The sequence below is a fragment of the Candidatus Omnitrophota bacterium genome (genome assembly GCA_013791745.1).
Lineage (GTDB): Bacteria > CG03 > CG03 > CG03 > CG03 > CG03.
In genome coordinates this window covers 1-43945 of record VMTH01000007.1, presented here as the reverse complement: position 1 = coordinate 43945, position 43945 = coordinate 1, and the positions used below count along the sequence as shown (strand labels likewise).

Here is a 43945-nt window from a genome sequence, read left to right as displayed (position 1 = left end):
GTTCTTTCTGTACTTATCGGGGGTGAGGTTGAGCATCATGGAATTCGCTCCGGCCATGAAACCCCTGTTCCTTCCTTCTACAGGCGCGAGAGTTTCCAGCGCCGTTGTTGAAACGATTTTTCCCATAGGGTCAGCTATCCTCAGCAGGGCGATGGTTTTCAGTATCTTATCAAGAGGCGGAGACAGCGTTCCCGCAAAAGGCGTTTGGGGATGCGGAATAAAAGGGCCGAAAGTGTACATTTCCGGCCCCAGTTTTACGGCGGCAAGAATATCCTTAACCGTATCCTCATCAGTCTGGCCGGGGAAACCTACGAGGCCTCCTGTCAGGACAAGAAAACCCATCTTTTTCGCTTCTTCAATTTCTTTCATGCGCCGTTCCAGAGAATCCCCGGGATGGATTTTTGAATAAATATTTTCGTTTGAAGTCTCAAAGCGTATGAGTACGCCCCGGGCCCCCGCGTCATAGAATTTTTTCAAGCCGGCTTTGCCCACTTCCCCCACGCTTATGAAGATGAGGACATCATTTTCACCGCGTATTTTTTTAATGAGTTTTGCAATACGGCCGGCGTCCCATTCAGGGTCTTCTCCGCTTTGAAGAACCAGCGCTTTGAAACCGTAAGTGTCAATAGACAGCTTAACGGTCTCAAGAATTTCTTTCTCAGTCATCCTATAGCGGGGGAGGGATATATTGTCTTTTCGTATGCCGCAGTAAAGGCAATTGTTCGCGCAGTAGTTTGAAAATTCAATGATCCCGTGCACGCAGCAGGCATTCTTGTGATATTTCTGGCGTATGAAATTCGCCACCTTATATAAGTATTCCTTATCTCCCTCATCTTCCAGTGAGAAGAGATGCAGATATTCTTCAAATTTGATTTTTCTTCCTTCCAGCGCCGCATCCAGTATTATCCGGGTTTTTTTTGATGCGTCGCTCTTTCCCTCAAGTTTTGAAAGTCTCAGATCCACTTTCCGGAGTTTAAAAAATGTTTCTTTCCAGAATTCCAGTATTTCCCGGGCTTCTTTTTCGGGAACGACATTTATGACGAAACCGCCCTGCGCGTATATATAGTCGCCGGATTTCACTTTCACAAAATCGTTGTGCGCATACCGTTTCTCGCCGAAGTAGTCTATTATGACTTTTTTGCCTTGAAAGCCTGTTATTTTACCCGGGATCGCGTAGCACATAATATCCGCTATTCAAAAGTAGATGTCGCGTTCTCCATTTTTGATTTTTGTATAGTCGTCCATAAATTTTTTAAATATCTTCGGTTTCTGCGTTTTTATCTCTTCAATTTCTTTTTTTATTATTTTTTCACCTTTTTTCTTTGTTCCAGGAGAAGCGTAATCGTCCAGCCATTCTCTGAAGGTAAGGACAGCGTTTATTTTACAGAACCATTTTTCCTCGCCTTTCTTCAGGAGGTTCATTATACATTTGCCGGTCCTGCCGCAGCGGTATCCCGCCGTGCAGAAAGAAGTTATATAGCCCATTTCAGCGAATTCGCCTATGACTTCATCAAGGCTTCGTGTATCTCCTAGAATAAATTGCTGTCTTTCTCCTTCCTGTTCGCTGCATCTCTCACTATAGGCGCCTATGCCTATCTTTGTCGAAGCATCGGTTTGAGTTACACCGAGTTTCAGGCATTCTCTCCTCATCTGCGCCGTTTCCCGCGCCGTGATTATCATACCGCAGTAGGGTACTGAAAGCCGGATTACGGCAATCAGTTTTTTGAAGTCCCCGTCGGAAACTTTGTATTTGGACTGCCTGTTGAAAGGAGTGTTAGCCGCCGGTTCCAGCCTGGGGAATGAAATTGTATGAGGCCCTATCCCGAAATGTTTTTCCAGGTCTATTGTGTGATATAAAAGTCCCATGACCTCGAATTTCCAGTCATAAAGACCGAAAAGAGCGCCTATCGCGACATCGTCAATTCCTGCTTTCTGTGCTCTGTGAAGAGCGTAGAGCCGCCATCTGTAATCGGATTTTGTGCCTGAAGGATGAACTTTTTTATAAGTTTCATGGTGGTATGTTTCCTGAAAAACCTGATAGGTGCCGATGCCGCACTCTTTCAGCTTTTTAAGTTTTTCAATATCCATGGGCGCTGAGTTCACATTCACTCTGCGTATTGCTCCGTGCCGGACTTTTGTGCTGTAGATGGTGTTTATAGTGTCGGTCATATAATTTATGTCAGAAGAGGGATGTTCGCCGTAGACAACGATGATCCTCCTGTGGCCGGTGGATATCAGGGCTTTGGTTTCTTCCTCGGTTTCTTTCAGTGTGAGCTGTCTGCGTTTTTGATCATTATTACTCTTCCTGAAAGAACAGTATAAACAGTCGTTCACGCAGTGGTTGCTGAGATAAAGCGGGGCGAAGGTGACGATCCTGTTGTCATAGACTTTTTTCTTGATTTTTTCTGCGGCATCGAACATTTCTTCGAGAAGGGCGTCATCTTCAACATTGAGAAGCTCAGCGGTTTCTTCCGGTTCCAGCCGCTTGATAGAGAGAGATTTTTGTATGATGCCGCGGATTTTCCGCTTCTCCGGTTTTATATGCTTTTTGAGCAGTTTTTTAATATCTGCATCGTTTATAAAGTCACAGCCGTTTGTCAAAAAAGGGGTGATTTCTTCTTCGCGGATTACATTTTTAAACCAGGATGAGTTTTTAGATATGGGCATTTTCTTATTTACATTATCCGGTAGCGTGCACTTTCATTATCAAACTATTACTTTAATGTTTGAAATTGTCAACCTGAGATACGAGAAACCGGAGTTGTAAATTTTTCTTGATCAGGCTGGTGAGTTCCTTTCCATCGCATCAGTCTATACATCAGCATTGTAAGGATAAGAAGTAAATTCCATTCATCAAAGCCGGGGAAATCAGGAGAGGTTATGCAGGGACTATCCGGGAATTTTCCAGCCGGCAGATTTCGTTGACCCCCGCATATTTCAGGTGGTCTAATTCCTGCGAAACCATGATGAATGATTTTGTGTTATTCCTCAGGTAATCAAGAACTGTTTTTGTCTTGTCTTCATCAAGGTCGTTTGTGGGTTCATCAAGCAGAAGGAGTTCCGGTTTCATTGAAATAACGGAGGCAAGGGCCGTGAGCCTTTTTTCGCCGCCCGAAAGATGGAAGGTTATTCTGTCCTCAAAACCGTCGAGGCCGAGGATTTTGCAGGTTTCTTTGACGGTCTCCGCCGCTTCTTCCGCCTTTTTTCCAAGATTCAGCGGGCCAAACGCTATTTCCTCTCTCACGGTGGGGCAGAAGAGCTGATCATCCGGGTTCTGGAAAAGATAACCGATTCTTCTTCTTACTTCCGCGAAATCTTTTTCTGTATTACGGAGTTTGGCGAATATTTCTATCTGCCCTGACTGTGGCCTCAGCAGTCCCATGATAAGGCGCAGAAGCGTTGTCTTGCCTGAACCGTTGCGCCCGAAGAATCCGAGTCTGCAGCCTTGGCTGTATTCGAAGTTGAGTTTGCTGAAGACCGGTCTTCCGTCGGGATAGCTGAATTTGAGGTTCTTTATTTTTATCATCTAAAGCATCGCGGTAAATACGCTTTTTTCAAACATCAGTATGAAGACGGTAATTGACAGCATCGCGGCGAGAAAAAAATAATCCTTTTTTTCTGTTTTGAAATGGTTGAGTACCGGAAACCTGCCGCAAAAGCCGCGGCAGAGCATCGCCTCATACATTTTCTGTGAGTGTTCATAACTCTTTACAAGAAGCATACCTATCAGCCAGCCGTATGTCTTATAGGTGCGCAGGCTGTTAAGAGGAGTGAAAGCTCTTGCTTTAACGGCGTCGTAAAGGGCGTGGTAATCCCTGTGAAGAACAGTTATATATCTGTAGCAGAAAAAAAACAGGAGCGAAAGTTTTTCGTTCATCCCCAGATGATGCAGCGCGTGAGTCAGTTTAAAAAGAGGGACAGTTCCTATCAGAGCTATGGTCGAAAGAAAGATCGCGTTTGCTTTTAATGTGATGATCAAAGCATAGAAAACACCTTCTTTTGTGGCGCACAGCGGCCCGGCGGAGAAGAGTTCTCTGCCCGGCACGGCAAAAGGCATTATCAGCCATAGCAGCAGGATAAAAAGATTTACGACGTAAAGGCGGCTGATGAGGGCGCTGAAATTTAATCTTGAAAGGCCGACCAGGAATATCCCGGCCATCAAAGCGAGTGCCGGCGTGTTCAGATTTTTTGAAACGGCGACCGTCACAATGAACGGGAGCAGTCCGAGAATCTTTACGCGCGGGTCAAGGGAATGAATAAAAGATTTCCCCTCGGCAAAAGGTTCAAGATGCATTTTTTTTAATTATTTTCCGGCATTTGACAAACATTGCTATTCCCGATATGCCGAAGATGCAGCCGATGCCCGCAAGAATGTCCCGCACTGCCGGTTTCTCCGCCCGGGCTCCATTTTTAACGGGTTTATCCGTATCTCCTGCCGCCTCTTCTTCTGAAAGAATGTATTCATTTCTGTGCCCCATGCTTGCGTTGAGGACTATACGAATTGCCGATTTCTGCGGTAAATCGAATACAAACTCGCCGAGGTTGTCGCTTGTGCCGCTGAGAAGAAGCTCTCCGGTTTTATGGCCGTATACTTTTATCTCAGAGTTTACGACTGCTTTGCCGTCATTGAAATAGCTTTCGGTGTAAACTCTGCCGTTTTCGGCGTAGGCGAATATATTTACTTTATGCGCGCAAACATTATACGAAAGCAGGATCAGGAAAACGGCAGTTCCCGAAAAATGTTTAATTATCTTCACTATATCCTCCTATCTAAGAGTTCCGGTTTGACCTTTTGCAGAAATCCAAGCGCCAGCGCGGTTATGAGTCCTTCTATGAGTATAACCGGCAGGTGAACGGCGGCCAGAAGTTTCACAAGCGGCAGGAACGCTTTTCCGCTTGTCAATAATGAGACAGCGACAAGAAAACAGGCGCCTAAAACCCCCGCTGCACCGCCTATAAACCCGGCGAACATTGTGATCCGGCGGTTGTTTTTTGAAACAAAAATGCTGAATAGCCAGAAACTGACGAGCGCGGGAAAGGCCATGTTGAACGTGTTGACTCCCAGGGAAGTAAAGCCCCCGAACTGGAAAAAAACCGCCTGAAGAGTTAATGCCGTGAGAATCGCGGGAAATGCCGCCCATCCCAGCAGGATTCCCGTGAGGCCGTTGAGTATAAGATGAGTGCTTGAGGGTCCTACGGGAACATGAATTAACGAAGCAACGAAAAAAGCGGATGTAAGAACAGCTACCTGCGGCACTTTCTCATATTCCAGTTTTCTCAATCCGGCGGTTACGCAGCAGATGCTGAGAACTCCGCCTGCTATGAGAACAGGCGCGGAAAGGACGCCTTCAGATATATGCATTATTTCATGTCGTGGGTTTTTATCCACAAAACAGCGCCTAGTTCAATTGATTTTTCAACGCCTTCATGTTTCATTTTTTTCGAGTCTTCATTGAGCGCGGCGAAACCCCACCAGCCGGCTTTCGGCATAGCGTATGTAAATACGCCGTTAGCATCGGCTTTAGTTAGCTGCGTGATCCTAGGGTCCGCGGGCCACTTTATCTCCACTCTCCCATTATAATATTCCACCTCTATTTCCGCAAACGGTACAGCCTTGCCGTCGACTTTCACTATTCCCTGAAACACATTTCCCGTCCAGAGCCCATAGGGCCTTGTAAGCGGCACTATTTCCGTCTTCAGCCCTATTTCTTCGTCCCATCCCTGTTCTAAGCCGAGAGCGTTTACAATGACTTTTGTATAGTGAATGATAAAACAGTCTTCGGAAGGTTCCCAGTAGGGCCTGGGCTCCGCATAGAATATGTGGTCGCCGGGCTGTCTCACCGCATAATCGGTTTCCCATATGGAGAATCCGTTTACCTTTTTTTCCTTCAGAGTTGAGAGAAGGTCTTTTGTCTTTCCCCTGGACATGACGCCGAACTTTAACGGTTTTTCCATGTTCATGTAGGCGCCTTCCATGGGGTGTATAAACTGCACCCGGAGGGAAATGGCTTTTTTATCCGACTTTGTAACCATGTCGTCGGAGGGGATGACCATGCCGAAATGAGCGTAGGCATTAATGCAAATCAACGTTGAACAAAGCATAGCAATAATTGGTTTTTTCATAATTTCTCCTTCTTATTCTTTCCCGCCTTTACAAGGTGGCGGGCTTTTCCTCTAAATCAAACATTTTTTCTCAGGACTCTTTTATTTATTCTGCTTCGCCTTGCAGGCTACGCAGAATCTGATATGGGTTTAATACCCAGTAGCTTGTTGCGGGGAGCTTCATTAAAAACTTATTACAGTCTGCAGCGCAACCGAATTATTGTTCACACTCGGAGTTTCACCGGTTATCAGATACTCGCCGCGTATGGAGACCGATTCGGTCATATCATAGCCTACGGTTATCGTTGTCCTTTCTATTTTACTGCCCCCGTCAGATTTCCATTCTCCGAGACGCAGCGCACCATAAGTTTTTTCATATATTTTCATGAGCGCCTGAACATAGAATCCGCTGTGCTTATTTTCTCCCGTTGCCGGAAGGTCTTCTTTTCCTGAGAGGTATTCCCCTTTTAATTCAAGTCCGCCGGCGTAGAAACGGACATCTGCCCCGGTTCTCTGCCACAGTTTTTTGCTGTCATCATCAAGGTAGGGCCCCTGCGCAAAAGAAAATCCGAGTTCCAGCTGTTTTGCCGGAGAGACGCCTATTCTGCCGCCGTAAGTTTTTGAATTATTATTGTCCGCTGTCTGGTTTACGGGAGCGCTGCTTGTGTCGACGCCCATACCGTTAACCGCGAAAAGATTGTAATTCAAGATGGAAGTTTCACCGTGAAGATTTATCCCGGTGTCGCCCCAGCCCCCGTCCATCATAAGTTCAGTTGTAATAGGAGGGCTTATGAGCTTTCTGTCGCAGGCTGCAAATGTATGACAGTCAATTCCGAACGGTATGTCTATGAGTCCTGCCTGCAGACCGAGTTTTTCTTTTATAATACTGAAATCAACAAGCGTCTGACCGAGAGCGGCCTCCCCGTCTTCCACGACAACGGCTCCCTCAAAGGACACCTGATCACTGATTGCGGTTTCAAAGTCAATTTCAAAGGCTCCCATTTGAAATGAACTGTTTTCGCTCTGCCCATCGCGATAAAGAATGTCGGCAAAACCGCTGATCAGGCTTTCCGCCCCGGCGCCTGAGGCATTTATAAGTAACGCCGATGATACCAAAAACAAAGTTACCTGATTCGCAACCTGTTTTTTCATAATAACCTCCTTTAAAAGTGCTACGATTTATAGAATAGTAACACTTTTAAAAAATTTGTCAAGGGGGGAGTTCAGATTTCTTTTCCGGTCGTGGCGGCAGTCAGAGAGGAATGTTTGACGCCCTTTACGGATTTTAGTTTATCCGCAAGACTTTTTATTTTTTGAGGCGCTCCTTTTACAATTATTATTTCAAAGCAGTTATTGTGATCCAGATGGATATGCTGTGAGGAAATAATGAGCCCGTGCGTGTCATGCTGTATATCAATAAGTTTGCTGATAAGTTTTTTTTTGTGATGGTCATAGACAAGAGTTATCGCGGCCACGACAGTTTTCCCCTTGATCCATTCGCTTTTGACAAGTTCTTTCCTTATAAGGTCCGCGATCGCTTTTGAGCGGGCCGGACAATTCTGTTTTTTTATGTGAAGGTCAAACTTTGACAGAAGTTCTTTTTCAAGCGAAACGCCGAATCTTGTAAGCTTATCCATTGATGACAATTTAACAAGTTGAGTGGTTTTGTGTCAAGCTTTTTGTGACAAAAGGGCGGAAATAAGATAAAATGCGTAAGGGAATAAATGAAAAAAATTCTTATCCTTTTTTGTTTTGCCGCAGGCGTCTGTGTGTCTTCCCGCGCGATGACGGTGAGCGAAGATTTCGCGACAGCCGCCCATAAGGATTCCATAGGCACAAACGCCGACTGGGACACAGGCGACGGCGTTCTAAGGCTTCCCTCAACGCGGAGCAAACTTTTTGAGAACGAGAGTTCCGATGACATGATACCCGTCAACAGGGAGGCGGGCTGGAGATTCAGAGTTGCCGTCCCCGGAGCCATAATAGGCCTCGGCAGGTATCTGCCCTCGAGCGATCTGGAAACCTACACGCTCAATCTATGGTCTGACGCGGGTGGCTGCCTCGCCACGGCTCTTGTTTCGGGCGCCACCGGCTGGGCCTGGGCGGAGATAGAACCGGTGCAGCTTTCAACTTCGTCATTTTACAGAGTGTCTGTCGTGGTTTTATCCGGCGCCGTGTTTTCTCTGCCTGCGCCGTATGAAAATGACTATATCAAACTCAGCTCCGCCTGCGTTTCCTCGGGGACTGACGGTTTCCCGGACATTTCAACCGGCGTTATCACCGGTGTGCCGGATATCCTCTTCAGGACGGACTATCAGACACACGCTTACGGTAGATCCAACGGCTATGATTCGGGCACGGGCCGCGCGAGATATCTGTCTTATTCTGTAAACCATGAGCTCAGCTCGGGAACGATCAATTATGAGTTCAGTTTTTCAACAAACTCGGTTATATGGTTCGGCTGGCTGACAAATATAGGCGATTATGTTTCCCACAGGTACGTCCGCTGGAGAGCGGAATTAATTTCGCCTGACCCGTCCAAGACGCCCGAGTTGTCGCTTATCACCATCAACAGCAATTCTTTTCCGGAACCGGCGGTTCCGGCGTCGCCGAGCGCTGAATTCCACATAAATTACACCACTCCGACCCTGTTCTGGAACGAGGCATATGACCCCGACAGCGAAGATATCCTTTACCGTCTGCAGCTGGCTGACAACAGCGCGTTTGTCTCGCCGCTCATAGACAGTTCCGGTATTGACGCTCTTTCTTTGCCGTCATCCGGTCTTTCCCAGAAGACCTGGTTCTGGAGGCTGAAGGCGAGGGACGGTTATAGCGATGAATCTGAATGGTCGGAAACCTTCACATTTTTTGTTGATCTTTCTCTTCCGCTGCAAATAGGGGATCTGGACGCTATTACAGGATCCGCCAACGGAGAGATCCAATTGCTGTGGATGAGCCCTTCCGATCCCCCGTTTGACAATCTCGCGGGCTATGAGGTTTTTTACGCCAGTTTCAGTTTTACCGCAGCGTCAATCGCTTCGGTGAATTCAATGCCAGGGCCGTCCCCGCAATCGCCGGGGAATCTTGAAAATTTTACAATTTCCGGACTCCAGAATAACGCGGAATATTTTTTCGCCGTCCGTTCGCGCGACACAGCCGGCAACATCTCACCGGTGTCAAATTTCGCTTCGGCCCTGACAAACGCTTCGCCGTCAGTTACTGTGGTCGCCCCATCTGAAGGAGACACCGTATCGGGAAACAGCGATATCGTCTGGCAGGTCTCGGATCCCAATTCGGGAGACGCGTTTCACGATATACGGATCTTTTTATCCAATGACGGCGGGATAACTTATACGCTCCTTCATGAACTTTCCGATGTGTCGGTGGACCGCTGGACATGGAACAGCGCTTTATCGGGCAACGGCGCATTCTTCCGGCTTAAAATAAGTGCCTCTGACAGCGGCGGATTATCCGGAACAAGCGCGGAAACAGGAGATTTCAGCATAAACAATAACGATAATGCCCCGACGGCCAGCGTCAAAAATCCGCAGGCGGGAAATATTGAGACAGGGCTGATGCTCATAGAATGGGATTTTGAAGACATCAATTTCTATGACAGGGTTTATTTCAATCTCTTTATTTCAACAGGGCCCGCCGCTGCCCCGCAGCTTCTCGTGGAAAAACTTTATTTCGGAGAAGGTTTAAGGAAGGGGGCCACGTCATATATTCTGGACACGAGCCTTTATTCTGACGGCGGTGATTATGAGATAATGGTGGAAGTGTCGGACGGCCTTATGGCGGGTTCTTCCGTTTCGGGGAAATTCAGCGTCTGGAATGTCAATCATTCCCCGCTGCCTTTTTCTCTGCTGTCTCCGGAGGATTCCGGAGAGGTCTCCATGCTCACGCCCAAATTTGTATGGCAGGGCAACGGTGATCCCGACCTTTTGAGCGGTGACTCGGTCAATTATCGCTTTCTCGTCTATTCCTCCACTTTTCCGGAGACTGTTCTATTGGAGGTTTTCCCGGTTTCCACAAATACCTACGCAATCAATGCCACTTCCGTTCTTTCGGATTTCACCACTTATTTCTGGAGAGTGAACGCGGAAGATTCTCAGGGAGGGGAGAGGATGAGCGGTGAGACATTTTCTTTTTATGTGAAGTGGTCTCAAGTAATATGCGGGCGTTTGAGCGTTCAATCTCCGGATCTTCCCCCGAACACTTATATTGATGCGGCGGAGGTGAGCGATTCCCTCACCTCCCTGGCTGATGAGGCGGCGTCAGTCTCGCCCATTATGACAATCCCCGGAGGGTCGAGCTATAAGATCGAATTGAAGAATTCTTTGAACGGAGCCGTCGCGGACGCGTCCGCTTATACCTTCAATCTGGTTTTTGACTATGACGGCCTTGATGTTGTCGCGCCTTCAACAACAAAATTATTTGTTCTTGATGAGGCGAACGGAAAATGGACCGTCGTGAACGATCAGCAGATAGATACGCAGAACAGACAGGTGACGGCAACGGTGCGCGATCTGTCTTATTTCAGGGTTCTCAATTATGCCGCGCCGGCTTCTGTCTCCGGCGATGTGAAAAATTACCCGAACCCCTTCAATCCCCTGATTGAAAATACGGAAATAGAATGCGTTTTAACTGAAGATTCCGTGCTGGAATTTGAGATCTACAGCCCGTTCGGAGAGCTTGTTAAAAAATTCAGCGCTTCGGGGGCGGGGACTCCGACGGGAACGACGAATATCATCACATGGGACGGAAGAAACGGCAAGGGCTCGGTTGTGGCAAACGGCGTATATATCCTGAATCTTACTGTTCATCCATCTTCCGGAGGCGAGCATCGCCGCCGCAGGCTGATAGGAGTGCTTAAATGACTGCGCGGATATTCGTCTTCTGTATAGCGGTGGGCTTTGCCTCGGCCGCCGGAGCTTATTATTCCGGAGACGCATCCGGAGGCAGGCCGGGAGATTATCTTCTTGTCCTCTCCGGCGATGCCGCGCAGGCCGCCAGGGGCGGCAGCGGCTCGGCGCTCAGAGGGAATCTCGCGGGCGTGTATCTTAACCCCGCATCACTCTGTGATCTGGCAAGAGATGAGTTATCCTTTTTTTACAGGCCCATGTATGACGGCGGAAATTATTATTTTATCGGTGGCGGGCATAAATTCGGGCCCGTTACCTTCCTTCCGAAATCTTCCTATATGGGCGTTTCATTCGCCGGGGTGGAATCGGCGATGGCTGAAAAAACATCTCTTCTGAGAGAGAGCCTGGGAAGTTTCGCCGCTAAAGAACAAGCTTTTATTTTTTCATTCGCCTACCCGGTGAAAGATAAGCTCGCGGCCGGAACGAATATCAAACTGCTGTCGCAGAGTATGGACAGTTACCGCGCCAGCTCCGTCGGCGCGGACCTGGGAATTATATCTTCCTGGAAATATGCTGATGTGTCTTTCTGTGTTCAAAATTTCATCAGCCCCTCATTGAAATTAAAAGATAGCGCTGATGATTATTCCCGCGGACTGATCTTCGGCGCGGCGGGAGAATTGCCCGGAGGAAAAATAAAGCCTTCCCTTGACCTCATCCGTCCCGGCGCCGGCTCCGGCACGCTGTGGAAGGCGGGCTGCTCTTATATGATCTCGCCGATTTTCGCGCTGAACGCGGGATTGAACTATAAGGAATTGAGCGCGGGTTTTACCGTTATCACTGAGCGCTGTTCAGCGGATTACGCTTTTGTGTTCCATGAGCTCGGAATCAAACACATGTTAAGCGTAAAGTTTTACTTTGACACGGACGCGGCCGAAGAGGCCAAATTGTATTACAGCAGCCGTAAGGAACTTGAACGCCGAGGCGATGAACTCCGGAAAGCGAAACAGACATATGACAAACTGACAAATACGGCCATAGAATATTTCCTGAACGACAAATATGAACTGGCCCGTGCGGAATTCAGAGAGATCGCCATGATAGAATCCGATACCAAGGAGGATCTGGAAACGCTCTTTAACATTGAGATGAAGATTGAAGAAAAAGCCCAGAAACAGAAGAGCAGGGATTTGTTCACGGCCGCGCGGGAGCAGCTGCGTAAATCCGACTTTGACACTTGTCTGAAAACCGTGGATGAGATCCTGAATTTAGATCCGGCGAATAAGAACGCCGCGCTTTTGCAGTGCAGATGCCTTGCGTATAAGGCGCTCAACAAGGGAGAGTATTTGGAGGCGAAGAAGTTTTTAGAGGACGCTTTGAAGCTGTCGCCGGCCGATATGGGTGTTTTAAAGTTACTGCAGCGGCTCAGAAAATTTCTGGGCGATCACGGCACCGGGGAAGATCCGAAATAAAGGAGATAGGAAATGAAAAAACAATTATTGCTTATTATTTTTCTGGCTGTTTTCCAGAATCTTTCTGCAGAGACGGCAAAAGAGGTTTTTAACAGAGCCGTGGCTGAGTATATCAAAGGAGAGAAGCGGGAGAGCATGTCGCTGATGGAAACAGCTTTAAGCCTGGACGGCAAAAACAGCGAGATGAAGGAGTTTTTTGTGAAGATGCTCACGGAATACGGTTCCGAGAGCTTTCTGGCTGATGACTATGTTTCCGCTCAGGCGTATCTGACAAAGGCCGGGAATATTGATCCTGACAATCAGGAGATCAGGAAGATGCTTCTTTTGTGCCGCCGGATGTCCGAGAGGGGCCTGATAGCGGAATCTTCCGCCGCGAAAGAGAAAGAACTCAACGCGCTGATCAAAGAATTCAAACAACAGAAAGACAAATTTTCCGCGAATTTCAACTACGGCCTGGAAACGATAAACAGCCTGCTGAAACAAAGCGAAAAAGAAAGGGAGAAACTTCTCTCGGAGATCTCCTCCGCGCGCGAAGCCGATAGGGTTAAAATGAATCAGATAGTATTCGCCGGCATTGCGGTTTTTGCCCTAATACTTCTGGCGGCCTTTTACCTGATGCACGCCATCACGCGCAGATTTGTTGAGAAAAGGGAGATCTCCACGCTGGAGCATCAGAAAAAAATCATGGAAGAGATGCGCGGCTTTTCCCGGCATTCGCCTCTTCCGCCGCTCGTGAGAAATTCCACGCACGAGACAATAACGGACATAGACCCGATAATCAGGGAGAAGGCCAGAAGAATAGAATTTATCGAGGAAGAACTGAAAACTGAAAAAGACCCGAATATAGCGACGACTTTCTTTTTGCCCTACCTTGATGATATCAGCAACCGGGTGCGCGCTAATGCCGCGAAAGCCCTTTATCCCCATAACAAAAAGCTTGCTGCCGCCACATTCAAAGATATGATTTCGAGCCCGAACGAATGGATGAGGGCCAGCGCCGTGTGGGCTCTGGTGGAACTGGCCGAAGAAGAGACGGTAGCGCTGGTCGCGGCGCTTAAAGACGAGAAACATATATGCGTTCTCGAACAGATAAAATCTTCGCTGGGGAGATTAATGAAAAGGCCGGATGTTTCCGAAGGTCTTAAAATCAGGGCAGCCGAAATACTGAAAGGATTCTAAAAAAAGCTGTCCGCATCCTTTGATTCCGCCGGACGCGGTCAGACGTTGAATTTTATCTCTATTATGTCCCCGTCTTCAATGATGTGGTTCTTTTCCACGGTTTTGACAAGACCTTTTTCTTTGGCCTCGTGCATGTTGAAAACGCTCATCATGCCGTCGAAGGGCACCACATCCGCGCGTATAAAACCGCGCGCGAGGTCGCTGTGTATTTTTCCCGCGCAGGTGACGGCGTTAGAATTCTTTTCCACCGGCCAGGCCTTGCATTCGTCTTTCCCGGCCGTGTAGAAGAATATGATGCCGGCTTTTTTCAAGACGCTGGCGATGAGTTCGTCCGTTGAGATATCTCCGTCAATCACCACTGTGGGTTTAAAGGTCAGGGGAGCGAGGGCTTTGAGAATGTTTTTTTCGTCGACGCTCAATTCCAGATCGCAGAGGACTTTTTCTTCTTCCATGGCCCGGATGCATTTTACGAGAAGTTTTTTTTCGTCCTGACTTTCGCTCCTCGCCAGACGCCCTTCCAGTTTTTCCATGTCGGGGATCAGTAAATCAAGGAGAGTCTCTTTCCGCACGGCGATCGCGTCCGCCTGTTCGGGATCAGCCGTTGTGAGTTCCGCGAAAAACGGCGCGACTTTTTTCGGCTTGAATTTGTCGCTGAGTTTTATCAGGCGTTCGTCATTGTATTTCACCTTCCCCTCGTCAAAAGCCAATCCGCTCAAATATATTTTCATAGGGGGATTATACTAAAAAATGGGGGCATTTGCTATTGCCGCGAATCAGGAACCGCTCCACTAGCCCCCGGCGCGCTTTTATATTCACGCTTAATAAATTAAAATAGCCCATGATAAGAATTGGCGATAAAGTCTTTCAAACGAATGTGTTTTTGGCTCCGCTTGCCGGCTGCTCGGATCTGCCCTTCAGGCTGATATGCAGGGAACACGGCGCGCTGATGGCTTTTTTCGAGATGATATCCTCCGACGCTCTCGTCAGGGAAAGGGAAAAGACGCTGAGTATGCTCAAGAGCGTCCCGGCTGACAGTCCCGTGGCAGGCCAGCTTCTCGGCTCCGACGCCGAGCTCATGCTTGATGCCGCGCTGAAGATGAAAGAACACGCGGATGTCGAGTTTATAGATATAAACGCCGCGTGCCCGGTGAGAAAAGTTGTGGTAAACGGTCAGGGCGCCGCGCTTTTTAAAACGCCGGAAAAACTTTTCGCTATAATAAAAATCCTTGCGCTGAAATCAGGGCTCCCTGTTACTGTTAAGCTCAGGACGGGTTTTGACAAAAGCGATACAAGAGCCCTCATCGATGTCGTGAGGGGCTGTGAGGGCGCCGGGGTATCCGCCATATTTCTGCACGGCCGCACGCGCGCTCAGATGTACGGCGGCGATGTGGATTATGAGGCCATAAAAATGGCGAAAGAAAACCTGAGCGTTCCTTTGTTCGCTTCCGGCAATATCCTATCCGCGCCTCTGGCGAATAAGATGTTTGAAGAGACGGGCTGCGACGGTATTATCGTCGCACGAGGGGCCATGGGGAATCCCTGGATATTCAAAGACATAAACGGTTTTCTTAAAAACGGCCTGTGCTCTCCGAAGCCGGGAAAAAAACAGCGCATAGAAACTCTGAAAAAACATCTTTCGTATATCAGGAAATATTCGGATCTCACCGATTCATCGGTGATAGGGCTGATGAGAAAGGCGGCCCTGTGGTATCTGAAAGATTTTGCTTCCGCCGCCGCCGCCCGCGGGAAGGTGACGGGCTCTCAAAATTATGAGGAACTGCTTAAGGTTCTGGATAAATTACAAATTTAAACTTCAGCGAGTTTTTTGTAATGGGCGTAGCGTTTCAGCATCGCTTTCTCCGCTTTCGCGAAAAGCTCTTCGGCTCTGTCGGGGAAGAGTTTTTTAACGGAACTGAATCGCACCTCGCTCTGTATGAATTCCTGGAATTTTCCGTTCGGGTCTTTTGACTCCAGCTTAAAAGGATTTTTTCCCTCGTCGGCAATAAGCGGGTTGAAGCGGTAAAGAGGCCAGTAACCGCATTCCACGGCCAGCTTTTCTTCCTCAACTGATCTTGACATATCCAGGCCGTGATTTATGCAGGGCGAATAGCAGATTATCAGCGAAGGCCCGTCGTAGGATTCCGCTTCGCTGATAGCGTTAAGAAACTGCTGTTTGTTGGCTCCCATGGAACAGCTCGCCACATAGATGTAGTCGTAGGACATGGCTATGAGTCCGAGGTCTTTTTTCTTTATTTCTTTTCCCGATATGGCGAATTTTGCCGAGGCGCCCAGCTGTGTGGCTTTTGATGATTGTCCGCCCGTGTTGGAATAGACTTCTGTATCCAGCACAAGGACATTTATGTTCTTTTTTGAGGCGAGGACATGGTCCAGCCCGCCGTAGCCGATGTCATAAGCCCAACCGTCTCCTCCGATGCACCAGACGCTTTTATCCACAAAATAATCCTGAAGCTCAATTATTTTGCTTATGATTTTCTTATCTCCGCCGGAAGCTTTTTTAAGAGCGTCTTTGAGGAGGGATCTTGTAGAGCCCGCCGCAGCCTTGGCTTCAGCGTCAACATTTTTCCACAGTTCAACATTTTTTTTCAGGGATTGAGTCAGCTCCGGCGAGATATTCTTTTCAATGAGCGCCTTAACATTTGAAAGCAATTGCTGCCTGTTGGAATCAACGGCCAGCCTCATACCGAAGCCGTATTCGGCATTATCCTCAAACAGCGAGTTTGCCCAAGCCGGGCCTGTTCCTTCTTTTGTCTGACAATAAGGGATCGTTGGGAAGGTGCCGCCGTATATTGACGAGCAACCCGTGGCATTTGCGATTATCATCCTTTTTCCGAAGAGCTGTGTGACATTTTTTATGTAAGCCGATTCACCGCAGCCCGCGCAAGCGCCGGGGAATTCAAACAGGGGCCTCCGGAACTGGCTGCCTTTGACCGTTGTCTCTTTTACGCCGTCAGTTATATCGTCGGGGAGATTGTCAAAAAATGCCGTGTTTGCCGAAGATCCCGCCGACCGCTCTTCCTCTATGGGATGAAACTCAAGAGCCTGGACGGGGCAGGTGTTGACGCAATTCCCGCATCCGGTGCAGTCCTCGGCATAAATTTGCAGCCGGTATTGGAGACTTTTATCATTTTTTGTTTTGGATTCCACGGTTTTAAAATTTGCGGGGGCATTTTTTAAATCTCCGGGAGCTATCTGTTTGGCTCTTACGACAGAGTGCGGGCAGACGAAGGAGCACTGATTGCACTGTATGCATTTATCGCTGATCCAGCGGGGAACCAGCGGGGCGATCCCTCTTTTTTCAAGCCGTGCGGTGGCTGTCGGGACCACGCCGTCATTGGTCATCTGCGAAACGCTTATGTTATCGCCTTTGAGCCTCATCACGGGCTCAATAATCGTTTTTTCAAAAACTCCCGCGTTTTCGGGTATAAGTTTTTTTATTTCCGTGTGCTCGCCGCTTGCGGAAGGTATTTCAAGCTGAACAAGGGCCTCGGCTGTTTTGTCAACCGCCGCCCAGTTCATGTTAACAACTTTGTCACCTTTGAGGCCGTATGTTTTCTTGATGGCTTTTTTCAGGAGTTCTATCGCCTGATCTTCCGGGAGCACGCCGGATATCTTGAAGAAGGCGGCGAGCATCACCGTGTTGATACGGAGCCCCAGCCCGACTTCTTCGGCTATCTTGAGAGCGTTAATGGCATAGAATTTTATTTTATTGTCCCTCAGCGTTTTCTGCATTTTTTCAGTGAGGCTTGAGAAGATATCCGATGTCTTCTCCGGGGAATTGATAAGAAAGACGCCTCCTTCTTTTATGCCGTCCAGAATGTCATAGCGGCCTATGTATTCCGGTTTGTGGAGCGCCACGAAATCAAACTCTATCGGCAGGTAGGGCGAGCGTATTTTTTCTTTGCCGAATCGCAGATAGGAGATCGTGATGCCGCCTGATTTTTTAGAGTCGTAAACAAAATAACCCTGCGCGTTCATATCCGTGTTGTCGCCGATTATCTTGATGGCGTTTTTGCAGGCGCCGACCGTGCCGTCGGAACCGTAACCCCAGAATTTGCTTTTTATTGTGCCGGCGGGCTCGGCTATTATGTTTTCTTCCACGGTGACTGAAAGTTTTGTCACATCGTCGGTTATTCCCACCGTGAATCCGTGATCGCCGTTTTTGCCCAGGTGCTCATAAACGGCTTTCACCATTCCCGGCGTGAATTCTTTTGAGGAAAGCCCGTAACGCCCGCCGATTATTTTTATATCTTTGCCTTTAAGGGCCGCTACAGTATCAAGATACAGGGGCTCGCCTATGGAACCCGGCTCTTTGGTTCTGTCGAGAACAGCTATTTTTTTTACGGACTTCGGAATGACGGAGACGAAATCCTTCACGGAGAACGGCCTGTAGAGGCGCACCTTGACGGCGCCGACTTTTTCTCCGCGCTTGTTCAGGTATTCCACGGTCTCTTCTATTGTTTCGCAGCCCGAGCCCATCGCGATTATTATTTTGTCGGCGTCCGGCGCCCCTGTGTATTCAAACAATTTGTAATCTCTGCCGATTTTCTTCCCGACCGCTACCATGTATTTTTTTACGATTTCCGGGATAGCGTCATAATAGCGGTTGACCGTTTCTCTCCCCTGGAAATAGACATCGGGGTTTTCCGCTCCCACCTTGGCGTATGGCCGGTTGGGATTCATACATCTCGCGCGGAATTTTTCAATATATTGCATGTCCAGCAGTTCCGCCATCAGTTCATAAGGCAGCACTTCCACTTTTTGTATTTCGTTAGAGGTCCTGAAGCCGTCAAAGAAGTGCATGAAGGGAATGCTTGATTCAAGAGTGGCCAGATGGCACACGATGGCAAGGTCCATCGCTTCCTGTATGGATGAGGACGCAAGCATGGCAAAGCCGGTGTTCCTCGCCGACATAACGTCGGAATGGTCGCCGAATATTGAGAGCGACTGGCAGGCGAGCGATCTGGCGGAAACATGAAAGACAGCAGGCAGGAGCTCACCCGCGATTTTGTGCATGTTGGGCAGCATCAGCATGAGCCCCTGGGAGGCGGTGAAAGTTGTTGTCAGGGCGCCTGCGGACAATGAACCGTGGACGGCTCCGGCGGCCCCGGATTCAGATTGCATCTCTATTACATTCAGCTTTTCACCGAAAAGATTTTTGCGGCCCTGAGCTGACCACTGTTCGGAAAGCTCCCCCATAGTCGTGCTGGGCGTTATGGGATATATCGCCGCCACTTCGCTGAAAGCGTAGGCGACATGCGCCGCCGCCGTGTTGCCGTCGATAGCCTGCATGTTTTTTTTGATTTCGCTCATGTTATTTTCCCCCGGGTTTTGTAAGTTTTCCAAATCATTACGGTAAAATCTTATATAATTCGCCAAAAAAAAACAAATAGCGGCGGCTGTCTGTGTTGACTGAAATCGTGAAGAGTTATAGAATTCGTCTGTATTGATTAGAGAGAATTGTATATTGGGAGGATTTAATGAGCACATGGGAATTGCTGGAAAAAGTGAGAAAGGAAAAACCGCTGGTACATCACATAACCAACTGGGTGACGATCTATGATTGCGCAAATATTGTCAAATCTTTCGGCGCGAGCCCCGTCATGGCCCACGCACAAGAGGAAGCCGCGGACATGGCTTCTCTCGCCTCGGCGCTGGTGCTCAATATAGGAACGCTGACAATCGAACTGATAGAAGCCATGAAACTGGCCGCTGGCGCCGCCAACAAAAAGGGCATTCCCGTCGTGCTGGATGTCTGCGGGGCGGGAGCGACGCGTTTCAGGGACGAAAAGGTCTATGAGATCCTGGAAAGCGTTAAAGTGAATATCATTAAAGGCAACGCTTCTGAGATCGCGCGCGTGACGGGAATGGAAGTGAAGACCAAGGGCGTTGACAGCGGCTCTGTGGACGCCGATCTTTCCGTGATGGCCTCTGAACTGGCCGCGAAAAAATCCTGTACGGTCGTTATCACGGGCAAAGAGGATATTATCTCGGACGCTTCCCGGGTTTATAAGGTGTCAAACGGCACGGATATGATGGGAACGATCGTGGGCACAGGATGCATGGCCGCCTCCGTCATCGGAACTTTTGCCGCGGTGAATAAGGATCTTGCCCGCGCCTCGGCCTCGGCGCTGGTCTGTTTCGGCATAGCCGCCGAAATCGCTTCTGAGATTTGCACGGGCACGGGTAGTTTCAAAAATGACCTGTTTGACTGTGTGTATAATCTGAACAGGCAGCAGATAGAAACACTGGAAAAGCTCGCGTGATCAGGGGCTATTACTTCATCACGGATTCCGCCTTGAGCCGGGCGGGTGTGCTCGATGATGTTTCTCTTGCCGTGAAATGCGGCGTCGGGGTCGTCCAGTACAGGGAGAAAAACGCTTCAACAAAAATCCTTTTTGAAGAAGCCTCGCGCCTGAGGGAGATATGCCGGAATGCGGCGCTCATAATAAACGACAGGATAGACATAGCTTTAGCCGTTTCGGCGGATGGCGCGCACATAGGCCAGGACGATATGCCGCTGGACGAGGCCCGGCGGCTCCTTGGTAAAGATAAAATAATAGGCGTCACCGTGCATAACGAGGATGAGGCGCGCGCAGCCGAGCGTCTCGGCGCTGATTATCTGGGGATAAGCCCTGTCTTTGCCACATCCACAAAGAAAGACGCCGGCGCCTCCTGCGGGATCGAGCTGATAAAAAGAATAAGATCTTTTTCAAAACTGCCTCTTGTCGCCATAGGCGGAATAAATTTTGACAATGCGCGGGAAGTCATCTCCGCCGGTGCCGACGCCCTGTGCGCCATATCGGCGGTGGCCTCATCGTCTGATCCCGCCGGGGCCATCAGGCGTTTTCAAAAGCTCTTTCAATTGGCGCCGCAATTGGTGCCGGGTATTTAGTTATTCAGTTATGACAATAAGGGCGGTTCTGATATTTTTCCCCTTTTTCTTTCCTGGTTTTTAAGCTAAAATACAAGCCTTATGGAAAAACACAAAGATTTTTATATAGCGCTTGAGCGCGGCAGGGTCAGTTTCAACACTAAGCACGGCGCCGAGATCTACCGCCGCAGTTTGTCCATACTGCTCGAGTGCGCCATACACGAGCTTTACCCTGATTCTTCCCTGCATGTGGGACAGACACTGATGAACGGTTATTTCTATGAGATAAACGGCGGCGAGAGAATCACTTCGTCGTTTATCAACAGTGTCTCCCGCCGCATGAGAGAGATAATCGCCTCGGACGAAAAATTCACCAGGGTGAGGATGAAGAAAGGTCGTGTTATGAGGCTCTGCCGGAAATACGGCAGGGAGGATAAATATAACGCCGTGCGCTATCTGCCGGACGCGGAAATAGATATCGTTTTTTTACGGGGCTATTTTGACTTTATGCTGGCCGAAACTGTTTATTCGGCCGGGAGCATCAGAACTTTCCGTCTTGTCAGATACAACCACGGCTTTATACTGCAGTTCCCCGTGAGGGGCGATATAGAAAAACTGCCCGCTACCAAAGACAGGCAGAAAAAACTTTACAGAGTGTATATGGAAACCAAAGAATGGAACCGTATTCTCGGGATACAAAACGCCGGCGATCTTAACTGCGCCATCGCGGACGGCTCCATCAGGACTTTGATAAACGTGCAGGAGGCTTTTCACGAACGCAAGATAGTTGAAATAGCTAATATGATAAAGGCCTCCTTTCCGCGCAGGAGAATAATATGCGTGGCAGGGCCTTCTTCTTCGGGTAAAACGACATTTATAAAAAGGCTGGGCGTCCAGCTTCGGGCCGACGGGCTCAAGTCCACGGAAATATCGCTTGACAACTATTTCCACTCGCGCGAAAAAACCCCCCGCACGAAGGACGGTGATTACGATTTTGAGTCGGTCCGCGCGCTGGATCTCAAATTCCTGAGACGCCAGATGCAGGAGCTCCTTGAGGGTAAAGAGATACGCCTCCAGGAATATGATTTTAAGCTGGGCCGCCGTAAATACACAGGCCGCCGGCTGCGGCTGGAGAGGGATTCGCTGGTGCTCATAGAAGGGATACACGCCCTCAACCCCGCGATACTGCCGAATATACCGTCGGGGAAATTTTTCAAAATTTTTGTCAGCGCCCTCACGCAGCTGGGGATAGATAACGACAACAGGATTTTTACTTCGGATTCGCGTCTGATAAGGCGCATTGTCAGAGACAATAAATTCAGGGGCTATTCGGCTTCGGACTCAATAAAGCGCTTTCCGAAAGTGAGGGAAGGCGAAGACAGATACATATTTCCTTTTCAGCGCACCTGCGATGTCTTCTTCAATTCCTCGCTGATATACGAGCAGGCGGTTATAAAGCCGCTGGTTGAAAAACTGCTCAAAAATGTGAAGAAGACGGATGATTCCTATTTTGAGGCGAGGCGGCTTTTATATTTCTTGCGTTTTTTTCTGGTCATACCGCCCAAGAGAGTGCCGCACAATTCCATACTCAGGGAATTCATAGGCGAGAGCGCCTTCCATTATTGAGAATTTTCGTATGCCGGGAAAAATATTCCTTGTAGATAAAGCGCTTTTCAGAAAAGCTTTCGGGAAACTTCCTAAGAAAGCTTCAGTTACAACACTCGCGCGTCTTGCCGCTGTCAACAGAATTAATGCTCTCGCGGCGATAAAATCCGCTGAACACGGCTGGCTGGGAGCTTCGTTTTCCTGCGCTGATATTGTGACATATCTTTATTTCAGGGGGATGAAGGCCCGGGATATACTCATACTCAGCAAGGGTCACGCCGCTCCCGCGCAGTATGCCGCTCTTGCCGCCAAAGGCGTCATAAACTTTGAAGAGCTTCTTTCGTACAAGACTCCCCGCGGTTTGCAGGCGCACACGGATATGAGCACTCCCGGTATCGCGTCTAACACGGGATCTCTCGGACAGTCTCTGTCAAAGGCCGCCGGAATGATCATGGCCTCTCGCCTTAAAAAAGAAAAACGGCGGGCTTTTGTGATACTCGGCGACGGTGAACTGCAGGAAGGCCAGAATTTTGAGGCTTTGATGAGTATCAGAAAAAACCGCCTGACGGAACTCGTCCCGATAATTGACAGGAACAATCTCCAGACCGACAGCGCGGTGAGGGATATAAAGGCCATAGATGATCTTGAAAAAACTTTGTCGGGCTTCGGCTTTAAAGTCATTACAGCGCGTGGCAATGACATGGAAAGTCTGGCAAAGGCATTCGCTCTTGCGTGCGGGAAAGATAATTGCGTGATCATCGCCGACACCATAAAAGGCGCGGGCAGCTCCGTGACGGCCATGAAAAATCCCTCACGGAGAAAGGCCGTCTGGCATTCAAAGGTGCCGTCGGCGGAGGAATACGCGCGCATACTGGAAGAACTTGTCACCGGGACCGGAGCCGCGTGTATCAAAGAAGCCTTCGGGCGGTGGGGAATCCCGCCCGCCGCCCCGGCGGCGGTTGGAATTCCGTCATGCCGCGAACTTTCAACCAGAGACGCTTTTGCCGATGAGCTTTTTTCTCTTATGCGTAAAAACAGGAAGATAATCGTGCTGGACGCCGATCTTGAAAAATCCATGAAACTCACGCCCATAGCGGAAAAATACGGAAAAAGATTTGTGGAATCGGGCATTGCCGAGCAGGACATGGCATCCACGGCGGGGGGGTTCGCTCTTTCCGGCTTTATTCCGGTTGTGAACACTTACGCGAGTTTTTTCCGGAGATGTTTTGAGCAGATATATGTCAATGCCACGGAGAAGACCCCCGTGATCTACGCGGGCAGTTATTCGGGACTGTGCTACGCCACCGACGGTAAAACGCATCAGATGACGGGGGACATCCCCATGATGCGTTCAATACACTCCATGAGGGTTTATGATCCGTTCTCCGCGTCTGAAACAAGGAAATTACTGAAATATTATCTGAGCGGTGCGAAAAAATCATGGAATTATCCCGTTTATATCAAGTTGCGGCGAAGCCCGCGGGATTTTCCTTTTAAGGAGACTGCCGGAAAGTTCTCAATCGACAGCGGCGTCATGCTGAAAGAGGGGAAGAAGATCTGCATTGTTGTTTCCGGGCCTCATCTGGCTTCTTACGCGCTGAGAGCCGTTGCTGAACTGTCATCATCCGCGGCGTCCTCGTCCGCCGTAGGCGCGGCTGTGGCGGCGTTCAGCGCCCAGAATTATCTTGACCACAAAAAAACGCTTGCGATGCTCAGTCCTTTTAAAAAAATCATTGTTCTGGAAGAGGGCGTCACATCCGGCGGCCTCGCCGATGAGATAAGCAAACATGTTTTAAAAGCGGGTTTGAATATGCAAGTTCTCAGACGAGGAGCTGATGGTTTCACATTTTCGGCGAGAGACAAAAGCTGTCTCTTTAAAGAATTCTCGCTCGATGTGAGATCCATAAAAAAACTTCTGGAGAAGGGATGATCAAAACTGTCCGGAAAATATTAAGCAAAAATACGCCCACAGCTCTGGCGCTGGGTTCCGGCTCCGCCCGGGGCATCGCGCACATAGGCGTTATAAAAGCCATTCTTGAGAAGGGCGTTAAAATAGATATGATCGCGGGCTCCAGCATGGGCGCTCTTGTGGGGGCGGCTTTCGCCAGAGAAGGCCGCATAGATGACCTGGAGCATATAGCCCGTCACCTTGACTGGAAGAAGCTCGTGGGGTTGGCCGATCCTCATTTTTTTATGCTGAACAAGGGCGTTATACACGGTGAAAAAGTGAAAGAATTCCTTAAAGTCTGCATAGGAGATGTTTCTTTCTCCGATCTAAAAATACCTTTGTCCGTGGTGACCTGCGATATTAAAAAAGGCGTGAGAAAGGTTATAAACAAGGGTTCCGTTGTTGAAGCGGTGAGGGCGAGTATATCCATTCCCGGTATATTCACACCCGTTCCCCTCGGCGCAAGTTTTTTTGTTGACGGCGGGATCATAGAGCCGGTGCCGGTAGAGACCGCCCGCCGGATGGGCGCGGGACGCGTCATCGCATCCAATGTCATTTGCGACCCCTCTAAAAAACTTAACTCACGGACGCGTAAAAAAACGGCTGTCCGCAGGCCTTCGGACGCGCTGCCGGTTCTGACGGCTCTGGAAAAAGCTGTGGAAAAACTGACAGAGGAAAACAGCGATCTCATCTCTTCCGCCGTGGAATACACTGAAAAACTGAAAAAGAAATTCTACAAGAATGTTTTGAAGGACCTGCCCGATATGCCCGGTATTTTTGAGACGATCCTGAATGCCGTATACATCCTGGAGTACGCCTCGGCGAAGGAGAATGCCGGCGGGGCTGATGTGCTCATATCACCCGACACAAGTTCCATCGGCCTTCTTGAATTTTACCGCGGCGGCGAAGCCGTTGACGCCGGCTACAAAGCGGCCATGAAAGTCCTGAAAAAAGAGCCGTTATAAAGGCGGAAAATTTGGATTACATCATCAAAGGTGGAGATGTTTTTGACGGCCGGGCATTTTCAAAAGCCGATGTGGCTTTGAAAGACGGGAAGATAGCGGCCGTGGGCAAAATAGACGGCCCCGCGGAAAAAATTATAGACGCCTCGGGACGCGTTGTCAGCCCCGGTTTTATTGACGTTCACACTCACTGTGACCTCGCGGTGATGGATCTTATCGGCGAGGAACGTTCATCCGCTGGGGAGTCCGTAAAATCCAATCTCTGCTATCTTCGTCAGGGGGTCACAACTGTCGTCACGGGAAACTGCGGCCTCGGCGAAAGCGGCACAGCTAAATGGCTCGGCTGGGCCCGGAAAAATAATTTCGGAACGAATGTCATCCATCTTGTTCCCCACGGGATGTTAAGGTTAAGGCTCTTTGGCGATAAAAAGATACTCTCACACGCTGATATAAAGAAAATGGCGGAAGCTCTTGAAGAAGAAATGGATGAGGGAGCGCGGGGTTTTTCCACAGGGCTTGAATATTCCCCCGGATGTTTTGCTTCAAAAGAAGAGATCGAGGTTATGGCCCGCGTTTGCCAGCGGCGGGGAGGTGTATACGCCACTCATATGAGGAGCGAAACCGGCCTCGGCGTGACTGACGCTGTTGATGAGGCGATCGGCATAGCATACAGGACAGGCGTGTCGCTTGAAATCTCACACCTGAAAATATCAGCGCCCTTGAACGCCTTGCCGGCGGAAGTCTCGCTTGAAAAAATTGAAGCCGCGCGCGGGGAAGGTCTTGATGTCACAGCCGATCAATATGCCTATGATTACGGCTCGACCTATATAACTCTGCTCGTCAATCCGGAATTTCTTGACGGCAGTGTTTTGAAAACCGAGCACAGGAAGGGGGGGTGTTACGAGGCGCTGAAATCAGAACTTGAAAGCAAATTTAATTATCTGCCGCCGGAGAGGATAATAATAAGCGTTTATCCTCAGCGCGGCGATTACGAGGGGAAAAGCATAAGCGCCATAGCGGAAGAGTTTTCGCGCCCGCCGATAGATGTTCTCATGGAGCTTGTCTTCTCTCCGGAGCCGCCCTTTTGCATATTCATGAGCCAGGATATTGAGAATGTCCGGTCAATAATGAAAAAAGACTATATTTTATCCGGTTCCGACGGATGGACGCAGGTTTTCGGAGAGGCAAAGCCTCATCCCCGAAGTTACGGGAATTTTCCGCGTAAACTCCGGCAGTTTGTCAAAGATGAGCGGCTGATATCGTTAAGCCATGCTCTGCGCTCGATGACCTCGCTGCCGGCCGAAAAATTCAGGATTAAGGACAGAGGCTATATCAAAGAAGGATATGCCGCCGATATAGCGGTATTCGATCCGGGTATTTTTTCGGATAGAGCTTCTGTGGAAAATCCCCATTCTTATGCCGAAGGGCTGGAATATCTTTTTGTTAACGGCCGTAAGGTGATTGAAAAAGACAGTTTCTTAAAGATTTAACCGGAAAGCCGGCGTTTTACGGGTGTGGAAAACGCGCGGCCCTCTCCCTTGAAAGGAGAAGGCCGCATCAGAAAAAACAGGTTTGAGACTATTTGTCGTCCTGTTCGCCTCTCATTTTACCGTCGCCACAGTCATAACTTTCGCAGTCCATCCCGCTGCCGCGCATATTTCCTCTGTCCCCTTTTTTGCCGCTCATTTTTTTGCCCTTTTTACTCATCTTGCGATCCTGCTTCATCATCCGGGATTTGTGTTCTTCCCATTTTTTGATCTGTTCTTTGGTCAGTTCTTTCTCAATGCCTTTGTCGGAAGTCTCCCTGATTTTTTTCACTTTGTCCGTGAACGCGTTTCTTTCTTCGGCGACTTTTTTCCACGAATTCTCAAGGATACCGGAGATAGAAGTTTTTTGTTTTTCACTGAGTCCGAGTTCTTTCGTCATCCTCTCCATTCTTTTCTCGTGCATCGCTTTTCTGCGCTCGTCGCGTTTCTGCAGGTTCTGAGCTTTTTTCTGTTTCCATTCCCTGAATTCCGCCATTTCGCTCTTGTCCGGTGTTTCGGCCATGAGCGGCGAAAAAGCCGCCAGCGTCGCCATCATCATTCCAGCCGCCGTCCAGTTCATTAAGTTTTTCATTTTAACCTTCCTCCTTATTTGGGTTCGACTTCTTCATCACTTTTGCCTTCAACCGTTAGACGCCTGTCCTGAGCAAAAAGTTACAGGCCTGATTTTTGCCGTGAAGATCTTTTAGGCTTATCAGGGCCGTGAAAGGGGATGAAAGCGCTTATTTCCTCAATGTCCGAGGATATGGCGCAATCGGGAAGGGAGCGGAGGAATATTTTTCCGTATGAACTCAGGAGAACCCGCGGGTCAAGGACAGCTATAACGCCCCTGTCGGTCTTTGTTCTTATGAGCCTGCCCACGCCCTGCTTGAGCATGATCGCGGCCTGCGGTATCTGATAATGAGCGAAAGCGTTTTTGCCTTCCTCCTTCAGTTTCTCTATCCTCGCTTCTGTTAGGGGATTATCCGGCACCGCGAAGGGCAGTTTGAATATTATCACGCAGCGCAGCGCTTCTCCGGGGACATCCACGCCCTGCCAGAAGGAATTGGTTCCCAAAAGCACCGCCGAAGATTTGTTTTTAAATGTCTCAAGCAGTTGCCAGCGGTTCATCTGGCCCTGTTTCAGGAAATTCAGGCCAGGGATGTTCTTTTTGAGGTAGTCATGAGCTTTTTCCAGGCTCTTCCAGCTCGTGAAAAGAACGAAAGTGCCGCCGCCTGCGGCCGCGCATATACTGCCCATCCTCTCCAGCGCCTTTTGCTCGAATTCAGCGAAATCGCCGGCCGGTGAGGGAAGGTCCCCGGCTACGTAAAGCAGGGCCTGTTTTTTATAATCAAAAGGCGACCCGAGCCGCAGTTCTCCCGCGTTGATCATCCCGAGGCGTTCTTTCATATATTCAAAAGAATCGTTTACGCACATAGTCGCCGAAGTCATGATGACGGAATCAGTGTTTTTGTAGAGGGTCTGCCTGAGGATGCGTGAAACATCCAGCGGGCAGGAATACAGGCTTGCCCGCAGGCGCCGTCCGGCGGGCTTGATATCGGCCCAGTAAACAAAGTCCGGTTCGCTCTGCTCAAGAAACAATTCAAGGGCGTTTTTCGCTTCGCTGAGCCTCCCCGCGTAGGCGCCCAGTTCCGCGCCCTCGTCAGAGGTATCGCCGTTCTCGTCTTTCATTTTTGAGGCGGCAGCCCGCACCATACCGGACAGTTCTTGTATCGATGCCCCGGCGGCGCCGTTGAAGATATGCTTTTCGCGGACGCGCCGGAGTGTTTTTTCACGGCCGAAACGGGCGATAACAGCTCTGAAAAGTTCTTTCACATGCATTTCGGTTCTCGCGGCGCTTTTCAATATTTCGTCGGCGGTGCCGCTGTCCATGCCGAAATCCCGGCCGCCCGTGAGTCGGCCGAGGATGTATTTCATATTGCCGTAGGAAAATTCCGCGCCGAGATATTCGGCGGCGACATCTTCCGCGTTGTGGGCCTCGTCTATCAGCGCCGCGGCGTAGGGGGGGAGTATCTTATTGCCGGATGCGATATCCGTGAAAAAGAGATGATGGTTGGACACGAGGATATCCGCGTTTGAGCGTTCTATCTTGGAGCGGTTGTAGAAACACAGGCTGCCGTAAGGGCATTTTCTGCCGGTGCACATGTCTGATTCCCTGCACACTTCCATCCATATCTTATCGCTGATTTTGAATTCGGCGTCGAGTTTGACACCCGTTTTTGTTTTTCTGCTCCATCGCGCTATTTCATCCCATTCCCTGAGCTCGTCGTCATCTTTAAAAAGTCCGAGCTGGCGGCTCTTGTGGAGGCGCCGCAGGCAAAGGTAGTTGGCGCTTCCCAGACATAGCGCGAAATTGAATTTAAAAGGCAGGGCATTCAGCAGAAAAGGCAGGTCTTTTTTTGTGAGCTGTTCCTGCAGGGTTTTCGTGTATGTGGCGACAATGGCTCTTTTGCGCTTTGTCTTCGCGTATATTATCAGCGGCACGAGATAGGCGAGACTTTTGCCTATGCCTGTTCCCGCCTCGATTATGAGATGTTCGTTGGTCGCCAGAGACTCTTCTATGCGCAGAGCCATGTCGAGCTGTTCATCGCGGATCTCATAATTTTCCATGCCTGTGTCGACCATGCCGCCGCGGGTGAAGATCTCTGTCAGTTCGGGGTAATCTTTCATGTTCGTGACAATGATAGCAGAAAAGCCCTTTTTCCGCCAAAATTTTCAGATGGGCTTGTCCATTCCGGCTTTTTTGTTATAATGAAAAACAAAAAATATGCGGAGGATTGAAAAAATATGAAAATTATTTCAAAAATTGGTTTTGCTGTTGTGTTTTTTATCGCCGGCTGCGGCGGGCTGAAGCAGGAAAGTCCTTCGGCGCCTGTCGAAATATCCCCCCCGGCTGAGGAGACCCTTGTGAAAGAAAAGATAGCTGAAAAGAAAGAACTGCGGGCTGTTATGAAGATCCGCCACGGCGACGAGCCGCTCGGAGAAATAGTTATTAAACTCTATCCTGACAAAGCGCCTGTCACTGTTGAGAATTTTGTCGATCTGGCGAAGGGCGACAAGATGTTTATGGACCCGAGGACCCGCCAGCAGGTCAAGCGGCCTTTTTACAACGGCCTGATATTTCACAGGATAATAAAGAATTTCATGATACAGGGCGGATGTCCCATGGGAAACGGCACGGGCGGCCCCGGGTACCGCTTTAAAGACGAGTTCGACGGGAGCCTTGTTTTTGACAGGCTGGGACTTCTGGCAATGGCCAATTCAGGCCCCGGCACCAACGGAAGCCAGTTCTTTATAACGACTGTTCCCACGCCATGGCTCAACAACCGCCACACGATATTCGGCGAGGTCATTGAGGGGATGGATGTGGTCAAAAAGATAGAAGCGGTGAAGACTGGTTCCGGCGACAGGCCGCTGGAGTCTGTCATTCTGGAAGAGGTCATAATCAAATAAGAGATTTTTTGCCGTGAGGGAATTATTTTTCGGAGCGCAACGCCGTTGAGCCACTGGATAAAAATTGACATAAAGGAAAACTGGCGCACGGGGCTGAAACATTCTCCGCCCCTTGCGGCGGTTTCGGAAAAGGACAGGCCCTTATATCTTGCCGCCAGGCCCGGAGACATTCTCTGGTTCTATGCCATAAGGCCGGTGCGGGGTGTTGTGGGCTTTGCCAAAATAGCTAAAAAATACAAAGACGAAAAAAAACTTATTTTTATCCCCGAACTGAGAACAAGAAAGGTTCTTTTTCCGCTGCGGTTCCGTCTGGAGGATATTCATGCGGGCGATTCCAAAACATGGACGGACAATCACATCAACATAGGGGATTTCAAGCTTGACTGGACCGTGAATTTTCAGCCGCTGCTGGATGATCATTCAAAAAAACTGATAAAGCGCTCCGAGAAGCAGTTTGACATGGATTTTCTGACGCTGAAAGAATATATGAATTCCGCCGCGTAAGGAAAACCAGAACCGTCCCCGTTTTCCCCTGAAGAAGCTCTGCCTCAGGAATAAAGAATATTAAGGACGTCCCCTTTTCCCCTTTTCCCTTTTTCCGAAAATTGACAACCACATCCTTTTTTCTGTAAAATGAAAACAAGTATTGGGATTTGCAAAGTGTTCCAGCATTTTGTCGTTAAGAGTATGAATCATTCGGGTTAGCGATCGCGGATTGTAAAAAAGGAAGAGGAATACGATGAAAATAGCGGTATCGGGAAAAGGCGGCAGCGGAAAGACGACAATCGCCGCTCTTCTTGCGGTTATCCTGAAAGAAAGAGGATTCAAGGTCCTCGCGATAGACTGCGACCCGGACAGCAATCTACTGACTCTCTTTGACGCCAAAGCGGAGTTGCAGTCAATATCCGGATTGAAAGAGATGATAAAAGAAAGGACCGCCGCCGACGGCGGGCTTTTCAAACTGAACCCTTTCGTAAACGACCTGCCGGACAAATATTCACTGGACTTTGACGGGATAAGGATAATGCAGATAGGGAAATATACTAACAAGACCGGCTGTTTCTGCCCGGAAAACTCGCTCATAAAGGCTCTCATCAGTCACCTTGTCCTTGAAAGGGACGAGGCCGTGGTGCTTGATATGGAAGCCGGAATAGAACACTTGACGCGCGGTGTCGTTGCCGGAGTGGATATGCTCTTTCTAATCGTAGAGCCGGAAATAAAGAGCATTGAGACCGCCCGGAAGATCAAGGAGTTGGCGGAAAAGCTGGGCGTCAGGCATATAGAAATTATCGCGAACAAGATATGGGATGAGTCCGATAAGGATTATCTGCGCGGTAAAGTCGGCAAAATTGATTTCGCGGGATTTATTTCCTATAATCCAAATCTGCGGAAAGAACGAGGGAAATTGAAGGATACCGTACAGATAAAAAAAGAACTGGAAAAAATCCTGGACAGTTTAAAGTCAGTATTGAAAGAGCAATCGTTTGACGGTGACGAAACCCGCCTGCCGCCCAGGTAGGCATCGTTACCGTTAACTGTAACCGTTTATTAAGAGGAGGGAAATAATGAAGAAACCCACTGAATTGACCCATGATAAAGCGAGCAGGGAAGTTCTTGAAAAAAATCCGGATCTTGAAACCGCCTGGACCAGATACGAGAAAATGCTTCCCCAGTGCGGTTTCGGCGAGATGGGGCTCTGCTGTAAAAATTGTGTTATGGGGCCCTGCAGGATTGATCCGTTCGGCGAAGGTCCTCAGAAAGGCGTTTGCGGGGCTACCGCCGCAATAATTTCCGCAAGGAATCTCATAAGGATGATTGCCGCCGGCGCCGCTGCCCACTCCGACCACGGCCGGGATATTGCCCATACACTGCTCCTTGCCGCTGAGGGCAAGACAAAGGGATATTCAATCAAAGATAAAAAGAAACTTCTTGTTATTGCAGCGGAATACGGCGTAAAGACAGAGGGCCGGGATACTAACGCGATAGCAAAGGACGTGGCGGAAATAGCTTTCGCGGAGTTTTCACGGCAGCAGGGAGAACTCCTCTTTATTAAGCGTGCGCCGGAAAAAAGACAGAAAATCTGGAGAGACCTTAAAATAGTTCCGCGCGGCATAGACAGGGAAGTGGTCGATACCCTGCATAGAACTCATGTCGGCGCCGACAATGATGATGTCAACCTGCTGTTGCAGGGGTTACGAAATTCGCTGGCCGACGGCTGGGGCGGTTCTATGATCGCGACAGAACTTTCCGATATTCTGTTCGGAAGCCCCGAACCGATAAGGTCAAAAGTAAACCTCGGTGTTATAAGCAAAGACGAAGTGAACATAATCGTCCACGGCCATGAGCCGACATTATCCGATGTCATGGTCGATGCGGTACGGGACAAGGAGATGCTGGAATACGCGAAAAGCAAGGGGGCGAAAGGAATAAACCTTGCCGGGATCTGCTGCACGGCAAATGAGATACTTATGCGTCACGGAATACCCATTGCGGGAAATTTCCTGCAGCAGGAACTGGCGATCGCAACGGGCGCCGTTGAAGTTATGCTCGTGGACATCCAGTGCGTTATGCCGGCGCTGGGAGATCTCTGCCAGTGCTCACACACAAAACTTATTTCAACTTCTCCCAAGGCAAAATTTCCGTTTGCCGAGCATATTGAATTCAATGAGGAGAAAGCGTTTGACATTGCCAAGGGAATAGTGAAGATCGCCATAGACAACTTCCCCAACAGAATAGAAGCAAAGGTGAATATCCCCGATGTGACAATGGATCTTGTCGCGGGTTTTACCGCGGAATCTGTTTTTCAGTTCCTCGGCGGCAAATACCGGTCCACCTACCGGCCTCTGAACGATGCCATAATATCAGGCCGGCTGAGGGGAGCCGTGGGTATTGTCGGGTGCAACAACCCCAAACAGGTACACGATCTGTGTCATATCAGACTTACGGAGGAACTGATCAAGAGAGATGTGCTTGTCGTCACGACCGGCTGTTCCGCGATTGCCTCAGCGAAAGCGGGGCTTCTCAGGCCTGAAGCGAAAGATCTTTGCGGCCCGGGCCTGAAGGAAATATGCGAGACTGTGGGGATCCCGCCGGTCCTGCATCTGGGGTCCTGCGTTGATATATCAAGGATTCTCGTGATTCTGTGCAATGTCCTGAAGGAAGGCGGCCTGGGAGAGGATATCTCGGACCTGCCGGTGGCGGGCGCGGCTCCCGAATGGATGAGCGAAAAAGCCGTTGCGATCGCGTTTTACGCGGTGGGTTCGGGTATAACCACTTTTCTCGGCAATCCTTTGCCTGTCATAGGGAGTGAGAAAGTGAAGAAATTCCTGCTGGAGGATATTCATAAACTTGTCGGGGCGAATTTCGTTTTTGAGCCGGATCCGGTAAAGACGGCTGATATGATTGTAAAACTGCTGGACGAGAAAAGGGTGAAACTCAACCTGAAACCGTTAGCGGAAAAAAATTAAGCAGGGGGCAGCGATGAAAATAATATACATATCCCCTGAGAAATGCCTTGCCTGCAGGAGCTGTCAGCTCGCCTGCGCGGTTGCTCATTCTAAAAGCAGGGAATTGGCTAAAGCAATTGCGGAAGAACCGCGGCCGGCAGCCAGGATCAGTGTAATCGGCTGCGACGATGTGACTCTCCCTCTTCAGTGCCGTCACTGCGAGGACGCGCCGTGCGTTGCGGTATGCCCCTCCGGGGCTTTAAGTAAAGAAGAAAACGGGATTGTTTTTTTGGACAGCGAATCGTGCATAGGATGCGATTTCTGCGTTATCGCATGCCCCTTCGGTGTTATCAAAACAAACAGGGAAGGCAAAGCCGTGATAAAATGCGATTTATGCAGGGAAAGGCTGAAACAGGGCGAAGAGCCGGCCTGCGCTGCGGCCTGTCCTACAAAAGCGCTGGTTTTTGTAGAGCCGACGGAAATCTCAAGGGAGAAGACGAGAAGATTTTTGACCGAGTTTAAGAAATGATAAAACAGGATTTATAGAGAATGACGAATCTGATAAGAGTTCTGCAGGATATCCAGAGAGAATGCGGGTATCTTAAGAGAGAGAAGCTGGAAGAGGTTTCTCACAGGCTGGATATACCCATGTCGCGTATTTATTCCGTAGCGACATTTTATAAATCTTTTTCGCTCGTCCCTCCGGCAAAGCACAAAATAATGGTATGCATGGGAACTGCATGCTATGTAAGGGGCGCCCCCCGGATCGTGGAGAGGATCACACAGGTATTGGGGATAAATCCCGGGGATTCCACAAAAGACGGGAATTTCAAGCTTGAGACCGTCAACTGCATAGGGGCCTGCGCCCTTGGCCCGCTGGTAATGATCGACGACGACTATCACGGAAAAATGACTCCCCAGAAAATAGTAAAGGTCCTGGAGAAATACAAATGACAGGGACGATAGTGTCGGTTTGCTGCGGGACAGGGTGTTCCGCACAGGGTGCGGGAGAAGTCCTGAAGAAGTTCAGGGAGTTATTGCCCGCTGACAATATGCAGGTTAAAGCCGTGTCAAAAATGACTGGCTGTCACGGGTTTTGCGAAAGAGGCCCGCTGGTAGTCATAAGGAATGACGCCAAAAGCATTTTTTATCAGAAAATAAAAGCGGAGGATGTAGAAAGGATTGTTGAAAAGACCGTTTTAAAGGGTGAGATAATTGAAGAGTTCCTTTATGAAGACGAAGTATCAAAAACAAAAATCGTTGAAGAAGAACAGGTTCCTTTTTACAAATACCAGAAACGGATTCTTTTTGAGAATAACGGCAGGATTGACCCGACGGATATTAAGGATTACACGGATCTCGGAGGATATAAAGCTCTTGAAAAAGCGCTTGGGATGAGTCCGGACGCGATAGTGGAAGAAGTAAAAACCTCAGGCCTGCGCGGCCGGGGAGGCGGCGGTTTCCCGACTTGGAGGAAATGGGATTCCTGCAGGAAATCGCAGGTGTCCGATACGCGATATATTATCTGCAATGCTGACGAGGGAGACCCCGGCTGTTTCCAGGACAGGAGCATCCTCGAGGGTAATCCTCATCTTGTAATAGAGGGCATGATCATAGGGGCTTTTGCAATACAATCAAACAAAGGTTTCATTTACGTCAGGGCGGAGTACCCGCTCGCGGTGAAACATCTTGAAATCGCCCTCAACCAGGCGATGGCAAAAGGGTTTCTCGGTAAAAATATTCTTAATTCCGGTTTTGATTTTGAGATTGAGATCGTGCAGGGCGCAGGGGCTTTCGTCTGCGGCGAGTCAAGCGCTCTTATGGCTTCAATAGAAGGACGTCTCGGAGAGCCGCGGGTGAAGCATATCCACGCAACGGACAAAGGCTTATGGGACAAACCGACCGCTCTAAATAATGTGAAGACCTGGGCGTCGGTCACGCTGATCATCAAAAACGGCGGGAAGTGGTTTTCCTCCATCGGCACGGAGAATTCAAAGGGGACGATGATTTTTTCCCTCGTCGGGAAAGTGAGGAACACGGGGCTTGTTGAGGTCCCGATGGGAATCACCCTGAGGGATCTGATTTTCAAGATAGGCGGCGGGATCATAGGCGGAAAGAAATTCAAGGCGGTTCAGACCGGGGGGCCGTCAGGAGGCAATATCCCGGAGAAATACCTTGATCTCCCTGTTGATTACGAGGCCCTGACCGAGGCCGGCAGCATGATGGGGAGCGGCGGTATGGTCGTGATGGACGAGGATACCTGCATGGTGCAGGTGGCAAGGTATTTTCTTTCCTTTACGCAGGAGGAATCCTGCGGAAAATGCACTCCCTGCAGGGAAGGCACTTACCTGATGCTGAAGATACTTGACAGGTTTATTGAGGGGAAAGCGGATGAGAATGACCTGACCGAACTGGAAAAGATTTCGCGGATGGTAAAGGAGACTTCTCTGTGCGGGCTGGGGAAAGCCGCGCCGAACCCCGTACTTACTACTCTGAAATATTTCAGGGACGAATACCTGGCGCACATAAAGGGGATTTGTCCCGCAAAAGTCTGCCCCGCGCTGATTAAATACGAAATACTGGAAAAAGAGTGCACCGGCTGCACGCTGTGCGCTAAGAACTGTCCTCAGGATGCGATCACCGGAGAGAAAAAGAAACCTCACGTCATTGTTCAGGGGAAGTGTATAAAATGCGGGATATGTCTGGAGGTATGTAACTTCGGCGCTGTGACAAAAATATGATTGGGATTACTATAGACGGGAAAAAAGTGGAGACCGAAAAGGATAGGACGATCCTCGAGGCCGCGCTTGAGAATGGGTTTGACATACCGCATCTGTGCTGGCATCCCTCTCTTGAACCCTATGCCTCCTGCAGAGTATGCCTGGTCGAAGTTGAAAAGAAAGGCTGGAAGACTCTTACGACATCCTGCACATATCCGGTCAGCGAAGGGCTTATAATTTTTACTGATTCAGAAAAAGTAGTGAGCGCAAGAAAAGTTGTCATCAGTCAACTGTTCTCGCTGGCGCCGGAAGCGGAAGAAATTAAAAAACTTGCGCGGAAGTACGGAGCGGCGGATGTTTCCAGGGTTGCGGGCAAAGAACCGGATAATTGTATACGTTGCGGGCTCTGCATCAGGGTTTGTAAGGAGCTGATAGGCCGGGAAGCAATAGGTTTTGTGAACCGGGGCAGGGCGAGGATCCCCGAAACGCCGTTCCTGGATGAGAATCCGGCCTGCATGGCCTGCGGGGCCTGCGCATACCTCTGCCCGACAGGAAGGATAAAGGTTAAAGACGGCAAAGCGCGGGAAATCGAAGTATGGCACAAAAAAGAGGAATTAGCGGCCTGCAATAAATGCGGGGAAAAATATGCTTCACTGAAACAGGTTGAAGAAGCGAAAAAGAAAATAAAAAATGATAAACTAAATGAGATTCTCAACCTCTGCCCTGCGTGCAGGAAGCAAAGAATAACGGAGAATTTTAAGAATACGGGAGGTATTGATGTCTAAGATAGTTGCGAGTGCGGCGATACGGGGAGCAAGGCAGTTATTCAATGAAGCGAAGACTTCGTGGGAGAATGCGGTAAAGGATAAGGGCGGGTCCTGCGAAGTCGGATTTCCGCAAACGGCTTTTTATTTTCCGATGGCGTGCGCCCTTATGGGCCTGGACGTGAAAAAGCTGAAGGATATTCAGCCTGTTATAGAGGAAGCGCAGTCCCTTTTAAGCGAGGAGCCCAGCAGCAGCCTGAATCTCCCGTATCTGGGTGATGCCCTGGACAGCGGGATCGCGGCGCTCTTGTGCGAAGAGATAATATGCGCGCTCAGGTACCTTTACGAAAAGGAACCGCAGGATGACTGCGAAGGTTTTTTTTCGGATACGATCCTGCGCTCTCTCGGCATACAGCTCGTCGACGGCCGGCTTCCGGGTTTCGCGGCGATTCTCGGCGCGGCTCCGGACAGTAAAACCGCTGTTGATATCGTGAGGGAATTTCAGAAAAGGCAGATCCTCACTTTTGTCGGTTCGTCGTCAAATGGCAAGTCTATTATTGACCAGCTGAAAGAAGAAGGTATGGAAATGGGCTGGGACACATATATTGTGCCTTACGGCAGGGACACGGTTACGGCGATTTATCCGCTGAACTGGGCAATCAGGGGCGCACTGACATTCGGAGGTTTAAAGAAAGGTCAGGCAAAGGAATGCCTTTTATACTGCAAGGAGAGGGTGTTCGCCTTCGGACTTACGCTGGGTCCGCTCGACGATATAAAATACGCGACAGGAGCGGGCGCTATAAACATGGGTTTCCCGGTAATTACTGATATGGAGACTCCTGAAATACTGCCTACGGGAATATGCACTTTCGAACACATAGTGAATGAACTTGATTATAAAAAAATCGTGCCCACCTGCATAGAAGTGAGAGGTGTTAAGGTTACGGTAAGCGATATACCGATACCTGTCGCGTATTCCGCCGCTTTTGAAGGCGAGCGGGTAAGAAAGGAACAGACATTCGTCCAGTTCGGCGGCAAGTACAGCGCAAGCTTTGAATTCGTCACCGCTAAAAACTCTGAAGAAATAGAGGACGGAAAAATCGATCTGAACGGTCCGGACGTTGACGCTATGGAAGAAGGCCAGGCTTACCCGCTTATGATCATGGTCGAAGTCGCGGGCAGAAAAATGCAGAGCGATTTTGAGCCCATACTTGAAAGGCAGATCCACACCGTCATAAACCAGGCGCACGGCATATTCCACATGGGACAGAGGGACATGAACTGGATGAGGATTTCAAAAGAGGCGAAGGAAAAAGGCTTCACTCTTAGGCATTTCGGTGTGATCATACATGCGCGGCTCCACGAGATGTTCGGCGCCATCGTGGACAAGATACAGGTGAGGATAAGCACGGTCGGAGAAGAAGTGGAAAAGAACCTGTCGGTTGCAAAGAAAGTGTATGACGACAGAGACGAAAGGATGGCCGGGATGACCGACGAGAGCGTGGAAGACTTCTATACCTGCACGCTCTGCCAGAGTTTCGCTCCGACCCACGTGTGTATTGTAAAGCCCGAGCGCATAGGCCTGTGTGGAGCATACAACTGGCTGGACTGCAAGGCCAGTTATGAAATAAACCCTAAAGGCCCGAACCAGCCGGTCAAGAAAGGAAGAGTCCTCGACGCCGAATTAGGTGAATGGGAAGGGATAAACGAAGCTATACAAAATCATTCAAACAAAACCCTTGAGAAGTTCCACGCTTATTCAATTATGAGTTTCCCCGAAACTTCCTGCGGGTGCTTTGAGATGATCCTCGCGATAGTACCTGAAGCAAACGGTTTCATGGTGGTAAACAGGGAATTCGCGGGAATGACTCCGGCGGGCATGACATTCACGACTCTCGCCGGCACCGTCGGCGGCGGCCAGCAGACACCCGGTTTCATGGGCGTGGGCAGACTGTATCTTCTGTCAAAGAAGTTCCTCCGGGCGGACGGCGGAATAAAGCGCATTGTCTGGATGCCGAAGGAATTGAAGGAATTTCTGGGCGATAAATTCAAAAAGCTCTGTGAAGAGGAAGGGGTTCCTGGTCTACTGGATAAGATCGCGGACGAGAGTGCGGCAACAGACGCGGAAAAACTGGTCGAGTACCTGCAGCAGTCCCAGCATCCGGCGCTCGAGATGGACCCGCTGATGTGAGTGTAGAAATCGCGAATTTGTGGATGTATATTATTAAAGAGGGGGATAGATTATGGCTTTGACAGGTCTTCAGATTTATAAGTTTCTGCCGAAAACAAACTGTAAGAAATGCGGTTTACCGACATGCCTTGCATTCGCGATGGCTCTGGCGCAGAAGAAAGCGTCACTTGATAAATGCCCGGACATAGACGCGGCCGGGAAACAGGCACTTGAGAGCGCCTCGCAGCCGCCGATGGCTACTTTGAAATTCGGTATTAAGGACAATGAGATAGAGCTGGGAGGAGAGACTGTCCTGTTCCGCCATGAAAAGACTTTTTTTCACGCTCCGGCGCTGGTAATCCTGCTCAGCGATTCTCTTCCCGAGGAAGAATTCAAGTCAAAAATTGAAAACATCAGGAAAATGGAATTTGAGCGCGTGGGTATGATGTTCGGGATAGACGCCGTAGCGCTTAAAAACGATTCCGGTAATGCTGAAACTTTTGCCGCCAGGGCGGCCGCCGCTTCAGAAATACCGCTTGTCCTTATCAGCGAAGACATTGGATCTGTTAAAAAAGCAAGAGCAGGCATTTCAACCCAGCGTCCTGTCGTAATCGGCGCCGACGCGGGAAACTGCGAAGAGTGGGCGAAAATGGCACAGGAGACTGACTGTATCCTGGCGGTGAAGGGGAAAGACCTTGAGGAGGTTGCCGAAACCTCACAGAAGATACAGGCGCAGGGATTCAAGAACATCATGCTCTGCCCTAAGGCGGAAAATATGAAAGAGGCGCTGCACTCATTAACGTCTTCATGGAGGCTGTGCCTGAAAAAGAGTTACAGGCCGCTCGGATATCCTCTTATAGGAATGGCGGGGGGAGACATCGCTCTTGCGGCAAACTTTGTATGCAAATATGCCGGCATGGTAATTGTTGAGACGGAGAAATACGAGGAACTGCTTGCTCTTATCACACTGAGGCTCAATATTTACACTGACCCTCAGAAACCCCTTATGATGGAAGCAAAACTTTACGAAGTCGGGAAACCCGATGAGAATTCGCCGGTTATTGTCACAACGAATTTTTCACTGACTTTCTACACGGTTCAGCCGGAGATAGAAAACTCTAAAATACCGGCATGGCTGCTTATAACGGATTCGGAGGGACAGTCGGTTCTCACGGCATGGGCAGCGGACAAATTTAACGCCGAGGTTATAGCGCAGTCGCTTCAGAAATGCGGTGTGGCGGAGAAGGTGAAGCACAAGAAGCTGATCATCCCGGGTTATGTCGCGGTTTTGAAGGCGAAGGTCGAGGAGGAGAGCGGCTGGGAAGTCCTTGTAGGGCCCAAAGAGGCATCGGCTCTCCCTAAATATCTCAAGGAATCCTGGAGATGACGGATCGATGATTGAAGTTCTGATCCTGCCGGACAAAAAGAAACTGAAAGCGGAGAAGGGTACGGATTTGCTGACCATCATAAACAGCAGCGGCATTTTCATGAACTCGACATGCGCGGGGGAAGGGACCTGCGGAAAATGCAGGGTAAAGATACTGAAGGGCGGTTATAAATCCCGATCGGCGCAGTTCTTAACTAAAGAAGAGGAAAAGGAAAAGACTGTTCTCGCCTGTCTTACGATACCGGAAAGTGACCTTGAACTGGAGATTCCGTATTCGAGCCGGGTTGAGGAACTGGATATACTTGAGGGAGAGGTGTCCCGTCAGGAACTTGAGCCTTCTTCCCTCGCGGAAAATATTTTTTCTCCGGAGCCTATCGTGGAAAAGCATTTTCTTGAGCTCTCCCCGCCTGTTCTCGCGGAGCCCACTGCTGATTTTGAAAGGGTAAAAACCGCTCTTCTTGAAAAGGGCTGTCCGGTGAAAGAAATTCCGCTTCAGCTTCTGAGGCGCATACCCTATATCCTCCGCGGCGCCGGCTGGAAAGTGACAGTAGCCGTATGTGACGGGGAAATCATAGACTTTGAAGCGGGAAACAGGGTAAAGGAGAACTACGGGATTGCCCTGGACATCGGCACGACTACGCTTGTCGCCTACCTTATAGATATGGAAAAGCAGGAAGTTATATCAACGGCTTCGTCCTACAATCCGCAGATCCCCATGGGAGAAGACGTAATCACCAGGATCATACAGGTTGAAGAAAAAAACAGTATGCAGCATATGCATTCATCCCTGATAACGGCTGTAAACAAGATGATACAGAAGATGATTCTGGAGAAAAACGTATCGGGTAACAATGTCTACATTCTTCTTGCCGGGGGCAACACCACGATGACCCATTTCTTTTATAAACTGCCTCCGGGATTTATAAGGCGCAGCCCGTATGTGCCGCTGCTCGGTTCTGCCGTAGTTCTGACGGCGAGAGAACTGAATATACGGATAAGCCCGTTTGCGAAAGTTACGGCTCTGCCGTGTCCTTCCGCCTGGGTGGGAGGGGATATAGTGGCGGGCGTTCTTGCCTCGGGAATATATGATTTTTCTGTTTTATCCATGTTCGTTGACCTCGGCACCAACGGCGAGGTAGTCATAGGCAACAAGGACTGGCTGGCTTCATGTTCCACAAGCGCCGGACCCTGTTTTGAAGGCGGCGGAATTTCTTCGGGTATAAGAGCCATATCCGGCGCCATAGAGAAAGTCAGAATATCAAACGGCAAAGTAACTTATAAGACGATCAAGAACAAGAAACCGCTGGGGATATGCGGGAGCGGGCTCATATCTTTGACGGCTCAGATGATTTCCGAGCGCATCATCCAGCGGGATGGAAAATTCATTTCCGGAGCTCCCGGCGTGACAGAAAAAGGATTCCTTGTTGTGAAAGGGGACGAAACACGCTACGGGAAGGATATATATATCACCGAACCGGATATCAAAAATCTTATTAATTCCAAGGGAGCCATTTTTACCGGGATATTCGTCTTGCTGAAAGAACTCGGCCTGACGATTGACAACATACAGAGGTTTTATATATCGGGAGGCCTCGGAACGGCTATGGACATAAAGGACGCTGTTTACATAGGGCTTTTACCGGACATACCGCTGGACCTTTTTGTCTTCCTGGGGAACTCCTCCATTACCGGAGAGAAGATGTGCATACTGAGCCGTGAGGCGAAGAATATAACCGAGGAGATAAATAAAAAAATGACGTATATTGATCTGTCTTCGAATTCATTTTTTATGCAGGAGTACACGGCAAGCCTGTTTTTTCCTCACACCAACCTTGATCTGTTCCCCAATGTGAGGAAGCAGTATGAGAAATGATTGCGGATTGGTGATTGGTGATTGTTTTGTTTAAATCCGAAATCTGATAGGAGAAATCTGATTATGAGAATAGCATTAGCAGGAAAGGGCGGAGTCGGCAAGACCACGCTGGCAGCTCTTTTTGTGAGCGCTTTCATGGACAAAGGAGTAAAACCTGTGCTCGTAGTTGACGCGGATTCCAATTCCAATCTGAACGTTCTTCTCGGGATTAATTATGAAAAGACGATCGCTGACATACGAGAGGAAGTGAAAAACGATCCGCCTCCGGCGGGAATGTCGAGGCCGCAGTATTTCGCCCTTCAGGTTGAAGAGGCCATCACCGAGGGCGGCCCTGTCGATTTCATCGCGATGGGCCATCACGAGGGGAGGGACTGCTACTGCTCGATAAACAACATTCTCAGGGAATTCCTCGGCGGTATGCGGAAACGGTACCCCGTGGAAATTATAGACAACGAAGCCGGGCTTGAACATTTATCGCGTCAGACCGACGGTAAAGTTGACTGGCTTATTTTTGTGGCCAATAAAGACAGGGTGAGCCTGGATACCGTAAAAAACAGCCTGTCTCTGCTGGAGAAACTCAAGATCCGTGCCGATAATGTCGGACTTGTAATAAACAGGACTGATGAAATTCCATCTTACGCGTCAGATATTGGTATTGAAGTTATAGGGGTGCTGCCATATGATAAGGTGATAGAAAACAGCGCTGAATCAGGGAGCCCTCTGGGAAAAACAGAACCGGCGACCAAAGAAGTAATAGATGGTATAATGAAAAAGCTGGAAAGTAAATCATGAAATGCGAGGTGATATTATGGATATTGTAAAGGAAAAATCAAGCGGCAGAGTAAGCGAAGTGAAGATCGGCAAAGGCGAGAAAGAAGTGACGGTAGGGGGCCACGGAACGCTGCCTTTTCTTGATTTTGAAGGGGATACCGGTCACCGTCCGATTCTTGCGCTGGAAGTGCGCGACTGGCTGAATCCCGACTGGAACCCGTATCTCCTTGAGTACTGGAAAGACGCGGCAAGTATAGCGGAATGGGTAAAGAAAGCGGAGAGTTTTTCTCCCGACCTTCTCTGCGTGCGTTTTATGTCGGCCGACCCTGATACGAAAAATACGTCTGCGGAGGACGCGGTGAAGACTCTTGAGGAAGTGCTTAAGAATACAACACTTCCGCTTATTGTTACAGGATGCGGCAATGTCGCAAAAGACCAGGAAATCATTCCCTCCCTGACGGAGGCGGCCAAGGGTGAAAACGTACTTTTCGGAATAGCTGTAAAAGACAACTATAAGACTCTTGCCGCCGCGGCCCTTGCCGGCGGACATTCCCTTATTGCCGAGACGCCCCTTGACATAAATCTGGCAAAACAGCTGAACATTCTAATTTCCGATATGGGGCTGGGCACTGATAAAATTGTCATGCACCACAGCACGGGCGGATTAGGCTACGGGCTTGAATACTGTTATTCAATTATGGAAAGGTGCCGGTTGGCAGCCCTTTCGGGCGATGCTATGATGTCGCCGCCTGTTCTTAATTTTATCGGGCAGGAATGCTGGAAAACGAAGGAAGC

General features: G+C 49.3%; 36 protein-coding genes. 23 read left to right on the top strand and 13 right to left on the bottom strand.

What is annotated here, in order from left to right; genetic code table 11:
• From hydE to nikR, 9 genes are all read right to left on the bottom strand, one after another.
• A partial coding sequence (gene hydE, locus FP827_00405; protein MBA3051548.1) for a [FeFe] hydrogenase H-cluster radical SAM maturase HydE occupies nt 1-1182 on the bottom strand: 1182 nt, incomplete at its 3' end.
• Between the two features lie 12 nt (nt 1183-1194).
• Complete coding sequence (hydG, locus tag FP827_00400; protein MBA3051547.1) at nt 1195-2667, bottom strand: [FeFe] hydrogenase H-cluster radical SAM maturase HydG; 1473 nt, start codon at nt 2665-2667, stop codon at nt 1195-1197.
• 211 nt (nt 2668-2878) lie between these two features.
• Nucleotides 2879-3526, bottom strand: coding sequence for an ABC transporter ATP-binding protein (locus tag FP827_00395; protein MBA3051546.1), 648 nt, complete (start codon nt 3524-3526; stop codon nt 2879-2881).
• A complete protein-coding gene (gene cbiQ, locus FP827_00390) occupies nt 3527-4294 on the bottom strand; it encodes a cobalt ECF transporter T component CbiQ (protein ID MBA3051545.1) in 768 nt (255 codons plus the stop codon). It lies immediately after the preceding gene.
• On the bottom strand, nt 4284-4757 hold the full coding sequence (locus tag FP827_00385) for a hypothetical protein (protein ID MBA3051544.1): 474 nt from the start codon (nt 4755-4757) through the stop codon (nt 4284-4286). Before FP827_00385 ends, cbiQ begins: the two co-directional genes overlap by 11 nt.
• Nucleotides 4757-5362 (bottom strand): cobalt transporter CbiM, encoded by a 606-nt coding sequence (gene cbiM / locus FP827_00380; GenBank protein ID MBA3051543.1) that lies wholly within the window; start codon nt 5360-5362, stop codon nt 4757-4759. Before cbiM ends, FP827_00385 begins: the two co-directional genes overlap by 1 nt.
• Nucleotides 5362-6123: a DUF4198 domain-containing protein gene (locus tag FP827_00375; GenBank protein MBA3051542.1), complete on the bottom strand. Its 762-nt coding sequence runs from the start codon at nt 6121-6123 to the stop codon at nt 5362-5364. The genes cbiM and FP827_00375 overlap by 1 nt, the downstream gene beginning before the upstream one ends.
• 162 nt (nt 6124-6285) lie before the next feature.
• Nucleotides 6286-7254 (bottom strand): hypothetical protein, encoded by a 969-nt coding sequence (locus FP827_00370; protein MBA3051541.1) that lies wholly within the window; start codon nt 7252-7254, stop codon nt 6286-6288.
• Nucleotides 7255-7325: 71 nt separating this feature from the next.
• Nucleotides 7326-7739, bottom strand: a complete 414-nt coding sequence (gene nikR / locus FP827_00365) for a nickel-responsive transcriptional regulator NikR (protein ID MBA3051540.1) — start codon at nt 7737-7739, stop codon at nt 7326-7328.
• A gap of 87 nt (nt 7740-7826) precedes the next feature.
• Between nikR and FP827_00360 the strand changes: the two genes are divergently transcribed.
• The 3 genes from FP827_00360 to FP827_00350 are packed head-to-tail and all read left to right on the top strand — an operon-like array spanning nt 7827 to nt 13615.
• Entirely contained in the window at nt 7827-10982 is a 3156-nt protein-coding gene (locus tag FP827_00360; protein ID MBA3051539.1) for a DUF4082 domain-containing protein, read from the top strand.
• Nucleotides 10979-12436, top strand: coding sequence for a hypothetical protein (locus FP827_00355; GenBank protein MBA3051538.1), 1458 nt, complete (start codon nt 10979-10981; stop codon nt 12434-12436). The genes FP827_00360 and FP827_00355 overlap by 4 nt, the downstream gene beginning before the upstream one ends.
• 12 nt (nt 12437-12448) lie before the next feature.
• Nucleotides 12449-13615, top strand: coding sequence for a HEAT repeat domain-containing protein (locus tag FP827_00350; protein ID MBA3051537.1), 1167 nt, complete (start codon nt 12449-12451; stop codon nt 13613-13615).
• Between the two features lie 38 nt (nt 13616-13653).
• Here the strand turns inward: FP827_00350 and FP827_00345 are convergent, their stop codons facing one another.
• Entirely contained in the window at nt 13654-14343 is a 690-nt protein-coding gene (locus FP827_00345; GenBank protein ID MBA3051536.1) for a DUF933 domain-containing protein, read from the bottom strand.
• Nucleotides 14344-14453: 110 nt separating this feature from the next.
• Here FP827_00345 and dusB point away from each other — a divergent pair, with 110 nt between their 5' ends.
• Entirely contained in the window at nt 14454-15425 is a 972-nt protein-coding gene (dusB, locus tag FP827_00340) for a tRNA dihydrouridine synthase DusB (GenBank protein ID MBA3051535.1), read from the top strand.
• Here the strand turns inward: dusB and nifJ are convergent.
• Complete coding sequence (nifJ, locus tag FP827_00335) at nt 15422-18937, bottom strand: pyruvate:ferredoxin (flavodoxin) oxidoreductase (GenBank protein ID MBA3051534.1); 3516 nt, start codon at nt 18935-18937, stop codon at nt 15422-15424. The genes dusB and nifJ overlap by 4 nt on opposite strands.
• Nucleotides 18938-19113: 176 nt before the next feature.
• Here nifJ and thiM point away from each other — a divergent pair, with 176 nt between their 5' ends.
• The 6 genes from thiM (at nt 19114) to FP827_00305 (ending at nt 26512) form a co-directional block, all read left to right on the top strand.
• Nucleotides 19114-19899, top strand: a complete 786-nt coding sequence (thiM, locus tag FP827_00330; GenBank protein MBA3051533.1) for a hydroxyethylthiazole kinase — start codon at nt 19114-19116, stop codon at nt 19897-19899.
• On the top strand, nt 19899-20528 hold the full coding sequence (gene thiE / locus FP827_00325) for a thiamine phosphate synthase (GenBank protein MBA3051532.1): 630 nt from the start codon (nt 19899-19901) through the stop codon (nt 20526-20528). The genes thiM and thiE overlap by 1 nt, the downstream gene beginning before the upstream one ends.
• 81 nt (nt 20529-20609) lie before the next feature.
• Nucleotides 20610-22133, top strand: a complete 1524-nt coding sequence (locus FP827_00320; GenBank protein MBA3051531.1) for a nucleoside kinase — start codon at nt 20610-20612, stop codon at nt 22131-22133.
• Between the two features lie 10 nt (nt 22134-22143).
• On the top strand, nt 22144-24042 hold the full coding sequence (locus tag FP827_00315) for a hypothetical protein (protein MBA3051530.1): 1899 nt from the start codon (nt 22144-22146) through the stop codon (nt 24040-24042).
• A complete protein-coding gene (locus tag FP827_00310; GenBank protein MBA3051529.1) occupies nt 24039-25025 on the top strand; it encodes a hypothetical protein in 987 nt (328 codons plus the stop codon). Before FP827_00315 ends, FP827_00310 begins: the two co-directional genes overlap by 4 nt.
• 11 nt (nt 25026-25036) lie before the next feature.
• Nucleotides 25037-26512: an amidohydrolase family protein gene (locus tag FP827_00305; protein ID MBA3051528.1), complete on the top strand. Its 1476-nt coding sequence runs from the start codon at nt 25037-25039 to the stop codon at nt 26510-26512.
• A gap of 88 nt (nt 26513-26600) precedes the next feature.
• On the opposite strand, the gene FP827_00300 is transcribed toward FP827_00305, so the two are convergent.
• Complete coding sequence (locus FP827_00300) at nt 26601-27140, bottom strand: hypothetical protein (GenBank protein ID MBA3051527.1); 540 nt, start codon at nt 27138-27140, stop codon at nt 26601-26603.
• Nucleotides 27141-27220: 80 nt separating this feature from the next.
• Nucleotides 27221-29236: a DEAD/DEAH box helicase gene (locus FP827_00295; protein ID MBA3051526.1), complete on the bottom strand. Its 2016-nt coding sequence runs from the start codon at nt 29234-29236 to the stop codon at nt 27221-27223.
• A gap of 279 nt (nt 29237-29515) precedes the next feature.
• Between FP827_00295 and FP827_00290 the strand changes: the two genes are divergently transcribed.
• The 13 genes from FP827_00290 to FP827_00230 all read left to right on the top strand — a co-directional run.
• Complete coding sequence (locus FP827_00290; protein MBA3051525.1) at nt 29516-30019, top strand: peptidylprolyl isomerase; 504 nt, start codon at nt 29516-29518, stop codon at nt 30017-30019.
• A gap of 45 nt (nt 30020-30064) precedes the next feature.
• Nucleotides 30065-30523 (top strand): hypothetical protein, encoded by a 459-nt coding sequence (locus tag FP827_00285; protein ID MBA3051524.1) that lies wholly within the window; start codon nt 30065-30067, stop codon nt 30521-30523.
• Between the two features lie 235 nt (nt 30524-30758).
• Nucleotides 30759-31538, top strand: a complete 780-nt coding sequence (locus FP827_00280) for an AAA family ATPase (protein ID MBA3051523.1) — start codon at nt 30759-30761, stop codon at nt 31536-31538.
• A 46-nt stretch (nt 31539-31584) separates the two neighbouring features.
• Nucleotides 31585-33486 (top strand): anaerobic carbon-monoxide dehydrogenase catalytic subunit, encoded by a 1902-nt coding sequence (cooS, locus tag FP827_00275; GenBank protein ID MBA3051522.1) that lies wholly within the window; start codon nt 31585-31587, stop codon nt 33484-33486.
• Nucleotides 33487-33499: 13 nt separating this feature from the next.
• Complete coding sequence (locus FP827_00270) at nt 33500-33994, top strand: 4Fe-4S dicluster domain-containing protein (protein ID MBA3051521.1); 495 nt, start codon at nt 33500-33502, stop codon at nt 33992-33994.
• 20 nt (nt 33995-34014) lie between these two features.
• A complete protein-coding gene (locus tag FP827_00265; GenBank protein MBA3051520.1) occupies nt 34015-34419 on the top strand; it encodes an NAD(P)H-dependent oxidoreductase subunit E in 405 nt (134 codons plus the stop codon).
• A complete protein-coding gene (locus tag FP827_00260; protein MBA3051519.1) occupies nt 34416-36206 on the top strand; it encodes a 4Fe-4S dicluster domain-containing protein in 1791 nt (596 codons plus the stop codon). Before FP827_00265 ends, FP827_00260 begins: the two co-directional genes overlap by 4 nt.
• Nucleotides 36203-36970, top strand: coding sequence for a 2Fe-2S iron-sulfur cluster binding domain-containing protein (locus FP827_00255; GenBank protein MBA3051518.1), 768 nt, complete (start codon nt 36203-36205; stop codon nt 36968-36970). The genes FP827_00260 and FP827_00255 overlap by 4 nt, the downstream gene beginning before the upstream one ends.
• Entirely contained in the window at nt 36963-39140 is a 2178-nt protein-coding gene (gene cdhC / locus FP827_00250) for a CO dehydrogenase/CO-methylating acetyl-CoA synthase complex subunit beta (protein MBA3051517.1), read from the top strand. Before FP827_00255 ends, cdhC begins: the two co-directional genes overlap by 8 nt.
• 52 nt (nt 39141-39192) lie before the next feature.
• Entirely contained in the window at nt 39193-40506 is a 1314-nt protein-coding gene (locus tag FP827_00245) for an acetyl-CoA decarbonylase/synthase complex subunit gamma (GenBank protein MBA3051516.1), read from the top strand.
• 7 nt (nt 40507-40513) lie between these two features.
• Nucleotides 40514-42379 (top strand): DUF4445 domain-containing protein, encoded by a 1866-nt coding sequence (locus FP827_00240; protein MBA3051515.1) that lies wholly within the window; start codon nt 40514-40516, stop codon nt 42377-42379.
• Nucleotides 42380-42442: 63 nt separating this feature from the next.
• On the top strand, nt 42443-43171 hold the full coding sequence (locus FP827_00235) for an AAA family ATPase (protein ID MBA3051514.1): 729 nt from the start codon (nt 42443-42445) through the stop codon (nt 43169-43171).
• A 1-nt stretch (nt 43172) separates the two neighbouring features.
• The coding region (locus FP827_00230; protein ID MBA3051513.1) for an acetyl-CoA decarbonylase/synthase complex subunit delta at nt 43173-43945 on the top strand (773 nt) is incomplete at its 3' end.

Coding starts and splice junctions, on each gene's coding strand:
- hydG (MBA3051547.1), bottom strand. CDS start 2,667: ATGCCCATATCTAAAAACTCATCCTGGTTTAAAAATGTAATCCGCGAA.
- FP827_00395 (MBA3051546.1), bottom strand. CDS start 3,526: ATGATAAAAATAAAGAACCTCAAATTCAGCTATCCCGACGGAAGACCG.
- cbiQ (MBA3051545.1), bottom strand. CDS start 4,294: ATGCATCTTGAACCTTTTGCCGAGGGGAAATCTTTTATTCATTCCCTT.
- cbiM (MBA3051543.1), bottom strand. CDS start 5,362: ATGCATATATCTGAAGGCGTCCTTTCCGCGCCTGTTCTCATAGCAGGC.
- FP827_00375 (MBA3051542.1), bottom strand. CDS start 6,123: ATGAAAAAACCAATTATTGCTATGCTTTGTTCAACGTTGATTTGCATT.
- FP827_00370 (MBA3051541.1), bottom strand. CDS start 7,254: ATGAAAAAACAGGTTGCGAATCAGGTAACTTTGTTTTTGGTATCATCG.
- nikR (MBA3051540.1), bottom strand. CDS start 7,739: ATGGATAAGCTTACAAGATTCGGCGTTTCGCTTGAAAAAGAACTTCTG.
- FP827_00360 (MBA3051539.1), top strand. CDS start 7,827: ATGAAAAAAATTCTTATCCTTTTTTGTTTTGCCGCAGGCGTCTGTGTG.
- FP827_00355 (MBA3051538.1), top strand. CDS start 10,979: ATGACTGCGCGGATATTCGTCTTCTGTATAGCGGTGGGCTTTGCCTCG.
- FP827_00350 (MBA3051537.1), top strand. CDS start 12,449: ATGAAAAAACAATTATTGCTTATTATTTTTCTGGCTGTTTTCCAGAAT.
- FP827_00345 (MBA3051536.1), bottom strand. CDS start 14,343: ATGAAAATATATTTGAGCGGATTGGCTTTTGACGAGGGGAAGGTGAAA.
- dusB (MBA3051535.1), top strand. CDS start 14,454: ATGATAAGAATTGGCGATAAAGTCTTTCAAACGAATGTGTTTTTGGCT.
- thiM (MBA3051533.1), top strand. CDS start 19,114: ATGAGCACATGGGAATTGCTGGAAAAAGTGAGAAAGGAAAAACCGCTG.
- FP827_00320 (MBA3051531.1), top strand. CDS start 20,610: ATGGAAAAACACAAAGATTTTTATATAGCGCTTGAGCGCGGCAGGGTC.
- FP827_00315 (MBA3051530.1), top strand. CDS start 22,144: ATGCCGGGAAAAATATTCCTTGTAGATAAAGCGCTTTTCAGAAAAGCT.
- FP827_00310 (MBA3051529.1), top strand. CDS start 24,039: ATGATCAAAACTGTCCGGAAAATATTAAGCAAAAATACGCCCACAGCT.
- FP827_00300 (MBA3051527.1), bottom strand. CDS start 27,140: ATGAAAAACTTAATGAACTGGACGGCGGCTGGAATGATGATGGCGACG.
- FP827_00295 (MBA3051526.1), bottom strand. CDS start 29,236: ATGAAAGATTACCCCGAACTGACAGAGATCTTCACCCGCGGCGGCATG.
- FP827_00290 (MBA3051525.1), top strand. CDS start 29,516: ATGAAGATCCGCCACGGCGACGAGCCGCTCGGAGAAATAGTTATTAAA.
- FP827_00280 (MBA3051523.1), top strand. CDS start 30,759: ATGAAAATAGCGGTATCGGGAAAAGGCGGCAGCGGAAAGACGACAATC.
- cooS (MBA3051522.1), top strand. CDS start 31,585: ATGAAGAAACCCACTGAATTGACCCATGATAAAGCGAGCAGGGAAGTT.
- FP827_00270 (MBA3051521.1), top strand. CDS start 33,500: ATGAAAATAATATACATATCCCCTGAGAAATGCCTTGCCTGCAGGAGC.
- FP827_00265 (MBA3051520.1), top strand. CDS start 34,015: ATGACGAATCTGATAAGAGTTCTGCAGGATATCCAGAGAGAATGCGGG.
- FP827_00260 (MBA3051519.1), top strand. CDS start 34,416: ATGACAGGGACGATAGTGTCGGTTTGCTGCGGGACAGGGTGTTCCGCA.
- FP827_00255 (MBA3051518.1), top strand. CDS start 36,203: ATGATTGGGATTACTATAGACGGGAAAAAAGTGGAGACCGAAAAGGAT.
- cdhC (MBA3051517.1), top strand. CDS start 36,963: ATGTCTAAGATAGTTGCGAGTGCGGCGATACGGGGAGCAAGGCAGTTA.
- FP827_00245 (MBA3051516.1), top strand. CDS start 39,193: ATGGCTTTGACAGGTCTTCAGATTTATAAGTTTCTGCCGAAAACAAAC.
- FP827_00240 (MBA3051515.1), top strand. CDS start 40,514: ATGATTGAAGTTCTGATCCTGCCGGACAAAAAGAAACTGAAAGCGGAG.
- FP827_00235 (MBA3051514.1), top strand. CDS start 42,443: ATGAGAATAGCATTAGCAGGAAAGGGCGGAGTCGGCAAGACCACGCTG.